General features: G+C 63.5%; 54 protein-coding genes and 1 tRNA gene (1 of these 55 cut by a window edge). 25 read left to right on the forward strand and 30 right to left on the reverse strand.

What is annotated here, in order from left to right:
- Window positions 1-157: 157 nt before the first annotated feature.
- The 12 genes from AC0L2L_RS13525 to AC0L2L_RS13580 all read right to left on the reverse strand — a co-directional run bounded on the left by AC0L2L_RS13525 (window position 158) and on the right by AC0L2L_RS13580 (window position 14,359).
- On the reverse strand, window positions 158-1,099 hold the full coding sequence (locus AC0L2L_RS13525) for a substrate-binding domain-containing protein (protein ID WP_473579023.1): 942 nt from the start codon (window positions 1,097-1,099) through the stop codon (window positions 158-160).
- A gap of 243 nt (window positions 1,100-1,342) precedes the next feature.
- Window positions 1,343-2,170: a phosphogluconate dehydrogenase C-terminal domain-containing protein gene (locus tag AC0L2L_RS13530; protein ID WP_473579025.1), complete on the reverse strand. Its 828-nt coding sequence runs from the start codon at window positions 2,168-2,170 to the stop codon at window positions 1,343-1,345.
- A gap of 110 nt (window positions 2,171-2,280) precedes the next feature.
- Complete coding sequence (locus AC0L2L_RS13535; RefSeq protein WP_473579027.1) at window positions 2,281-3,321, reverse strand: ABC transporter permease; 1,041 nt, start codon at window positions 3,319-3,321, stop codon at window positions 2,281-2,283.
- Complete coding sequence (locus tag AC0L2L_RS13540; RefSeq protein ID WP_473579029.1) at window positions 3,318-5,801, reverse strand: ATP-binding cassette domain-containing protein; 2,484 nt, start codon at window positions 5,799-5,801, stop codon at window positions 3,318-3,320. The genes AC0L2L_RS13535 and AC0L2L_RS13540 overlap by 4 nt, the downstream gene beginning before the upstream one ends.
- 71 nt (window positions 5,802-5,872) lie before the next feature.
- Complete coding sequence (locus AC0L2L_RS13545; RefSeq protein ID WP_473579031.1) at window positions 5,873-6,898, reverse strand: substrate-binding domain-containing protein; 1,026 nt, start codon at window positions 6,896-6,898, stop codon at window positions 5,873-5,875.
- Window positions 6,899-7,244: 346 nt separating this feature from the next.
- The gene (locus AC0L2L_RS13550) at window positions 7,245-8,618 is read right to left on the reverse strand and encodes an MmgE/PrpD family protein (RefSeq protein WP_473579033.1); all 1,374 of its coding nucleotides are present in this window, start codon (window positions 8,616-8,618) and stop codon (window positions 7,245-7,247) included.
- On the reverse strand, window positions 8,615-9,451 hold the full coding sequence (locus tag AC0L2L_RS13555; protein ID WP_473579035.1) for an HpcH/HpaI aldolase/citrate lyase family protein: 837 nt from the start codon (window positions 9,449-9,451) through the stop codon (window positions 8,615-8,617). The genes AC0L2L_RS13550 and AC0L2L_RS13555 overlap by 4 nt, the downstream gene beginning before the upstream one ends.
- On the reverse strand, window positions 9,445-10,284 hold the full coding sequence (locus AC0L2L_RS13560) for an HTD2 family dehydratase (RefSeq protein WP_473579037.1): 840 nt from the start codon (window positions 10,282-10,284) through the stop codon (window positions 9,445-9,447). The genes AC0L2L_RS13555 and AC0L2L_RS13560 overlap by 7 nt, the downstream gene beginning before the upstream one ends.
- A gap of 11 nt (window positions 10,285-10,295) precedes the next feature.
- Window positions 10,296-11,426, reverse strand: a complete 1,131-nt coding sequence (locus AC0L2L_RS13565; protein WP_473579038.1) for a CaiB/BaiF CoA transferase family protein — start codon at window positions 11,424-11,426, stop codon at window positions 10,296-10,298.
- Complete coding sequence (locus AC0L2L_RS13570; RefSeq protein ID WP_473579039.1) at window positions 11,419-12,159, reverse strand: NAD(P)H-dependent oxidoreductase; 741 nt, start codon at window positions 12,157-12,159, stop codon at window positions 11,419-11,421. Before AC0L2L_RS13570 ends, AC0L2L_RS13565 begins: the two co-directional genes overlap by 8 nt.
- Window positions 12,160-12,170: 11 nt before the next feature.
- Window positions 12,171-13,319, reverse strand: a complete 1,149-nt coding sequence (locus AC0L2L_RS13575; RefSeq protein ID WP_473579041.1) for an acyl-CoA dehydrogenase family protein — start codon at window positions 13,317-13,319, stop codon at window positions 12,171-12,173.
- 104 nt (window positions 13,320-13,423) lie between these two features.
- Complete coding sequence (locus tag AC0L2L_RS13580) at window positions 13,424-14,359, reverse strand: LysR substrate-binding domain-containing protein (protein ID WP_473579043.1); 936 nt, start codon at window positions 14,357-14,359, stop codon at window positions 13,424-13,426.
- A gap of 100 nt (window positions 14,360-14,459) precedes the next feature.
- Here AC0L2L_RS13580 and AC0L2L_RS13585 point away from each other — a divergent pair, with 100 nt between their 5' ends.
- The 5 genes from AC0L2L_RS13585 (at window position 14,460) to AC0L2L_RS13605 (ending at window position 18,456) form a co-directional block, all read left to right on the forward strand.
- Window positions 14,460-15,032, forward strand: coding sequence for a thiamine pyrophosphate-binding protein (locus AC0L2L_RS13585; protein ID WP_473579045.1), 573 nt, complete (start codon window positions 14,460-14,462; stop codon window positions 15,030-15,032).
- A gap of 5 nt (window positions 15,033-15,037) precedes the next feature.
- Window positions 15,038-15,625 (forward strand): thiamine pyrophosphate-dependent enzyme, encoded by a 588-nt coding sequence (locus AC0L2L_RS13590; RefSeq protein WP_473579213.1) that lies wholly within the window; start codon window positions 15,038-15,040, stop codon window positions 15,623-15,625.
- 7 nt (window positions 15,626-15,632) lie between these two features.
- Window positions 15,633-17,111: an aldehyde dehydrogenase gene (locus tag AC0L2L_RS13595; RefSeq protein WP_473579047.1), complete on the forward strand. Its 1,479-nt coding sequence runs from the start codon at window positions 15,633-15,635 to the stop codon at window positions 17,109-17,111.
- A 96-nt stretch (window positions 17,112-17,207) separates the two neighbouring features.
- On the forward strand, window positions 17,208-18,002 hold the full coding sequence (locus AC0L2L_RS13600; protein ID WP_473579049.1) for an SDR family NAD(P)-dependent oxidoreductase: 795 nt from the start codon (window positions 17,208-17,210) through the stop codon (window positions 18,000-18,002).
- Window positions 18,003-18,006: 4 nt separating this feature from the next.
- Window positions 18,007-18,456: a VOC family protein gene (locus AC0L2L_RS13605; RefSeq protein WP_473579050.1), complete on the forward strand. Its 450-nt coding sequence runs from the start codon at window positions 18,007-18,009 to the stop codon at window positions 18,454-18,456.
- A 54-nt stretch (window positions 18,457-18,510) separates the two neighbouring features.
- Here the strand turns inward: AC0L2L_RS13605 and AC0L2L_RS13610 are convergent, their stop codons facing one another.
- Both AC0L2L_RS13610 and AC0L2L_RS13615 read right to left on the reverse strand, forming a co-directional pair.
- Window positions 18,511-19,164: a GntR family transcriptional regulator gene (locus AC0L2L_RS13610; protein WP_027167548.1), complete on the reverse strand. Its 654-nt coding sequence runs from the start codon at window positions 19,162-19,164 to the stop codon at window positions 18,511-18,513.
- Between the two features lie 106 nt (window positions 19,165-19,270).
- Entirely contained in the window at window positions 19,271-20,449 is a 1,179-nt protein-coding gene (locus AC0L2L_RS13615; protein ID WP_473579053.1) for an NAD(P)/FAD-dependent oxidoreductase, read from the reverse strand.
- Window positions 20,450-20,631: 182 nt separating this feature from the next.
- Between AC0L2L_RS13615 and AC0L2L_RS13620 the strand changes: the two genes are divergently transcribed.
- From AC0L2L_RS13620 to AC0L2L_RS13640, 5 genes are read left to right on the forward strand one after another with little or no spacing between them, the layout of a single operon-like run.
- Window positions 20,632-21,834, forward strand: coding sequence for a pyridoxal phosphate-dependent aminotransferase (locus tag AC0L2L_RS13620; RefSeq protein WP_473579055.1), 1,203 nt, complete (start codon window positions 20,632-20,634; stop codon window positions 21,832-21,834).
- An 8-nt stretch (window positions 21,835-21,842) separates the two neighbouring features.
- A complete protein-coding gene (locus AC0L2L_RS13625) occupies window positions 21,843-22,283 on the forward strand; it encodes an acetyl-CoA carboxylase biotin carboxyl carrier protein (protein WP_473579057.1) in 441 nt (146 codons plus the stop codon).
- Between the two features lie 5 nt (window positions 22,284-22,288).
- A complete protein-coding gene (gene accC, locus AC0L2L_RS13630; protein ID WP_473579059.1) occupies window positions 22,289-23,662 on the forward strand; it encodes an acetyl-CoA carboxylase biotin carboxylase subunit in 1,374 nt (457 codons plus the stop codon).
- Entirely contained in the window at window positions 23,634-24,047 is a 414-nt protein-coding gene (locus AC0L2L_RS13635) for an acetyl-CoA carboxylase biotin carboxyl carrier protein (protein WP_473579061.1), read from the forward strand. Before accC ends, AC0L2L_RS13635 begins: the two co-directional genes overlap by 29 nt.
- Window positions 24,048-24,085: 38 nt before the next feature.
- On the forward strand, window positions 24,086-24,865 hold the full coding sequence (locus tag AC0L2L_RS13640) for a LamB/YcsF family protein (protein WP_473579062.1): 780 nt from the start codon (window positions 24,086-24,088) through the stop codon (window positions 24,863-24,865).
- 59 nt (window positions 24,866-24,924) lie between these two features.
- Here the strand turns inward: AC0L2L_RS13640 and AC0L2L_RS13645 are convergent, their stop codons facing one another.
- The 5 genes from AC0L2L_RS13645 to AC0L2L_RS13665 form a co-directional block, all read right to left on the reverse strand.
- Entirely contained in the window at window positions 24,925-25,956 is a 1,032-nt protein-coding gene (locus AC0L2L_RS13645) for an Ldh family oxidoreductase (protein WP_027167541.1), read from the reverse strand.
- A gap of 40 nt (window positions 25,957-25,996) precedes the next feature.
- Entirely contained in the window at window positions 25,997-27,160 is a 1,164-nt protein-coding gene (locus AC0L2L_RS13650; protein WP_473579064.1) for an epoxide hydrolase family protein, read from the reverse strand.
- A gap of 100 nt (window positions 27,161-27,260) precedes the next feature.
- A complete protein-coding gene (locus tag AC0L2L_RS13655; RefSeq protein ID WP_473579066.1) occupies window positions 27,261-28,241 on the reverse strand; it encodes a 5-oxoprolinase subunit C family protein in 981 nt (326 codons plus the stop codon).
- Window positions 28,238-28,900 carry a 5-oxoprolinase subunit PxpB gene (pxpB, locus tag AC0L2L_RS13660; RefSeq protein ID WP_473579068.1) on the reverse strand — a complete coding sequence of 221 codons (663 nt, stop codon included), beginning with the start codon at window positions 28,898-28,900 and terminating at the stop codon, window positions 28,238-28,240. The genes AC0L2L_RS13655 and pxpB overlap by 4 nt, the downstream gene beginning before the upstream one ends.
- 6 nt (window positions 28,901-28,906) lie before the next feature.
- Complete coding sequence (locus AC0L2L_RS13665) at window positions 28,907-29,683, reverse strand: SDR family NAD(P)-dependent oxidoreductase (protein WP_473579070.1); 777 nt, start codon at window positions 29,681-29,683, stop codon at window positions 28,907-28,909.
- 241 nt (window positions 29,684-29,924) lie between these two features.
- Here AC0L2L_RS13665 and AC0L2L_RS13670 point away from each other — a divergent pair, with 241 nt between their 5' ends.
- From AC0L2L_RS13670 to AC0L2L_RS13695, 6 genes are all read left to right on the forward strand, one after another.
- Window positions 29,925-30,560 (forward strand): RraA family protein, encoded by a 636-nt coding sequence (locus AC0L2L_RS13670; RefSeq protein ID WP_473579071.1) that lies wholly within the window; start codon window positions 29,925-29,927, stop codon window positions 30,558-30,560.
- Window positions 30,561-30,708: 148 nt separating this feature from the next.
- On the forward strand, window positions 30,709-31,818 hold the full coding sequence (locus tag AC0L2L_RS13675) for a branched-chain amino acid ABC transporter substrate-binding protein (protein ID WP_473579073.1): 1,110 nt from the start codon (window positions 30,709-30,711) through the stop codon (window positions 31,816-31,818).
- 121 nt (window positions 31,819-31,939) lie between these two features.
- Window positions 31,940-32,851: a branched-chain amino acid ABC transporter permease gene (locus AC0L2L_RS13680; RefSeq protein WP_473579074.1), complete on the forward strand. Its 912-nt coding sequence runs from the start codon at window positions 31,940-31,942 to the stop codon at window positions 32,849-32,851.
- Window positions 32,851-33,810 carry a branched-chain amino acid ABC transporter permease gene (locus AC0L2L_RS13685; RefSeq protein ID WP_473579075.1) on the forward strand — a complete coding sequence of 320 codons (960 nt, stop codon included), beginning with the start codon at window positions 32,851-32,853 and terminating at the stop codon, window positions 33,808-33,810. Before AC0L2L_RS13680 ends, AC0L2L_RS13685 begins: the two co-directional genes overlap by 1 nt.
- 2 nt (window positions 33,811-33,812) lie before the next feature.
- Complete coding sequence (locus AC0L2L_RS13690) at window positions 33,813-34,577, forward strand: ABC transporter ATP-binding protein (protein WP_473579076.1); 765 nt, start codon at window positions 33,813-33,815, stop codon at window positions 34,575-34,577.
- Entirely contained in the window at window positions 34,577-35,323 is a 747-nt protein-coding gene (locus AC0L2L_RS13695) for an ABC transporter ATP-binding protein (RefSeq protein ID WP_473579214.1), read from the forward strand. Before AC0L2L_RS13690 ends, AC0L2L_RS13695 begins: the two co-directional genes overlap by 1 nt.
- A 142-nt stretch (window positions 35,324-35,465) precedes the next feature.
- On the opposite strand, the gene AC0L2L_RS13700 is transcribed toward AC0L2L_RS13695, so the two are convergent.
- Window positions 35,466-35,542: transfer RNA gene (locus AC0L2L_RS13700), tRNA-Arg, on the reverse strand.
- 102 nt (window positions 35,543-35,644) lie between these two features.
- Window positions 35,645-36,808 carry a M20 aminoacylase family protein gene (locus tag AC0L2L_RS13705; protein WP_473579078.1) on the reverse strand — a complete coding sequence of 388 codons (1,164 nt, stop codon included), beginning with the start codon at window positions 36,806-36,808 and terminating at the stop codon, window positions 35,645-35,647.
- A 218-nt stretch (window positions 36,809-37,026) separates the two neighbouring features.
- On the opposite strand from AC0L2L_RS13705, the gene AC0L2L_RS13710 reads away from it, so the two are divergent.
- Together AC0L2L_RS13710 and AC0L2L_RS13715 are read left to right on the forward strand one after the other, a co-directional pair.
- On the forward strand, window positions 37,027-38,208 hold the full coding sequence (locus tag AC0L2L_RS13710; RefSeq protein WP_473579080.1) for a D-alanyl-D-alanine carboxypeptidase family protein: 1,182 nt from the start codon (window positions 37,027-37,029) through the stop codon (window positions 38,206-38,208).
- A gap of 66 nt (window positions 38,209-38,274) precedes the next feature.
- Window positions 38,275-39,381: a CobW family GTP-binding protein gene (locus AC0L2L_RS13715; RefSeq protein WP_473579082.1), complete on the forward strand. Its 1,107-nt coding sequence runs from the start codon at window positions 38,275-38,277 to the stop codon at window positions 39,379-39,381.
- Window positions 39,382-39,396: 15 nt separating this feature from the next.
- On the opposite strand, the gene AC0L2L_RS13720 is transcribed toward AC0L2L_RS13715, so the two are convergent.
- The 5 genes from AC0L2L_RS13720 to AC0L2L_RS13740 all read right to left on the reverse strand — a co-directional run bounded on the left by AC0L2L_RS13720 (window position 39,397) and on the right by AC0L2L_RS13740 (window position 43,316).
- Complete coding sequence (locus AC0L2L_RS13720; protein ID WP_473579084.1) at window positions 39,397-39,636, reverse strand: sulfurtransferase TusA family protein; 240 nt, start codon at window positions 39,634-39,636, stop codon at window positions 39,397-39,399.
- A 12-nt stretch (window positions 39,637-39,648) separates the two neighbouring features.
- Window positions 39,649-40,935, reverse strand: a complete 1,287-nt coding sequence (locus tag AC0L2L_RS13725; RefSeq protein WP_473579085.1) for a L,D-transpeptidase family protein — start codon at window positions 40,933-40,935, stop codon at window positions 39,649-39,651.
- Between the two features lie 241 nt (window positions 40,936-41,176).
- Window positions 41,177-42,127 carry an acetyl-CoA carboxylase carboxyltransferase subunit alpha gene (locus AC0L2L_RS13730; RefSeq protein WP_027167525.1) on the reverse strand — a complete coding sequence of 317 codons (951 nt, stop codon included), beginning with the start codon at window positions 42,125-42,127 and terminating at the stop codon, window positions 41,177-41,179.
- A gap of 99 nt (window positions 42,128-42,226) precedes the next feature.
- Complete coding sequence (locus AC0L2L_RS13735; RefSeq protein ID WP_473579086.1) at window positions 42,227-43,141, reverse strand: site-specific tyrosine recombinase XerD; 915 nt, start codon at window positions 43,139-43,141, stop codon at window positions 42,227-42,229.
- A gap of 10 nt (window positions 43,142-43,151) precedes the next feature.
- The gene (locus AC0L2L_RS13740) at window positions 43,152-43,316 is read right to left on the reverse strand and encodes a histidine kinase (RefSeq protein ID WP_473579088.1); all 165 of its coding nucleotides are present in this window, start codon (window positions 43,314-43,316) and stop codon (window positions 43,152-43,154) included.
- 189 nt (window positions 43,317-43,505) lie between these two features.
- On the opposite strand from AC0L2L_RS13740, the gene AC0L2L_RS13745 reads away from it, so the two are divergent.
- The 3 genes from AC0L2L_RS13745 to AC0L2L_RS13755 are packed head-to-tail and all read left to right on the forward strand — an operon-like array spanning window position 43,506 to window position 46,149.
- A complete protein-coding gene (locus tag AC0L2L_RS13745; RefSeq protein ID WP_473579090.1) occupies window positions 43,506-44,117 on the forward strand; it encodes a shikimate kinase in 612 nt (203 codons plus the stop codon).
- Complete coding sequence (aroB, locus tag AC0L2L_RS13750; RefSeq protein WP_473579091.1) at window positions 44,114-45,256, forward strand: 3-dehydroquinate synthase; 1,143 nt, start codon at window positions 44,114-44,116, stop codon at window positions 45,254-45,256. Before AC0L2L_RS13745 ends, aroB begins: the two co-directional genes overlap by 4 nt.
- Window positions 45,253-46,149 (forward strand): HlyC/CorC family transporter, encoded by an 897-nt coding sequence (locus AC0L2L_RS13755; RefSeq protein ID WP_473579093.1) that lies wholly within the window; start codon window positions 45,253-45,255, stop codon window positions 46,147-46,149. The genes aroB and AC0L2L_RS13755 overlap by 4 nt, the downstream gene beginning before the upstream one ends.
- Before the next feature lie 52 nt (window positions 46,150-46,201).
- Here the strand turns inward: AC0L2L_RS13755 and AC0L2L_RS13760 are convergent, their stop codons facing one another.
- The 3 genes from AC0L2L_RS13760 to AC0L2L_RS13770 are packed head-to-tail and all read right to left on the reverse strand — an operon-like array spanning window position 46,202 to window position 51,038.
- A complete protein-coding gene (locus AC0L2L_RS13760) occupies window positions 46,202-47,746 on the reverse strand; it encodes a SpoVR family protein (protein WP_473579094.1) in 1,545 nt (514 codons plus the stop codon).
- Between the two features lie 12 nt (window positions 47,747-47,758).
- On the reverse strand, window positions 47,759-49,069 hold the full coding sequence (locus tag AC0L2L_RS13765; protein WP_473579096.1) for a YeaH/YhbH family protein: 1,311 nt from the start codon (window positions 49,067-49,069) through the stop codon (window positions 47,759-47,761).
- Between the two features lie 19 nt (window positions 49,070-49,088).
- Window positions 49,089-51,038, reverse strand: a complete 1,950-nt coding sequence (locus AC0L2L_RS13770) for a PrkA family serine protein kinase (protein WP_473579098.1) — start codon at window positions 51,036-51,038, stop codon at window positions 49,089-49,091.
- Between the two features lie 309 nt (window positions 51,039-51,347).
- Here AC0L2L_RS13770 and AC0L2L_RS13775 point away from each other — a divergent pair, with 309 nt between their 5' ends.
- Together AC0L2L_RS13775 and AC0L2L_RS13780 are read left to right on the forward strand one after the other, a co-directional pair.
- A complete protein-coding gene (locus AC0L2L_RS13775; protein WP_473579100.1) occupies window positions 51,348-52,154 on the forward strand; it encodes an alpha/beta hydrolase in 807 nt (268 codons plus the stop codon).
- A 113-nt stretch (window positions 52,155-52,267) separates the two neighbouring features.
- A complete protein-coding gene (locus AC0L2L_RS13780; protein WP_473579101.1) occupies window positions 52,268-53,821 on the forward strand; it encodes an acetolactate synthase large subunit in 1,554 nt (517 codons plus the stop codon).
- A 12-nt stretch (window positions 53,822-53,833) separates the two neighbouring features.
- Here the strand turns inward: AC0L2L_RS13780 and AC0L2L_RS13785 are convergent, their stop codons facing one another.
- The gene (locus tag AC0L2L_RS13785; RefSeq protein WP_473579103.1) at window positions 53,834-54,136 is read right to left on the reverse strand and encodes a BolA family protein; all 303 of its coding nucleotides are present in this window, start codon (window positions 54,134-54,136) and stop codon (window positions 53,834-53,836) included.
- Window positions 54,137-54,293: 157 nt separating this feature from the next.
- Between AC0L2L_RS13785 and AC0L2L_RS13790 the strand changes: the two genes are divergently transcribed.
- A complete protein-coding gene (locus AC0L2L_RS13790) occupies window positions 54,294-54,923 on the forward strand; it encodes a J domain-containing protein (protein WP_473579105.1) in 630 nt (209 codons plus the stop codon).
- A gap of 123 nt (window positions 54,924-55,046) precedes the next feature.
- On the forward strand, window positions 55,047-55,464 hold the start of the coding sequence (gene cobS / locus AC0L2L_RS13795; protein WP_027167512.1) for a cobaltochelatase subunit CobS. 569 nt of this gene lie beyond the right edge of the window; only the first 418 of its 987 coding nucleotides appear in the window; the start codon lies at window positions 55,047-55,049; the stop codon falls past the right edge of the window.

A 55,464-nucleotide genomic window follows, 5' to 3' on the forward strand; every position in this document is an offset into this window, starting at 1 on the left:
ATTTTTTTTTTAAATGATCCGGCCACCACCTATATCTAAACTATCCTCTTCGTCGGCCGCTTCTTTTTTTTAAAACACAAATATAACCCCCCCTTATTTTTATCTGGCGGCGCGGGGCCACCGCGCGCCCCCCCCCCGCAGCTTGCGTCGCGCCGGCTCAGTTCTTGAGCGCGAAGGTTTCCAGCTTGGGAGCATTATCGCCAGTGATCAGGACGCAATCCATCAGCTGCTTTTCCTTCTCGGGCGACTTCTTGTTCTTGATGTACTCGTTGGCCTGCTCGACGGCCATCTGCGCCTGGGCGAATGCCGGCTGCAGCACGGTCGCCTTGATGCCGCCCGAGGTGATGGAGTCGCGCACATCGTTCGAGCCGTCGAAGCCGACGACGATGACGTCCTTGCGGCCGGCGGCGGCGAGTGCCGCGTAGGCGCCCATCGCCATCGTATCGTTGCCGGAGATCACGCCCTTGATGTCCGGGTTGGCCTGCAGGATCGACTCCATCTTGGAATAGGCTTCGGTCTGGCTCCAGTTGGCTGACTGCTGCGCGACCTTCTTCAGGTCCGGATAGTCGTCGATCACATCGTGATAGCCCTTGGAGCGGATGCCGGCATTGGTGTCGGACTCCTTGCCGACCAGCTCGACATAGTTGCCCTTCTCGCCCATCAGCTTGACGAATTCCTGCGCGCCGAGCTGGGCGCCCTGGTAGTTGTTGGAGACGATCTGCGCCACGGCGACGCCGGTGGCGTTGATCTCACGATCGATCAGGAATGACGGGACGCCGGCGTCCTTGGCCTTCTGCACGGCGGCGACGGTGGCGTCGGCGCCGGCGTTGTCGAGAATGATCGCCTTGGCGCCGCGGCCGATCGCCGTGTCGATCAGCTGCGACTGCTTGTTGGCGTCGTCGTCATGGACCAGCACCAGAGTTTCGTAGCCAAGCTCCTTGGCCTTGGCCTCGGCGCCGACGGCTTCCGCCTTGAAGAACGGATTGTCGTGCGACGGCGTGATGATGGCGATCAGGTCCGCCGCATAGGCAGGCATTGCGGTACCGAGTGCGAGCACGCCGGCGAAAGCCGCAAGCGTCATTCTGCGAGTGAGTTTCATGAAGTCCTCCCGTTGAAAAACCTGCCCCGGACGACCGAGGCCATTTTGTCTGAATTCGTCAGGCGGTGCAGGCCGCGCCGCCCGGACCTTGAAAGCCCTTGCCGGGCTTTCTCCGAACCTGGCTGCCGATCCCCGCCATCCTCCTCCGCTCGTCCCCAGCAACCCGAGCCTGAACAGCTAAAGCCAACTGGTATGATGAGTCAATCACTAATTCAGGTGATATGTACCTGATAAACGGTCGTCTCAGGTGATGCGCTGGATGCTGGCAGCGATCTCCTCCGGCTCGAAGACGCGCTTCCAGTCGTCACGCATCAGCACTGGCTTGCCGAATTCGATGGCCTTGTTGCAGGCGTCCGAGAACACGCCCTTGGTTTCGCCGAAGATGACGGCGCCAAGCACGTTCATGTGGCCGAGCAGGAAGTCGAGCGCCGCCTGGCGGTCGACGCCTCGCGCGACGACCTCGTCGACGGCCTCCTTCATGACGACAAGCAGCGAAGCGCAGACCGTCTCTGAGAGCCCGGGCTCGAGCAACGCCATCTGCTCGACGGTCACCCGATGCGAGCGCATCACCGGCGCCCAGATGATGCGGGCGATCTCCTCACCCTTGGCGTAGTCCTCCTCCGGGCCCTGCATCAGGGCGCTGACGAAATGCTGCTTGGCCTTGACGCCGCCGAAGAAGTCCTTCTTGGCCGCCATGTCGGTTTCGTCGTTGAAGATCGGCGGATGGCAGGGATGGGTGACGAAATAGGTGAGGTCGGAGCGCTTGGGCAGATGGCCGGCAAAGGGCGCCGCGGCGTCGAGCACAATCACCATCGTTCCCGGCGCCAGCTTGCTCTCGATGCCGGACGCGACCTGGCCTATATGCGTGTCGGGAACCGCCAGGATCACCACGTCGGCACCCGCGAGCGCCTCGTCGACGCCAAGCGTGTCGATGCCGAGCCCGGTCTTCAGCCGCTCCTTGCCCGCTTCGCTGATCTCGACATGATGTATCACGTAGGGCGACCCGCGAAAGTTGGTCGACAGGCGGTAGCCCATTTTGCCGCCGGCACCGAACAGCGCAATCGTTGTCATCTAACCCTGCTCCTGATGTTCAGACGACGGCTCACGCCAATCGTCATCTTATATACTGGTATGATCACTCTACCATGAGTTGGCAAGAGGAATCGTCTGTTGCTTGTCCGTCATTCCGGCTGGGCCGTCGCTGCGTTCGCTTCCGATTTTATCGTCGGATCGTCGTCGCCGTCCGCGAGGTCGACAGACCGACGCCGCGCCAATGCCTGGCGTCCGGCCAATGCCAGCACGAAGATGACGACGATGCCCTGCACGATGTCCTGGGCACCGGGAGGCAGGCCGATGATCTGCATGGTGGTGACTATGAGGATGAGCAGGATGCTGGCGAAGAGCGTTCCCAGAGCCGTCGCCGAGCCGCCGAAGATCAGCGTTCCGCCAAGCACCACGGCGGCGATCGACTGCAAGAGATAGGGCTGGCCCATTTCGAGGAAAGCGCCGCCGATATAAGCGCCGAGCAACAGCCCGTCGAGCGATGCCAGCACCGAGGAGATGACGAAGGCCGAGGCGATGATCGGGCCATTGCGGATGCCGGCGAGCCGTGCCGCGGCGCGGTTCTGGCCGACAGCCGACAGCAATTGTCCGAACACGGTGTAGCGCAACACGAAGGCAGTCGCCGCCACGCCGATGATGGCGATGACGGCCATGATCGGCACGCCGGAAATGCGCCCCGTCGCCAGGTCCTTCAGCGCCGGGCTGACGGCGAAGCCCGGTATCGCCCTGTTCGACAGAAGCGTTGCCGTCGCCAGCACATAGCCAGTCGCCAATGTCGCGATGATCGCCGGAATGCCCAGGCCGACGACGAGCAGCGAATTGAGCGCCCCGACGGCAAGGCCGAGCAGGATGGCGGCGAGCACGCCGATGGCGAGGTTCGCATCCTGGCCCTTGACGGTGAGCAGAGCGACGAAGGCGCTGAGCGTGATCACCGAGGCGACCGACAGGTCGATGTTGCCGCGCCCGGTCGTCACCACGAACATCTGGCCGATGCCGACGACCGTCAGGAAGGAGGCCGACAGAATGACGCCGGACAGGCTGGACAGGCTGAAGCGGCTGGTGACGACGGAGAGCACCAGCCACAAGACCAGCACGCCGATCGCCGACCAGATCCAGCGGTTGCGCTGCGCCCAGATACCGAAGCCGTCGAGCGTGTTCATGGCTCGCTCCTGCGGTCCGCGGTCAGGCTGCGCAGAGTGAGCAGCGCGATCAGGATCAACCCTTGCGTGGCGGCGTTGTAGTCGCTGCTGACGCTGAGCGTGCCAAGCAGCGCGCCGATTAGCGACAGTGTCACCGCGCCGGCGATGGCGCCCACCGGCGAGATGATGCCGCCGAGCAGCGAGCAACCGCCCATCACCACGGCGGCAACGCTGAGCAAGGTATAGGAATTGCCGGAATTGATGTCGCTCGCCGTGTTGATGGCCGTCAGCGACAAGCCGGCGGCAGCGGCGAACAATCCGGCGATGAGATAGCGCACCAGCGCGTAGCGCGTCGGCGACCATCCCGAGCGGATCATCGCCGCCGGGTTATTGCCGAAGCCGCGCAGCACCACGCCGAGCGGCAGCCGGTCGATGACGAGCACGATCAGCGCCACGGCGGCGATCAGGACGATCGAAGTCGGCACGAAGCCGAGCGACCAGTTGAAAGGCGCCGACAGCCAGTCCGGACTGGCGCCGCCCGGAGTCGGCTGCAGCGCATAGCCTATGCCCATCCAGATGAAGGATGCGCCGAGCGTGACGACGATTGCCGGAATCTTGCGCGCCTGGATCACGCCGCCGAGACCGGCATAGGCGGCGACCGCTGCCGCCAGGGCCAATGCGCCGAGCCAGGGCTGGTCGTAGAGCTGCGTGGCGCTGAGCACGCTGACCAGGCCTGCGAAGGCGCCGACGCCGAGATCGATCTCGCTGCCGCCGACGATGAACATCTGCGCCGCCGTCACCAGCACCAGCGACAGCGCCGGCATCAGCAGCAGGTCGAGACCGAAAGTCGAGGCGACCGCCGGGTTGATCGCGATCATGATCGTAAGCACGGCGGCAAGCCCGATGAACGGCGCCGCATTGACCAGCCGGCGGCCGATCCGCGCCGCGGCGGTCCGGTTTCGGATCGTGCTCGCTTGCCTGTCCGTCGATTGCGCGAAAGAGGCGCCGACGATCGCCTGCTCGGTGATCGCCTCGCCTGCCAGCTCCTTGACGATCCGGCCGCCGGATAAGACCAGCACGCGGTCGCAGGCGAGCAGCTCCGCATCCTCGGTCGTGTGCCAGACCAATGCCCGGCCGCCGCGCGCGACCTCGTTGCAGAGCCGGTAGAAATCCTGCTTGGTGGCGATGTCGACGCCGCGCGTCGGGTCGTCGAGCAGGATGACCGGCGTGTCGGCGACCAGCGCCCGCGCCACAAGCGCCTTCTGCTGGTTGCCGCCGCTGAGCTCGGTGATGTTGGACTGGAAGCGCCTGTCGTCCAGCCGCAGGCGGCTGGCGGCACGCGAAGCGGTGTCGCGGCTGGCGCGGTCTGAAACCATACCCAGCGCCGGGCGGCGCGCGAGCGCGCCGATGCTGATGTTGGAAAGCACGCTCCACAGCGGGAACACGCCTTCCTTCTGCCGGTCGCCGGCGATGAAGCCTGCGTCCGCATGCCTGGTGACTGCACCGTGCTGCTTTCGGTCGGGGATGAAGATCGCGTGCAGCAATTCCTTCTGCCCGCTGCCTTCGAGACCCGCCAGCCCGACGATCTCGCCGCGCATGATGTCGATGTCTCGGCCAAGTTCGGCCGTCAGCGGTCCGGACAGCCGTACCAGCACGTCCTGGGAGGATGCGGCCGCGACGGCGTGCTGGTGGACGGGATTGGCATCGCCGCCCATCAGCTGCACAAGCTTGCCGATCGAAGCCTCCGCGGCACGGCCCTGCCAGGCGGTGCGGCCGTTGCGCAGCACCACGACCTCGGTGGCGATGTCGATGATTTCCTGCAGCTTGTGACTGATGAAGATGAAGGCGAGCCCGGCTTTCGCCCGCTCGCGAACAAAAGCCCTGAGCTGTTTCGAGCGGTCGAGGTCGAGCGAGGATGTCGGCTCGTCGAGCACGATGAGCTTGACGCCGGGCGTCGCCGCGGCGCGCGCGATCTCCACCATCTGCCGCTCGGCGATCGTCAGGTGTCCGACCTCGACGTCGGTGTCGATGCCGTTACCGGGAAAGACGGCGTCCAGCGCCGCGCGGGCGCGGGTGCTGTAGAGCGCGCGCCAGCCCGGCCGACTTGCGGAATCGCTCGGGGTTTCCAGGAAAAAGTTCTCAGCGACGGACAGGTTCGCGCAGAGCGACAGCTCCTGGTGCACCATGCGGATGCCGCGTCGCTGCGCTTCGCCGGTGTCGTAGCCGGAGAAGGCCACGTCTTCGCCGGCAAAGGAAATCGAGCCGAGCGTCGGCCACATCGCGCCGCACAGGATGCGCATCAGCGTCGATTTTCCGGCGCCGTTGCCGCCGACCAGCCCGATCACGTCGCCGGTGCCGACGGAAAGATCGATCCCGGCATTGGCGAGCGTCGGCCCGAAACTCTTGGTGATCCCGCCGAGCGAGACGACGCTGGGCCTAGCGGCAGAAGATGGCGCCGCGGCTGTGGCGATGTCCTGTGCGGCAACGGCGATATGGGACATTCGTCCTCCGGTTCTTCGCAAGCGAAGATCGGGCGCGGCCACAGGCGACGCCCGATCCGTGGCGGGTCGCGTTACTTGCTGAGCAGGTTCTGCTTGACCCAGTCCAGCGAATAGCTCGGGCTGATGATCTGGCCGCCCGGCAGCTTCGCATAGTCCTTCAGATTGCCGGCATCGACGGTCGCCACCGGCATGATCATCAGTTTGGGCGCCTTGGCGCCCTTGAGCAGCGACAGGCCAAGCCAGAAGGCGGCGCCGCCGATACCGGGCGTGGTGTTCATCGACACGGTCTGGTAGCCGTTCTTGGCGTTCTCCTCGGCCCACCATTTGACGAAGTCGGTGCCGCCGCCGCCTTCGATGATCGGCATCTTGTCCTTGTACTCGCCGCCATACTGGACGAAGGCCTGCGCGATGCCGACATCGTCGCTGCCGCCCTGGCCGAGCACGGCGTCGACACGCGGCAGCGAAGGAAGCACGTTGGCGATCGCCGACTGCGCCACCGATGCCGTCGCCTGGCCGTAGACGGTCGCGACCACCTTGATGTCGGGATATTTCGCCAGCACCGACTGCTGAGCGTTGAACATGTCATTGTCGGGCGCCGAGCCCTTCACCCCGCGCACCTGGATGACGTTGCCCTTGCCGCCGAGCATCTTGAAGACGGCTTCCGCCTGGGCGGCCTTGTAACCCTTGAAGTCGAAATTGAGCTGATAGTTGCAAGGTGCGGACGCGACAGAATCGAAGGAGATGACGATGATGCCGGCCTTGCAGGCCTTCTCGATGACGCCGTTGACCGCGGTCTCCGAGGCGGCGTCGACTGCGAGCACGTCGACCTTCTTCAGGATCAGTTCGGCGATCTGGCTGTTCTGCTGAGCGACCGAGCCGTCGCCGTTCATCACGATATAGTCGGCGATCTGCCCGGCGGCCTTCGCTTCCTTGGCCGAGGCCTCGAAAGCCTCGACCATCTGATGCCGCCAGGTGTTGCCGTAATAGGCATTGGCCAGCGCGATGACGGGCGCGTCTGGTGACGCCATCGCCGGCAACGCGGCGACACCCGTCGTCAGTGCGGCGCCGGCGAGCGCCGCAACGATTGAAACTCTCATGGTTATCTTCCTCCCAACGAACGATCGGCTTTGACAGCCCTCGGCACAGCGTATCTGCTGACGATGACGCTATGTCAGGTACACATTATACCAGCATACCAAATAGGCAAGCGCTTTGCTGGGCGGTTTCGCGCGCCGCGCCCTATCGAGATTGACCAAAGGAGTGTCAAAATCAGGCCAATGATATCGCCAAGAAATGGTGGTGCCCGCCGCTTGTCGCACCAATCACGCGCTGCGTGTGGTGGAACGCTGACGCCCCCGGCCTTCGGATTTACCCGCCCGAGGAACGGGACAGTCTCGTCAATCTAATTCAAGGCGTTCGGCCTCGGTTGATGTCAATTCGAGACTAGAATTTCACGATGTCCGATGTGCTTCCGGGCTGATCGAGCTTCCAGACACGGGCTATGCAGCGGCGCATCTCATCAGCGGTGGCCCCGCCTCGAAATTCGGCAAGGCGTATAGCCTTGGCTTCCAATTCTTGTTGCGCAAGCGTGTTGCCGGGGTCGCCCTTGGGTTCGTCGACGCGGGCATTGAGTTTGCGGCCATCGACGGTCGTGACGCTCACCTTGCCGACCCATTGCTTGGGATAAAGGGTGTCGACCTCGGCGTCGCGTTCCATTCGCACCCTTGCGTGGAAGCGCGCGACTCGGTCATCGGCAAGTGCGTGGCGTTCGAACGTGTCGAGATCGGCGACGCCGTGGACGGCGATGAGCCCCAAGACCGTGCCCATGGAGAACTTCGCCTGGTGGACGGTTTGCGGAATGTCCACGGCACCTAGCACATCTATGGCTCCCTGGTGGACATGGGCCACGACGTCCGCGATGTCGTCCTGCCCCAGCCCTTCGCGGCGCATGAGAGACTGCAGCGCGTCAGCGGCCGGATGCGTGTGCCGGCAGGAGGCATGCCATTTGAAGGACGTCTCCTCGGTTGCCCAACGGCTGCCGAGGCCATCCGTCAGGCGGGCCGGATCGGCATCGCTGGACATGCCGGCCGCCATGCCCTTTTTCCCTTCAAGGATCTGCGCGGCCCCCTTGAAGCCATCGCGGGCCAAGAAGGCAGCACACAGGCCGTTGGCGGTCGCCCGCGCGGTATGAAGCTGCTTGGAATCGGCGGCGTCGCGCAGGAATTCCCAGAGCCCCGCTGCCTGGGTACCGGCGGAGCCGAGTGCATGGTTGATGCCGGCTGCGTCCAGCCCAATCAACTTCCCGACAGCGGCGGCCGCGGCGATAGTGCCGGCCGTGCCCGTTGTGTGGAAGATCCGGTAATGTGACTGCCCCAGGAACTCTCCGACCCGGATGCCAACCTCGTAGCCGGCGATGCAAGCAGTCAGGATTTCACGCCCGGTCTTCTTCTCTGCCTCCGCAACCGCCAGAACGGCTGGAAAGATCACCGCAGCTGGGTGAAAGACCGAGCCGTTGTGAACGTCGTCCTGTTCCACCACATGGGAGGCAGCGGCATTGACCATCGCCGCGAAGTAGGGGCTCGTGCGTCGTCTCGTCGGGATGACGATGCTTGGGCCGTCCGCCGGCCCCATTGCGCGAGCAAAGCCGTCGATGATCTCGACCTGGCGCGCGCCCTTGCCGGCGAGGGTTGAGCCGAGCCAGTCGATCATCAGTCCTTTCGCGAAATGAACGACGCGCGGCGGAATTTGCTCGAAGTCGAGCCCGGCGATGAAGGCGCAAAGCCTGGCTGTCGGCCAATCGGCGGTGTCAAGGCTCATTGCTCCTCCTCTGTGCCCTCTAGACCAAGCCGGCCCCGGCGTAGGATCCGCCTTGCCCGCTCGATGACTGGCCGGTCCACCATTTCGCCGTTCACCTGGACAGCTTCGCCGGACGAAGCTGCGCCGACGATGTCCCGTGCCCAGGTGATTTGGCTCTCACTCGGGCGAAAGGCATTGCGGATCGGCTCGATCTGCCTCGGGTGAATCGCCATCTTGCCACCAAAGCCCATCTTCATTGCGTGGCGCGCGTCATCTTCGGTGATTTCAGGGCTGCTCAGGTCCGTCGTTACGCCATCGATCGGCGCGGCACGGCCGGCCGCGCGTGAACGCCAGACGAGTTCGTTGCGGACCGCAAGCAGGGTCAGTCGATCATGCGCGCAATCGAGATCGAGTGAGAAGTCAACCGAACCGAAGGCGACGGCAACCACGCCGGCCGTGCCCAATATGTCGGGCAGGTTGGCCAAGCCGACGGCACTCTCGACCAGCGCGATGACGCAAACGCTGCGGGCCATGCGCCTGGTGAGATTGCCAATGTCTGCCGGCCGCTCGGCCTTGGGCAGCATGACTGAGACGCTGTCGAGGCGCCGCACGGCGTCGATGTCTGCTTCGTGCCAAGGTGTGCCGGCGGCGTTGATGCGGACCACGCCCGGAGATTTCAGTGTGGCCGCATAAGCAACAACGGCTTCCCGAGCGCGGTCCTTGTCGCCCGGGGCGACGGCATCCTCGAGGTCGAGAATGACCGCATCCGCACCGCTGCTGTCGGCCTTGGCAAACCGCTCCGGGCGGGAGCCCGGCACGAAGAGCGGCACGACAGGCGTGACGAAGTTCACCATTGCGCCGTGGCCTTCACGGTCACATGGCCGTCGGCCGACCGTACTTCGAGAGCCATGCCGTCATTGCCCGGCGACGTTGCCCTCAGAAGCAGGTGCTGCGGGCCTGTCGCTGGCTGCACGCCCCGGAATGAGAAGCGGCGCGGCGACCGGCCGACGATGGCGGTGGCGAAGTTCATGAGCAGCGTCGCCTGGAGCGGGCCATGGATGACGAGCCCGGGATAGTGCTCGACCGTCCTGGCGTAAGGCGTGTCGTAGTGGATGCGATGTCCATTGAAGGTCAGCGCGGAATAGCGAAAGAGCAGCACCGGATCCACGTCAACCCTGCGCTCGTGCGACGCGGCCGGGAGCGGACTTGCCGGCGGGGCAGGGGTCGCCGCGGCAGCGTTGGCGGCGCGATAGACAATGGTCTGGTCCTCCTCGATCACCGGACCGGCGTCGCTGGCGATGTCGTGCCGGATCGTGACGAAGATGAGCGGCCCGGTGCGGCCCTGCTTTTCCTCGATAGCGCTCAACGTCGAGCGGCGGCGGATGGTGTCGCCGCTGCGGATTGGCGCCATAAAACGCACGTCGCTGGCAGCCCACATGCGGCGTGGAAGCGGAACCGGCGGCAGGTAGACGCCTTTGGCCGGGTGCCCGTCAGGTCCGAGGTCGCGCATATCGGCAATGTCGGGCGCCAGGCACCAATGAAGTCCGGGCAGGGCCGAGCCCTCGGCAGTTTGCGCTGCGTACTCCCCAAGCGTGGCGCTAAAACCGGCCAGCAAACGCGGCGTCACGATGTCCTCGACTTCGCGGCTACGTCCAACCCAATTCTGCAATGCCGTGTCCGGGCTCATCGCCTTCCCCCTCAGACCGCGAATTCGGACCGGATTCGATGCGTGTCGGCGCCGAGTGCGGGAACGTTGGGTGCTGCTGCGAATCCCTCCGGCCGCCCTGCCGGCACCGGCACTGCTATGCGCTTGCCGCCCGGTAGCGCCACCTCTGTCCGGCGCAGTGCCTTGTGTTGCGGCAGGTCGCGCATCTCGCTCATGCGGCCCCAGGCGATCTGCGCACCATTGAGACGGTCGATGGCCTCGTCGCAGTCGATTGCCGCGAAGATCGGTTCGATTTCGGCATCGAGTGCCGTGCGATTGGCCACCCGCCAGGCATTGGTGGCGAAGCGTTCGTCGGCGAACAGATCCTGTCTCTGCAAGACCACGGTGCAGAAGCGCTTCCATTCACTGTTCTGCTGAATGGACATGACCACGGCGCCATCCCTGCAGGCATAAGGTCGATAGGGATAGATTGAAGCGTGCGCCAGGCCATGCCTTTGGGTGTCGCGACCCGCATGTTCGTAGTGCAGCAGCGGCACCGTCATCCAGTCGGCCATGGCGTCGAACATGGCGATCTCAACAATGCGACCTCGCCCGGTCTTCTCGCGCGCCAACAATGCTTCGAGGATCGCCGCATGGGCATTCATGCCGGTGGCGATGTCTGCAGCGGAAACCCCGATCTTGCACGGCGTGTCGGCTGTGCCGGTGACGGCGCAGATGCCGCTTTCCGCCTGCACCAGCATGTCGTAGGCGCGCATCGCCGCATAAGGCGTGTCTTGCCCGTAGCCGACGATGTTGATGGCAATCAGCCGGGGGAACTTTTCCGCAATCACATCGGCGGAAAGGCCAAGCCGGTCGATCGCGCCCGGTGCAAGATTCTGTACGAGAACATCCGCGCGCGCCACCATACGATGCAGCAAAGCCAGGTCGTGCTCGGCCTTCAGGTCGAGCATCGCGCTTTCCTTGCCGCGGTTGAGCCAGACGAAGTAGGCCGACATGCCTTCCACTGTGGAATCGTAATGACGCGCGGTTTCGCCTTCCGGGCGCTCGATCTTCACGACGCGCGCCCCGGCATCGGCGAGGCGGACCGTGCAGAGCGGAGCGGCGACCGCCTGCTCGATCGAAACGACGAACAGACCCTCCAGAGGGCGGGTGGCATCAGACATTGCGCTGCACCCCAGAGCGGGCAAGCACACCAGGCTTCAGTCGCTCGTCCTTGCCGTAGTCCTCGGCTGGATGAAAGAACAGGCGCGGCGTGCCGTCGATGTCTTCGAGCCGTTTGCGGTAGGCTTCCAGATAGGACTTGCGACCATCGTCGCCGACGCGGCCTGGCATATGGGCGACGAAGGGCGGCAACACGTCGAAGCCTGAGTAGCGAAGCAGGCCATTGTGGATCGGCCACAGCAACGTGAGGATGTCGCCATCAATGCCGTCGGGCGCATAGGTGTCGGCCGATGTGCCGGTGGTGGCGGCCACCATGGCGAGCTTTCCCTTGAACATGCCGGTGTCGTATTTGCGCCCCGGCAGATAGGCGAAACCACGCGCGAACACACGGTCGGCCCAGCCCTTGAGCATTGCGGGCATTCCGAACCACCAAACCGGGAACTGGAACAGCACGAAGTCCGCCCGCTTCAGCTTTTCGATCTCGACGCTGATGTCGGCGGAGAGCACGCCGGCATCGTAGGCGGCAGTCTGCTCGCGCGGCAGGCTGAAAAAGTCCGGATCGTTGCGTTCGCCGGTTATGTCGTCCGGCCCGGCGACAGGATTGAAGCCCATCGCATAGAGGTCGCTGACGGCCACGTCGTGGCCTGCGCGGCTCAAGGTGTCCACAGCGAGATCCTTCATGGCGCCGTTGAAGGATTTGGGTTCCGGATGGGCGTAGACGATGAGGACGTTCATGGCGACTACTCCTAGTAGGAACGTGGCAGCCCGAGCACGTGCTCGGACAGGAAAGACAGGATGAGGTTGGTCGAGATCGGAGCGACCTGATAGAGGCGCGTCTCGCGGAACTTGCGCTCGACGTCGTACTCTTCCGCGAAACCGAACCCGCCATGCGTCTGGATGCAGACATTGGCGGCTTCGTTGGAAGCGTCGGCCGCCAGCATCTTGGCCATGTTCGCCTCGGCGCCGGGGTTCTTGCCGGCTTCGTAAAGGGTGAGCGCCTCACGCACCATCAGTTCGGCGGCGCGCATGTTGGCGTAGGCCCTGGCGATCGGGAACTGGATGCCCTGGTTCTGGCCGATCGCCCGGCCGAAAACATGGCGTTCCCTGGCGTAGGCGCTTGCCTTTTCGATGAACCACTTGGCGTCGCCGACGCATTCGGCGGCGATCAGGATGCGCTCGGCGTTCATGCCGGAGAGGATGTATCGGAAGCCCTTGCCCTCTTCGCCGACCAGGTTTTCGGCCGGCACGCGCAGGTCGTCGAAGAAGACCTCGGTGGTGGCGTGGTTCATCATAGTGCGGATCGGCAGGATGGTCAGTCCGTTGCCAACTGCCTCGCGCATGTCGACAATGAGGACGGACAGGCCGTCGGTCTTCTTCATGCCATCCTTGAGCGGCGTGGTGCGCGCCAGAAGCAGCATTAGATCCGAATGTTCGGCCCGGCTGGTCCAAATCTTCTGGCCCTTGACCACGAAATGATCGCCGTCGAGGCGAGCCGTGGTCTTGAGCGCGCCAGTATCTGTACCGCTGGTCGGCTCCGTGACACCGAAGGCCTGCAGGCGCAATTCTCCCGCGGCGATCTTCGGCAGGTATCGCAGTTTCTGCGCTTCCGAGCCATGGCGAAGAAGCGTACCCATCGTGTACATCTGTGCGTGGCAGGCACCGCCGTTGCAGCCGGCGCGCTGGATTTCCTCCAGCACGGCGGCGGCGGCAGAAAGCGGCAGGCCCGAGCCGCCATACGCCTCCGGGATCAGGATCGAGAGCCAACCGGCCTCCGTCAACGCTTCGACGAATTCACCCGGGTAGGTCATGTCCCTGTCGAGGGCGCGCCAGTACTCTCCGGGGAAGTGGGCGCACAGCTTGGCCACGGCATCCCGAATGTCCTGATACTGTTCCATGAGATTTGCCCGGCCTTCGTCTTGCTGCGGGCCTCACTATCACGCTTCTTCGTCCTATCAGCAATGCAAGGCTGGCGTGACCAGATATAACGAAATTCAAATGCTTAGGATGAAGGGCCAAGAAGCTGGCCAACCCAGACGGCTCGCCCGACAAGGTCCTTGGCGATGTCTTCTATCGCTTGTCCGGCAAACTGCGCCAGCCGCGAGGCAGGCCGGTCTGCCGGGTAGGCAAGGATGAGGCGGCGCACGGGCACAGGATCGATCAGCGGCGCGGCGGTGAGCAGCCCCGCAGTCACGTCGGCATGGATAGGAGCGAGCGGCAGGATCGTCCAGCCGTGGCCGCTGCGCACTAGGTCCTTCAGCGCGGCATACGAATCCGCTTCGATGCCGACATCGAGCGTGATGCCGATTTCCGCAGCGCAGCGTTCGACAATGATGCGCAGCCCATGCTTGATGCTGGGCAGCAGCAGGCGCTTGCCGGCGAGCGAGGCGAACGATACGGCGCGCACGGTTGAAAACCCCGAGTCTGGCGGTCCGATCAGGAAGAGATTTTCCAGGAGCAACGGGCGCGAGCGCAACGAACGCGCCATGCGCGGGTCGTAGAGCACCGCGACGTCCACCTCGCCACGGTGCATCCAGTCCAGCAAATAGCCGGTGTAGGCGCTGACAAGTCTGAGTTTCGCCTTGGGGTGAGCCTTGCCGAAGGCTGCAGCCAGCGGCAACGAAATAATGTCCGCAACGGTAGGTGGCAGGCCGATGGCGACTTCGCCGGTCAGCGGCGCATCGGCGGGCGTGGCCGTGGCGCGGATCTCGTCGATCTCAGCCATCACGCGCATGGCGTGCGTCAGAACTTCCTTGCCCTGCTCGGACAGCACCATGCCGCGCCCGTGGCGCAGGAACAGGGCAAAGCCCAATTCCTCCTCCAGCAGGCGCACCTGCCGGCTGAGCGCTGGCTGCGCAATGCGTAGCCGGTCGGCAGCCTTGCTGAGGCTGCCGAGTTCAGCGACGTGGATCATGGTCCGCAGCTGCGATAGTTCCATGAGCTATCGAATATCATTATATCTGATCACAAGAAAGGGACGAAGATTAGATCGGAGAGCTGAGGTAATCTAATGCCAACCCAATTCTCGGAGGTCCAAGGTGACGGCGAGCGTACAAGCGAAACAGCCGGAAACAACTGCGGTTGCATCTGCCCCGGCTGCATCTGAAAAGCAGTGGCCAGACCAGGTCTATGATGTGCTCAAGGCTGCCGGCATCAGCCATATGTCCTATGTGCCGGATGCTGGCCATACCACATTGATCCGCCTCTTTGGCGCGGATCCTGAGGTCGTCACGAATGTCTTGACGACCGAAGAGGAGGGCATCGCCATTGCTGCAGGCGCCTGGCTCGGAGGCAAGCGGAGCGTCGTGCTCATGCAATCTTCCGGCGTTGGCAACTGCATCAATATGCTCTCGCTTCCCGTGCATGCGCGCTTTCCCTTGCTCGTTCTGGTGACGATGCGAGGCGAGTGGGCCGAGTTCAACCCATGGCAGGTGCCGATGGGGCAGGCGACGGAGGCCTCGCTGAAGGCAATCGGGCTCAGGGTGCAGCGCGCCGAGACTGGTGACGACCTGGTGGAAACGGTTGCGCAAGCGGCCGCCATGGCTTTCGACGCCGACCAGCAGATCGCAGTGCTGATCGGGCAACGGCTGCTCGGCAAGAAGAAGTGGTGAACGACGTGACGTTACCGACAATGGACCGCAGAGTTGCGGTGAAGAAGCTCCTTGCCGCCCGCGACGGCGCATTGGTCGTGACCGGTCTCGGCTCGCCGAGCTACGACGTGCATGCCGCCGGTGACCGCAACGACAACTACTATCTCTGGGGCGCGATGGGTGGCGCGGCGCTAATCGGCCTCGGGCTAGCCCAGGCCCAGCCGCAGAAGCGGGTCATGGTCATCACCGGGGACGGCGAACAGCTGATGGCGTTCGGTTCGTTGGCGACGATCTCGGTGGCGCGGCCGAGGAATCTCGACCTGATCGTCCTCGATAACCAGCATTTCGGCGAGACGGGCATGCAGTCGAGCCATACCGGTCGAGGCATTGGCTTCGACAAGGTCGCTGCCGCTTGCGGTTTCTCGGAAACCGCAGAATTGCGTTCGCTGGAGGAGGTCGACACGCTCTGTGAAAAGCTGCGTCGCCCGGCCGACGGCCCGCGTCTTTTCGTGCTGAAAATCACCGCCGAGAACCTGCCGCGCTCGCTGCCGCCTCGCGATGCGGTTGAGGTCAAGAACCGCTTTCGCGCCCATCTGGGCTTTGCCACCTGTTGAGGTCGATATGGCGCTGGTCAGCTTCCAGAACACGGTCGGCGGTCGGCTCCAGTCGACCGCCGATACATTCGAGAGCCACGATCCCTTCACTGGCAGGCCCTGGGCGCTGATCCCGCGCGGCGGAGAGGCTGAGGTGGATGCCGCCGTGGCGTCCGCCAAGGCGGCTTTCCGGTCGAAGGAATGGGCTGGCATCACGCCGACCGCGCGCGGCAAGCTGCTCGTGCGAATGGCCGACCTGATCGCGAAGAACGCGGAGCGCATTGCCGCCATCGAGACGCGCGACAATGGCAAGCTGCTCACCGAGATGACGGCGCAGCTGCGCTACATCCCGGAATGGTTCCGCTATTTCGGCGGTCTTGCCGACAAGATCGAAGGGGCGGTGCTGCCGATCGACAAGGCCGGCATGTTCGCCTTCACCCGCCACGAGCCGCTGGGTGTCATTGCAGCCATCGTGCCCTGGAATTCGCCGCTTTTGCTTCTGACATGGAAGCTCGCGCCGCTGCTGGCGGCCGGCAACACCGTCGTCATCAAGCCATCGGAACACGCCTCGGCCTCGGCGCTGGAGTTCGTGAAACTGTTTGCGCAGGCGGGCTTCCCACCCGGCGTGGTCAACACCGTTACCGGCATGCCGCTCGATGTCGGCGTGCCGCTTGTTTCCCATCCCAACGTCGCCAAGATCGCCTTCACCGGTGGTGAGCCCGGCGGGATCGCCGTCTATCGAGCCGCTGCCGAACAGCTTAAAGTCGTCACGCTGGAGCTCGGCGGCAAATCGGCCAACATCGTCTTCGACGACGCCGATATCGAGAGCGCGGTCAACGGCGCGATCTCAGGCATCTTCGCGGCCAGCGGCCAGACCTGCATCGCCGGTTCGCGCCTGCTGGTGCATCGCAAAATCCACGACCGGTTCGTGGAAGGCGTCGTAACGCTGGCGGCCAGCGCCCGATTGGGCAATCCGGCGCTGCAAGAGACGCAGGTGGGGCCGATCACCACGCAAGCCCAGCGCGAGAAGGTGCTGTCCTACCTCGGCATAGCACGCCGCGAGGGCGCGCTTTGCGTATTGGGCGGCGGCAAGCCGGCGTCCGGTGAACTGGCCGAGGGCTGGTTCGTCGAGCCCACCATCTTCACCGGCGTGGACAACACCATGCGGATCGCGCGCGAAGAGGTGTTCGGGCCAATCCTGTCCGTCATTCCGTTCGACGACGAGGAGGAGGCTTTTGCCATCGCCAATGACAGCCCCTTTGGGCTGGCGGCAGGGATATGGACCAGCGACATGGGCCGGGCGCTGCGCGGCGCGGCCGCGATGGAAGCGGGGATGGTCTGGATTAATTCATACCGCGCCGTCTCCTATATGGCGCCCTTCGGCGGCTACAAGAGGAGCGGCATCGGCCGCGAGAGCGGACAGGAGGCGATCAATTCCTATCTGCAGACCAAGACGGTGTGGATAGACACGGCCGGCAAGACCGCCAATCCCTTCGTGATCCGCTAGGCTAGCCTCGGTGAGGGAATCATCCTTATCCGTGGCCGAGCCCGGCGCGCCGCTCCCCGGAACGGTGGTCTGCCCACAATGACGAAGGAACTGGACATGAGACAGGCGGGCAAGGTGGCGGTGATCACCGGGGCGGCACGCGGCATTGGACGCGCTTGCGCGGAGCGTTTTCTGACCGAAGGCGCGAAGCTCGTGCTCGGCGATATCGATGTCGCCGAGCTGAAGAAATGTGCCGCTGAAATAGGCACGACCGACAGCGTCCTGGCGGTCGTCACGGATGTCAGCAAGAAGGACCAGGTCGATGCGCTGGTTGCGGCGGCGGTGGCGAAGTTCGGCCGTGTCGACATCATGGTCAACAATGCCGGCATCGCTCCGGTCCAGGACTTTCTCGACATCAGCGAGGCGGATTACGACAGGGTCCTCGCAGTCAATCTGAAAGGTGCGTTCATGGGCACCCAGGCTGCCGCCCGCCAGATGATCGCGCAGGGAGGAGGCGGCGTCATCATCAACATGTCGTCGATCAATTCGGGCCTCGCCAACCCGCGCGTCGCCACCTACGCGATCTCCAAGGGCGGCATGAACCAGGTCACCAGCACCGCGGCAGTCGCCTTCGCTCCCCATGGCATCCGTGTGGTCGGCGTCGGCCCGGGCACCATCGCGACGGAGATGGTGATGGATGGGACCTTCATCGACTCCGAGGAAACGCGCCGCGCGATCCTATCGCGCACACCGCTCGGGCGTCTCGGCACGGCCGCCGAGATCGCTTCCGTCGTGGCGTTCCTGGCCAGCGACGATGCGTCCTACATCACCGGCGAGACGATCTATCCCGATGGGGGCCGGCGCGTGCTGAACTATACGGTTCCGATCAGGGATGAGAAGAATGGGAAGTGAGAATATGGGCAATTTCGACAAGCTGCATCACATCTGCATCGTCGTGCGTGATATCGACAAGGCGCAGGCTTATTACGATTCAATCGGCATAGGACCGTGGGAAGCCTATCCGCCGCTGGCCGAATACGAAGAACTCCAAGTCCCAAGCCCCGAGGGGTTCAAGGCGATGCAATACCGAATTTGCAACCTGCCGAACACTCAGCTGCAACTGTGCCAGCCAAACCACGATCCTTCACCACAGCGGATTCATCTCGATACCAAGGGCGAAGGCGTCTTCCATATCGGCTTTGAGGTTCGTGATGCGGACGCAGCCGAAACCAAGGCGAAAACCGACGGACTTGCCGTGCTGATGCGCGGGCGCCGGGAAAACCGCACCGGCTTCACCTACTACGATACGGCCGACAAGGCGGGCGTCATCCTGCTGACAAGGGCGACCAATCTGCCCGGCAAATGATCCAACCGCGAGAAAGGAAAGCCGATGCGGACCATGTCCGGAATGACCGGTCCGTCAGCTGCCCCGCAATTCCTGAAGCCGGTCGACCAGGAACTTGCCGCTGGTGATGATATGCATTTCCAAAAGGCCCACGGCGCGCAGCGTATCCTTGGCCTCGCACAGGTCAATGAGCTGCCAGTGGTCGCGGTCGGACTGTGCCTGTATCTCGGTGAGCGTCACCATCATGCGCGTGTAGCGTTCCAGTTGCTGGTAGATACGCCCGACCAGTTCGATCGTCGCCTTGCGGCCGGACGGCGCGTAGAGCGCGGCGTGGAAGTTCCAGTTGAGCTGGTTCGAATACTCGCCTGTCTTGCCCTGCTCCTGGTGCTGCTTTGCACGCTCCCGGGCCAGAGCGAGGTCGGCCTCCGTCATCCTTGGAATGGCTAGGGCCAGTAGCCATGTTTCGATCCGGGCCCGCAATTCGTAGAGCTCGAGGATCTCGTCCAGGGAAATCGAGGTGACGACGGCGCCCTTGTGGGAAACCAGCGTGACGAAGCCTTCCGAATGAAGCTGATGCAGCGCCTCTCGCACCGGAATTCGGCTGACGCCGAACTCGGTGGCCAGATGCTCCTGCCGCAGCTGGAAGTTGGCCTCGTATTCGCCGATCAGGATCTTCTGCCTGATGGCATCGGCGACCTGGGTCGAGATGGTTTTCTTCTGTACGAGCATGAATCAGCCTGGGGCGGCCGCCTTGTTTGTCGACTGGCGCCGTTTTGATTGAAGAAGTGGACGCATAGCACCGTTGTCACTGCGATGCCATGTCGCCCGTTTCGCTTCAGTAGACATGTTCCTCGATGGGCTGATTGCTGGCGATCCGCTCGTAGCGAAAGGCCGAGAGGTCGACAGAGCGGTACTCGCCATAGGCAATGAGGTCGCTGACACCCGACCCGGTCGCCGCCGCATGCATCATGCCGTGGCCGCTGAAGCCGGTGGCCAGGACAAAGTTCGAGACCTCGGGATGCCGGCCGATGATGCCGCTGTGGTCGAAGGTGTTGTATTCGTAGAGACCCGCCCAGGCGCGCAGCATGCGCAATTGTTCGAAGCCGGGAACACGATGGGCCAGCGCCGGCCAGATCAACTCGTCGAACAGATCGTAGTCTACATCCAGGCCAAAATCGTCTGGGTCGTTCTCGCGCACCGGCGGAATACCGCACAGGAAGAGCTGACCTTCCGGCCGCAGCCAGACGCCGCTCGTATCGAAGACGAAGGGGCAGTTTTCGATCCTTGCCGGCGTTTCGAAGACGAAGACGCAGCGCTTGCTCGGGACAACCGGCAGCTCGACGCCGGCCATCCTGGCAATGCCCGCGCTCCATGGTCCGGCCGCGTTGATCACCGTGCCGGCGGCAAGCCGTTCGCCATTGTCCAGCACCACTTCGCCGACCTTTTGGGAAGACGCCATGGTCAGTCCGGTCACGGTCGAGGCAAGATAGTCCACGCCCTGAGTGCGTGCCTTGCGGCGGAATGCCTGCATCAGGCCGGGGCCGTCGAACCAGCCTTCGCTGCCGAGGCCGAGCGAGCCAAGGGCGAGATCGTCCGTGTTGAGCCATGGGAAGCGTCGCGCCAGATCGGCTTGCTCGATCAGTTCGGCATCGACGCCCATGCCGCGCTGAACGCGGTTCTTGGCACGCTGCGCGTCGGCCCGCTCGGGCGTCGCCAGCACGAGGTAACCGGGCTCATGCAGGCCGATGTCCGCCAACTCGTCGCCAATGGCTAGCCGCGTCTTTACCTGGCGCAGGAAATCGATGCTGAACTTCGACATGGCGATGTTCGGCGCGGTGCCGAACTGCTGGCGTATGGCGCTGGTCGACAAGGAAGACGAGGAGGCCGTGTAATAGGGGTCCCGCTCGATCACCGCGATCCTGCCATCGAAATCCGGATTGGCTGACAGGAAGTAGGCGATCGAGCTGCCGACGACGCCTCCGCCGACAATCACCACATCATAGTTTGTGCCCATTCCAATCGTGTTCCCTATCTCGAATGTCATGCGTGGTGACGAGGATTGGATACTTTCCTCTATCGCCCCACCTCAGAAATGAGACATAACCCGGTCTTCGACGCAGAAAAAGGGGTTTGACGCGAAAATAGGAATACATTATCCAATCTTTGCCAGATATCAGACATGCCGAGGATTGTTCCGTGGGCTTCATCGCTCCCCGTCTCGACGTCATCAAGCCAAGCCCCAGCATGGCGGTCACCGCGCGGGCAATCGAAATGCGCTCGGCCGGCATCGACGTCATCAGCCTGAGCGCCGGCGAGCCGGATTTTCCGACGCCTCCGCACATCGTCGAGGCAGCCTACGAAGCGATGCGCAGGGGTGAGACGCGCTATACGGCGGTCGACGGCACCGCCGCGCTGAAGAAGGCGGTGGCCGGAAAATTCAGGCGCGAGAACGGCCTCGACTACGAGCCTTCGCAAATCAGTGTCGCGGGCGGCGCAAAGCAGATCATCTACAACGCCCTGCTGGCAACGCTGGCCCCCGGTGACGAGGTGGTTGTCCCCGCGCCCTATTGGGTTTCCTACACCGACATCGTCCTGCTCGGCGAAGGCAGGCCGGTTGTCGTACCCTGCACCGAGGCGCAAGGCTTCAAACTGACGCCGCAAGCCCTGCGAGCCGCGATCACCGGGCGCACCAAATGGCTGCTGCTCAACACGCCGTCCAATCCGACTGGCGCCGTCTACAGCCGCGACGAACTTGCCGGCCTGGCCGGGGTGCTGCTCGACCACCCGCATGTTCACGTGCTGACCGATGACATCTACGAGCATATCCTGTTCGATGGGCGCGTCTTCCATACCATCGCCGGCGTCGAGCCACGGCTGAAGGATCGCACGCTGACGGTAAACGGCGTGTCGAAGGCCTACGCCATGACCGGCTGGCGGATCGGCTATGCCGGCGGGCCGGAACCGCTGATCCGCGCCATGGCCACCGTGCAGAGCCAAAGCACGTCGAACCCATCATCCATCTCGCAGGCCGCGACCATAGCAGCGCTTGAAGGCCCTCAAGACTTTCTTCGTCCGCGCGCTCTCGAATTCCAGGCCCGGCGCGACCGCGCCCTGGAGCTGCTGCGCGTCATTCCCGGTCTCACCTGCCAGACGCCCGAGGGCGCCTTCTATCTCTATCCCAATTGCTCGGCCCTGATCGGCCGTCGCCGCCCGGACGGCACGCCTATCGGCGACGACGACGATTTCTCGCTTTACCTGCTCGATCAGGCGCGGGTAGCAGTGGTGCAGGGCTCGGCCTATGGCCTGTCGCCGCATTTCCGCATTTCCATAGCCACGTCGATGGACCTGATCGAAAAGGCGATCAGCCGCATCGCCGAGGCTGTCGAAGCGCTGCGGTAGGGCCGGCGATGGATCTCGACTTCGTCCTGAAGCTGATCGAATTTGTCTCGCGTTCGCCCATTGCCGAACTGGAGATCGAGCGCGACGGCGTTCGCGTCCGCATGTCCAGGCATACGGCGTCGGCGCAATCCGCGTCGCAGGTGCAGCCGGGGCCCGATGTAACCGCCCGTTCCCCAGATCAGACGTCGACATCTCCGCCTATCGCACGCCATTCGATCCGCGCGCCGCTGACGGGGGTGTTCTACCGCTCTGGCGACGAAGGCGAACCGCCGCTGGTTGCCATTGGCGATGTGGTCGCGGAGGGGCAGAAAATCGGCGTCCTCGAAGCCATGAAGACGCTCAATGTCGTGGAATCCAATCGCGCTGGGCGGATCGTCCAGATCGCGTTCGACGACCATGCAACGGTGCAGTCCGGCGACGTGCTGTTCGTGTTGGAAGATGAGGGCTGAGGGCGATGTTCGATACCGTCCTTATCGCCAACCGCGGTGAAATCGCGCTGCGCATCCTGCGCGCCTGCCGCGATCTCGGATTGAAAACGGTGGCGGCGCACTCGGAGGCCGATGCGAGCCTTCGCCATGTCGCGCTGGCGGACAAGGCGATCTGCATCGGACCGGCTGCCGCGACAGAGAGCTATCTCAACATCGCCGAGATCATCGCGGCCGCGCAACTCACCGGCGCGGGCGCGATCCATCCGGGCTATGGTTTCCTTTCGGAGAGCGCCGCCTTCGCCGAGGCCGTCGAAAACGCCGGCCTCATCCTCGTCGGGCCGTCCGCGACGGCGATCCGCACCATGGGCGACAAGGTCTCCGCCAAGCGCACGATGATCGCTGCCGGCGTTCCCTGCGTTGCGGGCTCGAAGGGCGCGCTGCCGCAGGATGAGCAAGAGGTGCGCGCCATTGCCGAGGCCATCGGCTATCCGGTCATCGTCAAGGCAGCGGGTGGCGGAGGCGGGCGCGGCATGCGCATCGTACGCGATGAGCAGGCCCTGATGGAAGCCGTTTCCATGGCGGTGAAAGAGGCGGACCGGGCCTTCGGCAACCCGCAAGTCTATCTGGAAAAATTCCTCGAGCAGCCGCGCCATATCGAGATCCAGATCCTGGCGGACAAGCACGGCAGGGCGGTCTGGCTCGGCGAGCGGGATTGTTCCATGCAGCGCCGTCACCAGAAGATCATCGAGGAGGCGCCGGCGCCTGGCATCGCCCGCGAGGCGATCGCCGAGATCGGCGATCTGTGTGCCCGCGCATGCCTGACCATCGGCTATACCGGTGCCGGCACGTTCGAGTTCCTCTACGAGGACGGGCGCTTCTCTTTCATCGAGATGAACACCCGCGTGCAGGTGGAGCATCCGGTCACCGAACTCGTCACCGGCATCGATATCGTGCGAGAGCAGATGCGCATCGCTCGCGGCGAACCGCTGTCGTTCAGCCAGGAAGACATCCGCATTCAAGGCCACGCCGTCGAATGCCGCATCAACGCTGAAGATCCGTACAGCTTCCGGCCGCATCCGGGCCGGGTCGAGCGCTGGACGCCGCCCGGTGGTCCCGGTATCCGCGTCGAGTCGCATCTCTACTCCGGCTACACCGTGCCGCCGCACTACGATTCGCTGGTGGCCAAGCTGCTGGCGCATGGCGCGACGCGGGCAGAGGCGATCCGGCGCATGCGCGGGGCGCTGGGCGAGATGGAGGCAGTCGGCATCGCCACCAACGCGCCGCTGCACGGCATCCTAATGGAGGATACCGGCTTCGCTACCGGAGGCTTCGATATTCATCATCTCGAACACCTCATCGAAGGCGGTCTGCTTGAGCGACGAGGCGGCGATGACGCTTGAGGAGATCGAAAGGCTGGCTGCCTGGTGCGCAAGCGCCGGCATAGGCGAGATCGAGCTGGCGGAGGCCGGCTTTTCGCTGCGCCTGCTTGTACAGGCCGTTATTGCCCCGACACCCGTGGCCGCGGCCGAAGCGCCGAAGGCCGAAACGGTCTTCAAGGGCGTGCGTGCGCCCGGCGTCGGCGTGTTCCGCCTCTATCACCCGACCACCGGCCACCCGGTTGCCAAACCTGGCCAGACGGTCCGCAAGGGCGAGACGGTCGGCGTCCTGCAGGTCGGCCCGTGCCTGAAAGCGGTGCTCACGCCGGCAGACGGCGTGCTGGGCGGGGCGCTGATCAAGGACGGAGCGGTCGTCGGCTACGGCACGCCGCTCTACGAACTGGCGTGAAGGCACAGGCGATGGTTCGAACCACTGAGGAAAGCGCCATGACGGCCACGGGATTGCAGGTCGATATCAATTCCGACATGGGCGAGGGTTTTGGAGCCTACAGGCTCGGCGACGACGCGGCGATCCTCGATATCGTCAGTTCCGCCAATGTGGCCTGCGGCTTTCATGCCGGGGACCCCGAGATCATGGCCGCTACGTTCTCGATGGCGCGCGACAAGGGCGTCGCCGTTGGCGCGCATCCCAGCTTCGCCGATCTGTGGGGGTTCGGACGCCGCATCATCCCGCATTCCATGGATGAGATCGAACGGCTGGTCGCCTACCAGGTCGGCGCGGCGCAAGCGCTTTCCGCTTATGCCGGCCACCCGATCCGGTATGTGAAGGCGCATGGCGCGCTGGGCAACCTTACCCAGACAGACCGTGGCGTCGCCGAAGCAGTGACCCGCGCAGTCAAGGCCGTTGATCCCGGCCTGATCTGCCTGGTTATTGCGCTCGGCTTCCAGGACAGGATCGCGCGCGACGCTGGCCTGACGGTCAGGTCCGAGATCTTCGCCGATCGTGCCTATACCGAGGAAGGCTTCCTTGTCTCGCGCAAGCTGGCAGGCGCGGTCATCCATGACCCCGAAAAGGCCGCGGAACGGGTCGTGCGGATGGTCGAGCAAGGCGGCATCGAGACGCTTTCCGGGCAGATGCTGCGGACGCCGATCGATTCCATCTGCGTCCACAGCGACACGCCGGCGGCCGTCGCCATCGCAGCGCATGTCAGGAGACGGCTGGAGGCGAACGGCGTCAGGGTCAGGGCGTTCGCGGCAACGGCCTGAGCACGGCCAATCGGTTGCGCGGCGGATCGTCCCCTCCCCCTTGATGACCAGGCCTCACGTCACACGCCGCCGAGTCCTCGTTCGAGAAAACGGTCGAGCTGTTCGATTTCCTGGGCGGAGAGACTGATGCCATCTCTCTGCGAAGTCGCACGAGCGAGGAACCGTCGCTGCGAGGGCAGGCGCGCACTCTGACCGACGATCGCCTCGAACAGGGCTTCGGCACGACCCAGCGGATTGCCGGGACGTCCGGCGGAAAAAGCTTGCGGCGAAAAGGCGATGACCAGCTCTCCATGCGATGGATAAAGCGTCGTGGTGCCGAGCAGATCGAGCGCCTCGGGGCTGGTCAGGTCGCCGATCATGATGCCGGCGAGCAGCTCGATCATCGTCCCGATGGCAGACCCCTTGTGCCCGCCGAAGGAAAGCATGGCGCCTGCCAAGGCAGCTTCCGGATCTGTCGTCGGCCTGCCGTCTATATCGATCGCCCAGCCTTCCGGCAGCTTCTTGCCGGCCCGGCGATGGAGCTCGATCTCGCCGCGCGCGGCAACCGACGTCGCGAAGTCGAAAACATAAGGCGGCTGCTCTTCGCGCGGCCAGCCAAAGGCAAAAGGATTGGTGCCAAGCAATGGCCTGTTGCCACCGGTCGGAGCGACCGTGGCATAGCTCGGACACATGGCCAGGCCGGCAAGGCCTGCCTGCGTCAAGGCTTCGACCTCCACCCACAGCGCGGAGAAATGCACGGCATCGTTGATCGCGAGCGCGGCAATGCCGCACGAGCGTGCCCGCTCGACCAGAACGGGCAGGCCCAATTCAAAGGCCGGGTTGGCGAAGCCATGCTTCGCATCCACTTTGACGATGGCGGGCGCGTCTTGCGGCAACAATTCGGGCAGCGCGTTCGGCTCCACTTTTCCGGCCTTGATCGTTCGCAGGGCGCCTTCGATGCGGTAGACACCATGCGACTTGCAGGCATCGCGTTCCGCCGCGACGATGACCCGGGTGATGGCGCCGGCCTGGATGGGGTTCAGTCCCGCCTTGCGGAAAATTGCATCGACGCGCTCATGCAGGGCATCGACGGTGATCGCGGTGTTGGTCATTTCTGCCTTCGGGTTTGGCTGCGCGCAAACGCAGGTGCCTTCAAAAATCCAGACCACCGGCAAAGGCCCTTAGATCCTGTGCAAGCAAAGCGGGCTGTTCGAGGGCTGCGAAATGACCACCTCGCGGCATCGCTGTCCACCGGCGGATATCCTTGAAGACACGCTCGACCCAGCTTCTTGGCGGCATCGGCAGCTCCTTGGGAAACAAAGCCACCGCAAGCGGGACATGGATCGCCGTGCCGGGCGCAAATGCAAGCGGGCGGGCGCGCGTTTCCCAATAGAGCCGCATCGACGAAGCGACGGTCCGGGTGAACCAGTAAAGCGAGATGTCGGCGAGCATGTCGTCGCGCGAAAAAGCGGCGTTGCCCAGATCGCCGTCGCAATCGCTCCAGTCGCGGAACTTTTCGATCATCCATGCCGCCAGTCCGACCGGCGAATCCGTCAGCCCATACGCAAGCGTTTGTGGGCGCGTCGCCTGGATATGGGCATAGGCGCCATGAAGATCCGCCCAACCGGCTTTCCGTTCCAGGAAGGCGCGTTCTTCCGACGTCAAGTCACCGTCTGGGCTTGTATCGTGAGGTGGTGAGAATGAGCCGGGAATGAAATTGAGATGCACGCCGGCGAGATTGTCGGGATGCGCGTGTGCCAGGCAGGTCGACACGCTGGCGCCCAGATCCCCTCCCTGGGCGAGATAACGCTCGTAGCCGAGACGGCTCATCAACTCGGCCCAAATCTCGGCAACGGTGAACAGGTTGAGACCAGACCTGGTCGGCCGGCTTGAAAAGCCATAGCCGGGAATCGACGGAACCACGACATTAAAGGCGTCCTCCTGTCTTCCGCCATGCGAAAGCGGGTCGGTCAGAAACGGGATCAGCTGATGAAATTCGAAGACGCTGCCCGGCCAGCCATGGGTGAGTATGACCGTTCTGCCGGTCGCAACAGCGGCGCGCGCATGGATGAAATGGATGGTTTGGCCGCCGATATCCGTCTGGTAGTGCGGATGGAGGTTCCAGGCGGCTTCCTGCTTGCGCCAGTCGAAGCCGGTGCCCCAGTACTGTACAAGCCGCCGCAGTTCTTCGTATTCCGTTCCCTGCGCCCAGCCTATCGCCTGCAATTGGTCCGGCGCTCGCCAGGCCGAAAGACGCTTCTTCAATTCGTCGATTTCAGCCTGGTCGATCCGGATCGTGAAAGGGCGGATTTCCATGGACCTGTCCTGCTCGCTGGTATCTTGATGAGGGTGCCGATGCCGTGCCGTTCCTTGTTATCACCATCGGATCTCGGGCCAATCGGTTCGGGTTTCTCCATCAATTCGGCCGAGACCTTGCCGCCACCAGATTGCGCGCGGCAACGAATTCGTCATGCCACCGCCGGTTCGCGCGAAGCGCCTCCGTCGACACTTCAATCGAGACCGGCACGAATCGCAACCGTGCGCCGACCGGCGCCTGCGCCAGCCGCCACAGGTCGGCTTCGATCACTGTGGCGATCTTCGGATAGCCGCCGCACGTGTTCGCATCGGCAAGCTGGATGATCGGCTGACCGGATGGCGGCACCTGGACAGTTCCCGGCACGATGCCGTGGGACAGCAATTCGAGCGGTGAGAGGAGCGAAAGCGTCTCTCCGGCAAGGCGATATCCCATCCGGTTGGCGTCGTTGGTGATGCTCCATTCGCTGTCGGTGAAGGCTGCCTGGGCCTCCGGCGTGAAGGCGTCGAACTCGGCAGCGGGCAGAACCCGCAATTCGATTGCCGAGGCAAAGCCGCCCGCGGCGCCGCGCCGCTCCTTCAGCGCTGCGCCAAAGCCGCCCGCGGGGAGGCGGCATTGCGCAGGGTTAAGCGCAAGCTGGTCGCCGCGGGACAGGCCGCGTCCGGCGAGCCCGCCGAAACTGCCTTTCACGTCCGTCGCGCGCGACCCCATGACGGGCGGCAGATCGAGCCCGCCGGCAAAGGCGATGTAGGAACGCGCACCGACTCGCGGCGCCTCGAGGACAAGCGCCTCGCCGGCGCGGATCGTCATGGCCCACCAGGGCGGGCAGGGCCGGTCGCCGACGCTGACGGCGCAATCCGCACCGGTGACGGCGACGGCGGTGTCGATATGCGCGCGCAGCCGGAACGGATGAAGCGCGACCTCGATCCCGGCGGCCGAGGGATCATTGCCCAGCATGAGATTGGCGATCGCCAGTGCTTGCCTGTCCATGGCGCCGCCATGGCTCACCCCCAGCGCCAGATGACCGGGCCGGCCGAGGTCCTGGACCGTGTTCGGCAGGCCGGTGGTGAGGATCTCGATCATGCCTCGATCCCCGCGATTTCGAAGCGAATCCTGTCTCCGGGCCTGAGGAGCACGGGCAATTCCGCTTCGGCCCTGAAGAGCTTCACGTCGGTATGGCCGATGATGTGCCATCCGGATGGTGCTGTCATCGGCATGATACCTGCCTGCGCGCCGCCAATGATGACGGCGCCCTCAGCGACTTTGAGGCGAGGCGTGCTGCGCCTTGCCCAGGTAAGCTGCGGGTCGAGACCGGACAGATAGGGAAAGCCCGGCATGGCGCCGATGGCGGCAACGGAGTAGGTGGCCGCCGCGTGGCGCCTGACAGTCTCGTCGACAGACAGGCCGCAATGCGCGGCCCAGCCGGCGAGATCTTCGCCGCGCGCGCCGCCGTAGCTGAGGGGAATGGTATGATGCGTGCCTGCAACCGCATGGGCATCGGTGCAGGTCCAGAGCGACATCAGCTGATCGCCGACGCCGTGGGCGTCCGTGGCGAGCGGATCAAACACCACCAGCAAGTTGTTCATGCCGGGAACAGCCTCGCGCACCCCCTCGAGGGTCAGCGCGGCATTCGCTACTGCCCAGACCAGTTCCTGGGTGGCATCATCGAAGGCCCCCTGCGCGCCATCGAGCAGCACAGCGCTCGATCCTGCAAGGCTGATGTGGGGCGTACCGACAACCATGGGCGGTCAGTCCTTCACCGGCACCGTATAATTCAGGATCAGCCGGCCGCCATCCGGATAGATGGTCTGGCCGACAATGTAGGAGGCGTCGTCGCTGGCCAGGAAGGATGCGACGCTGGCGATCTCCGAAGGCTCGCCGCAGCGGCCGCTCGGGGTGCGCGACAGGATGGTCTGGCGCTGCGCTTCGCTGGCCATGACCGAGCTCTTGACCATGTCGGTCAGGATGGTGCCGGGGCCGATGGCGTTGACGCGGATGTTGTGCGGGATCAGTCCGACGGCCATCACCGCGGTCAATTGCTTGATGCCACCCTTGGACACGGCATAGGCGACGGAATTGGGAATGGCCAGAATGGCGTTGATCGACGACATGTTGATGATCGAGCCGCCGCGTCCCTGCGCGATCATGGCTCGCGCCGCCGCCTGCCCGAGCAGGAAGGGCGCCTTGAGATTGACGCGCTGAACCAAATCGAAGGCCTCCTCGGGGAAGTCGACGAAATCGTCCAGATGGATGATGCCGGCATTGTTGATCAGGATGTCCACACCGCCGAAGCTATGCATGGCCTTGGCAATGATGCCGTCGGCCATGTCCCTGCTGATTTCGGAAAGGTCGGCGGATAGCCAGACGGCGCGCTCGCCAAGACGTTCGGCATGCTCGCGCCCGCGATCGGCCTGCACGTCGACTAGCACAACCCTTGCGCCATCGGCATGAAAGCGCTCGGCGCAGGCAAGGCCCAGGCCTTGTGCCGCCCCGGTGACGATCACGACTTTTCCTGCGTGCTTCACAGTCAATTCCTTTTTTTCACAATCACGACATTTGTGGATATGTTATCCAATCTATCTTGAACTTCGATGCCATTGCAAGCCCGGATGGGTGGAGCTAAGGGGTCATGTTGGCCGGATGTGCGCCATTACATAGCCGCTTTGCTTTTTTTCTGCCGACCGCCGCAAGGTCGGTTGACTCCATCGAATTAATTGTGATTGGATACTATATTCATAATATGTGCCGACGGCAGGAGTGCAGGCGATGGCGGATGGATCACAGGAAAGCGAACTGATCGACGCGTTCCGCGCTCTTGCGACGCCCCTGATCAGCGACAATCTCGCTCGTGTCCCCGGAGCTGTCGGGTTGCGGCCATTCCATCAGGTGAGCGGCGTCATGGCGGGGAGGGCGCTGACGGTCAGGACCCGCCCCGGCGACAACCAGTTCATCCATCGTGCGCTCGATCTGTTACAGCCCGGCGACGTAGTCGTCGTCGATGGCGGTGGCTATGAGGGGCGCGCGCTGGTCGGCGAGATCATGACAAGTGTCGCGGCGTCGCGCGGCGCCGCAGGCATTGTCATCGACGGCGCCATCCGCGATGCCGGTGCCATCGGCCGCAGTCCGTTTCCATGCTTCGCACGGTCGGCCATCCATCTCGGACCTTACAAGGATGGTCCGGGAGCCATCAATGTTCCCGTCTGCATAGGCGGCATGGTCGTTGGCCCGGGCGACATCGTCGTGGGCGACGAGGATGGCGTCGTGGCATTTCCAATCGACTGTGCCGCGGCTTTGCTGGCCGCTGTCCGGGCGCAGGAAGCCCGCGAAGCCGCGATCATGCTCAGCATCCGGGAGAACCGCTATCAGGGAGCCTATGCCCGGGCCCCCGGCGGCAGTCACTGATCTGCCGGGTCAGTCCTGCCGGCGACAGATCACGTGGCCGGCTGGCGATCTTGCTCAACATAACCGCTCCGCAGCCAACCGAGGAGCGAAACAATGCATTTCGGGCACGCCGCCTGGATGCGCCAACAGGGGAAAATGGAGAGAATTAATGGTTGTTTCCTTCAAGAGGCTAGCTTGTGCCACCGCCCTTGCCGGGCTGGCTATGACCACGATGGCCGCGGCTGCCGACATCAAGATCGGCATCGTGGCCCCCATGACTGGCCAACTGGCCAGTGAGGGGCAGGATATGGAGAATGCCGTGAAGATGGCGATCGATGCCGTCAATGCCAAAGGCGGCGTCAGCGGCGACAAGATCACCACCACCACAGCCGATGATGCTTGCGATCCGCAGCAGGCGGTGACCGCGGGCAGCAAGCTTGTCTCGGAAGGCGTGACCGCCATCGTCGGCGGCTACTGTTCGGGCGCCGTCTTGCCTACATTGAAGATCTATGGCGACGCCGGCATTCCGTTCGTCATCATCGGAGCGAACTCGACCAAGCTGGTCGCCGCCAATCAGGGCAATGCCTTCCTCGCCAATTCGACCGGCGACATGCAGGCGACGACGGCCGTCGAGCTCTTCAAGAAGAACGGCTACAAGAAGATCGCGGTCGTGGACGAAGGCGATGCCTATTCGTCCGACCTGGCCAAGCTGACCGCCGAAGCCTTCAAGAGCGCAGGCGGCGAAATTGCCGCCAAAGAGACCGCCACGGCCGGCGAGCAGGATTATTCGGCGGTCGTCACCAAGATCAAATCAAGCGGCGCGGACGCCGTCTTCTGGACCGCCTACCATGCCGGCGGCGCCCTGCTCACCAAGCAGCTTCGGCAGGCCGGGTTCCAGGGCGGCATCGTGCTCGGCGATGGCAACAATTCGCCGGAGTATCTGGAAATCGCCGGCTCGGCCGGTGAGGGCGTGTACCTGTTGTCCCCGCCCACCGTCGACCTCTTGTCCGGCGCCGCCGACTTCAAGGCCAAGTACAAGGAAACCTATGGCCGCGACGCGGGCGCCTATGCGGCTCTTTCTCATGATGTAGGCGACCTGATCGTCGATGCGATCACGCGGGCCAAGTCGGCGAACCAAAAGGCGATCATCGAGGCGCTCAAGGCGAGTGACTTCAAGGGGCTGGCCGGTGAAATCAAGTTCACCGACAAGAACACGCTCCAGACGTCCAACTTCCGCCCGGTGGTCGCCAAGGGCGGCAAGTGGGTGGCAGCCGAGTAAAGGCGAATCAGATTGACGCCAAGGCCGGCCTTATGGCGGCCTCGGCGTCACCGCCGGCTGTCTGGCGCGTATTGACGCCGCGCCTATGCAAGTCTTTTTCAATTCTGCACCTGGAGCATCAATGACGCTCGACCTGGTTATTCAGCAATTGGTGAACGGTCTTATCGTTGGCTCATTCTATGCCCTGATCGCGCTGGGCTACAGCATGGTCTTCGGCGTCATCAAGCTCCTGAATTTCGCCCATGGCGACATCTATATGAGTGGCGCCTTCGTCGGTCTCATTGTGTTTTCCTTCGTCGGCATTTGGGTCGGCAACGGCTGGCTCGGCGTGGTCTGTGCACTGCTGGTGTCGATGCTGGCCGTTGGCTTGCTCGGCGTTGTCATCGAACGCTTCGCCTATCGGCCGATGCGCAATGCGCCGCGCCTCTCCATCCTCATCACAGCGCTCGGTGCGTCGATGGTGTTGAACGGCACGGCACTCGCCCTGACCGGCGGGCGGCACTACGCATTCAACACGGATCTCGGTTTTGCCGGCGTCGACATTTCCACCGTTCACATCACCTACACGCAGATGGTGCTGGTGGCCGCCTCCATTGCTCTTATGGCCGGGATGCAGGCCTTTGTCTCACGCACCATGTATGGCAAGGCGATGCGCGCCGTGTCCATCGATATGGGGGCGAGCCGCCTGATGGGCATCGATGTCGACCGGGTAATCGCATTGACCTTCTTCATGGGTTCCGCGCTTGCCGCCGGCGGCGGGGTCATGGCCGGCGCCTACTATGGCAGTGTCCATTTCTTCATGGGCTTCATCATGGGGCTGAAGGCCTTCACCGCCGCTGTCATCGGCGGGATCGGCAGCGTGCCGGGCGCCATGCTTGGCGGCTTGCTGCTCGGCCTGCTCGAGGCTTTCGGCTCGTCCTTGCCCTTTGTCGGATCGGAGTGGCGTGACGTTTTCGTCTTCGGGGCCTTGATCCTGTTCCTTGTGTTCAAGCCGACCGGCCTTCTTGGACGCTCTATCGTGGAGCGGGTGTGATGATCGACGAAGTGAGGACCATGCCGGCCGCCGTGCAACCGCAATTGATGCGCTGGTCCGTCGTGCTGCCTGGGTTGGCGGCACTCGCCTGCGCACTGGTGTTGCCGCAATTCGCCAATGCCTATGTGACGGAGGTGGCGACCACGGCGCTGCTCTATATCGTTCTATGCCTCGGCCTCAACATCGTCGTCGGCTATGCGGGCCTGCTCGATCTCGGTTACGCTGCCTTTTTCGCGGTAGGGGCCTACACGTCAGGTATCCTGACCGCGGAATTCGGCTTCAATTTCTGGCTCACCATCCCGGTCGCCATGGCGGCGGCCTGCGTGGCCGGCATCATCATCGGTGCACCGACGCTAAGGCTGCGCAGCGACTATCTGGCAATCGTGACGCTGGGCTTCGGCGAGATCGTGCGCATCATCGCCCGCAACCTCGACATCACCGGTGGCGCCAGCGGTCTCGTCGGCATCGAGCGGCCGGAGATCTTCGGCTTCAAGCTGATGCAGGTGCAGCATTTCTACTATGCGTTCCTGGTGCTCGCGCTGCTGACCGCCTTCGTCTGTCTGAGCATCGAGCGGTCGCGAATGGGACGAGCCTGGTTCTATGTTCGTTATGACGAGGATGCCGCCGCGGGCATCGGCATCAACCGTGTCACGGCCAAGCTTCAGGCCTATATGATGGGGGCGGTGATCGCTTCGGTTGCCGGCTGCCTCTACGCGGCCAAGATGACGGCCATCTCGCCGGAGAGTTTCACCTTCAATCAATCGCTGCTCATCCTTCTCGGTGTCGTCCTGGGCGGCATGGGCCGCATTCCCGGTGTCGTCCTGGGCGCCATTCTGGTGGCCCTGCTTCCGGAGGTGCTGCGCGGGGCGGGCACCTATCGTCCACTGGTGACGGCGGTTGCGCTGCTGGCAATCATGCTCTTCAGGCCAAATGGGCTCTGGCCGGACAAGCGAGTTTGACCATGGCGCTGCTGGAAGTCCGCGATCTGCGCCTAAGTTTTGGGGGACTGAAGGTCCTTCACGACATTTCGTTCTCCGTCGAGAAGGGCGTCATCAACAGCCTTATCGGGCCGAACGGGGCCGGCAAGACGTCGCTCTTCAACTGCCTGACCGGATTCTACAAGCCGAAGGGCGGCTCGATCCATCTCGGCGGCCGGCCAATTGCCGGTTTGCCGCCGCATCGCATCACCGCGCTCGGGCTCGCCCGCACGTTTCAGAACATCAGGCTGTTCAAGGAAATGACCGTTCTGGAAAACGCCATGTCCGGCCAGCATTGCCGCAGCCGCCACGGCATAGTGTCGGCGATCCTGCACTTGCCGGCACAACGGCGCGAGGAGGAGGCGATCCGCGCGGCCGGCATGCACTGGCTCGATTTCGTAGGCATCGAGCAGCATGCGCATCGCCGCGCCGGCGGTCTTTCCTATGGCGATCAACGGCGGCTCGAACTCGCAAGAGCCCTGGCGTCGGCGCCCGAGCTCATCCTGCTGGACGAGCCTGCCGCCGGGCTGAACGAGCGCGAAAAGCTGGACCTTGTTCACCTGATCCGCCGCATCCGTGACGAAACCGGTATCACCGTCCTGCTGATCGAGCACGACATGGGCCTAGTGATGCAAGTGTCGGAGAAGATCGTGGTGTTCGACTATGGGCAGAAGATCGCCGACGGACCGCCGGAGGTCGTGCGAGCGGATCCCAGGGTCATCGAAGCCTATCTGGGTACGGAGGAATGATGGACGCCGAAATCGTTCTTTCCGCGAACCGCATCGTCGCGCGCTATGACGGCATCGAAGCCCTGCATGGCGTCAGCCTTTCGGTCAAGCGCGGCCAGATCGTCGCCCTGCTTGGCGCGAACGGTGCGGGCAAGAGCACCACCTTGCGCACGCTATCCGGCCTTGTTGCTGCATCCTCTGGAAATGTCCGCTTCCTGGGCGAGGACATAACCAGGGTCGCTGCTCACCGCCTGCCGCATCGCGGGCTCGTCCACGTCCCGGAGGGAAGGCGTATTTTCGGCGACATGACGATCAAGGAGAACCTTGACCTCGGTTCGTTTACGCTTGCCGACGACGTCGAGCGGCGCCGGCGGCTGGACCACGTTTTTGAGCTCTTCCCCATCCTGGCGCGCAGACAGAATGGCGATGCCAGGAACCTCTCGGGAGGAGAGCAGCAGATGCTTGCAATCGGACGCGCCCTGATGGCAGCGCCCAAGGTGCTGCTGCTCGACGAGCCATCGATGGGCCTGGCGCCGCAATTGATCGAGGAAGTCATGAACATCGTCCAGCGCCTCAACCGCGAGGGCGTGACGATCCTGCTTGTGGAGCAGAACAGCAAGGTCGCCTTGAAATTCGCCGACTACGGCTACGTGCTCAAGGCCGGGCGTGTCGTTCTTGAGGGCCCGGGCAATGAGCTTGCGAGCAACGAGGCGGTCATCAGTGCCTATCTAGGCGGCGTCGCGCCTAACACCGATATCCATTCGTAGCCTCCGCTTCGCAACGGATTTGCGCCGCTTCGTTCTTGCAACATGTGTGTCCAGAATCTGTAGGTCTACGAAATTTCCCGTACTAATTTCGAAATAATCTCCCAAAAGTACGGAAATAATTTCGCCAAGCGATTGAAAACGCTGGTGATCCCGACAGGAATCGAACCTGTGACCTACAGATTAGGAATCTGTCGCTCTATCCTACTGAGCTACGGGACCACGCGGCCCGACACATAAACGCTTCGGGCCGGTTCGCCAAGAGGCGAGAAGGAGGCGAGAAGGCGGCGCGAACGGGGGCGCCGCTCCGGGGCGTGTCGCCGCTCAGGCGGCCAGCGCCGTCTCCGCCAGCTTGACCCAATAGCTCATGCCGTGCGGGATGACTTCGTCGTTGAAGTCATAAGCCGGGTGGTGCAGGCCCGCGGTGTTGCCGTTGCCGATGAAGATGAAGGCGCCGGGGCGGGCTTCCAGCATATAGGAGAAGTCCTCGCCGCCCATCACCGGCTGGATGGCGCGGTGGACGTGGCTGTCTCCGGCGACGTTGGCCGCGATATCGCCGGCAAACACGGTTTCCTCGGCATGGTTGAAGGTGACCGGGTAGTTGGCGTCGTAATCGACCTCGATCGTGGCGCCGAAGGCGGTCGCTATGCCGGCACAGATGGCGCGGATGCGCTCTTCGGATTTCTTGGCCACTTCCTTCTTCAGGGTGCGCACGGTGCCGGCGATCTCGGCGCTTTCGGGAATGACGTTATACGCGTCGCCGGCATGGAACTTCGTCACCGACACCACTACGGCCTCGACTGGATCGGTGCTGCGCGAGGCGATGGTCTGCAGCGCGCCGACCAGCTGGCTGGTGATGACGATCGGGTCGATCGTGCCGTGAGGCATCGCCGCATGGCCGCCGCGGCCCTTGACGGTGATGGTGAATTCGGCGGTCGCGGCCATGATCGGGCCGGGCTTGATGGCGAACTGGCCGACCGGCAGGCCCGGCATGTTGTGCATACCGAACACTTTTTCGATGGCGAAGCGCTCCATCATACCGTCCTTGACCATTTCGTTGCCGCCGCCGCCTCCTTCCTCGGCCGGCTGGAAGATCACGGCGATGTTGCCGGCGAAATTGCGTGTCTCGGCAAGATATTTGGCGGCGCCGAGCAGCATGGCGGTATGGCCGTCATGGCCGCAGGCATGCATCTTGCCCTGCACGGTCGAGGCCCATGGTTTACCGGTGATTTCCTCGATCGGCAGCGCGTCCATGTCGGCGCGCAGGCCGATGGTGGCGCCATCGCCCTTGCGGCCGCGGATGATGCCGACCACGCCGGTCTTGCCCAGCCCCGTGACCACTTCGTCGCAGCCAAAGGCCTTCAGCTTCTCGGTGACGAAGTCGGCAGTCTGATAGACGTCGAAATTCAGCTCCGGTGTCTGGTGGAGATGTCGTCGCCAGCCGGCAACTTCTTCCTGCATTTCCGCGGCGCGGTTCAGAATCGGCATGATCGGTCCATCTCTTTGTTGATTGGCGGCAGTCGGTTCACAGCCGCTCAGCAATTGTGATTGTCTTGCACTTTGCCATTTTGGCGTCACATAGGGTAAATAGCACGGCAACAATGCGGTCCGGGATCGAGGGTCGGGCTGCATTTATGCTGGCGATGGGTAATGAAATCTTACGTAGCCAGCGGCGATTACGGCAAGAGGCGATTTCGGATTTGATCATGCGGCGGCATTTCGTCAACCTATTGCTGGCAGGCGCGCTGGCGCCTGCGGTGTTTGCGGGCGCGGCCCGAGCCAACCCGGTCGTCCTTTTCGACCTCAAGAGCGGCTACGTGCTGGAGCATCAGGACGCGTTCAAGCGCTGGTATCCGGCCTCGCTCAGCAAGCTGATGACGGCCTATGTGACGTTCCGGGCGATTCAAGCCGGCGAGGTGGCGCTCGATTCGCCGATCAAGGTAACGAAACATTCGGCCGGCGAGCCGCCGAGCAAGATGGGCTTCAAGCCCGGCTCGGTGATGCGGCTCGACAATGCGCTGAAGATGATGCTGGTCAAATCGGCCAACGACATCGCGATGGCCGTCGGCGAGAATATCGGCGGGTCGCAAGCCGCATTCGCCGACCGCATGAACGCCGAGGCGTCCCGGCTCGGCATGACGGGCACGCATTTCGTCAACCCGAACGGGCTTTATTCGCCGGATCAATACACGACCGCGCGCGACCTCGCCGTGCTGGTGGCGGCACTGCGCACCGATTTTCCGCAATATGCGCCCTGGTTCTCGATCGAGGGCCTTGCCGTCGGCAAGAAGGCGATCGCGAACTACAATCTCCTGATCGGCCGCTATTCCGGCGCCGACGGCATGAAGACCGGCTTCGTCTGCTCGTCGGGCTTCAACATGATCGGCTCGGCGACGCGCAACGGCCGCACGCTGGTCGCCGTGGTGCTCGGCGAGAAATCGGCGGTTAGCCGCGCCGAAGCGGCGGCAAAGCTGCTCGACCGGGGTTTTGATATGCCGGCGACCACCCCAACCGCCACCTCGACCACCCTTGCGGCGCTCAAGCCTTACGGCGACATGCTGTCGCCCAACGATATGCATGACGAGATCTGCGCGAAAAAGCCGAAGGAAGAGCAATCGGAAGCAGCACCCGAGGTTGCCGCCAAGGACGTGCCGAAATCGCCCTATCAGGTGAAGCTCGACCATCCGACGCTGATCGCCGTCGGGCTGGGCGGCGCCACCGGGCCGGCGCCCAAGGCTTTCGTCGACCAGGCCGACCAGAATTATGCCGACGTGCCGTTGCCGAGCTGGCGGCCCGACAGGCCGGCGCCGACCGGCGCCGAGCCGCTGGCGACCGGAACAGCCAATGCCGCCGCGCAGGGCGATCAGCCGGTCAAGGCGGCGAACTAGGAAGCATGATCCCGAAAAGTGGGAACCGGTTTTCGGAAAGGATCATGCCCAATCAAGAGCAATGCCATGGCCAGCGGCTTTCCCATCCCCGTTTCGGTGCTCACCGGCTTTCTCGGCGCCGGCAAGACGACGCTGCTCAACCGGCTCCTCAAGGATCCAGGGCTTGCCGACACGGCGGTGATCATCAACGAGTTCGGCGAGGTGGCGATCGACCATCTGCTGGTCGAACAGGCTTCCGACGGCATCATCCAGCTTTCCGACGGCTGCCTCTGCTGCACGGTGCGCGGCGACCTGGTCGATACGCTGGCCGATCTCGTCGACCGGCTGCAGACCGGCCGTATCGCGAAACTGGCCCGTGTCGTCGTCGAGACGACAGGTCTGGCCGATCCGGCGCCGGTGCTGCAGTCGATCATGGCGCATCCGGCGCTGGTGCAGGCCTTCCGGCTCGACGGCGTCATCACGCTGGTCGACGCCGTCAACGGCGAGGCGACGCTCGACGCCCATGTCGAGGCGGTGAAGCAGGCGGCGGTGGCCGACCGCATCGTATTGACCAAGACCGACCTTGCCGATCCGGGCGAGGTCGGGGCGTTGCGGGCGAGACTCAAGCAGATCAATCCGGGCGCCGTCGTGCTCGACGTCAACGAGGCCGGCGCCGCGGCACTGTTCAATTGCGGCCTCTACAATCCTCAGACCAAGTCCGCCGATGTGCGGCGCTGGCTCGGCGAAGAGGCGGCGCATGGTCAGGATCATCACCATCATCACCATGACGGCGGCCATGACCATCACCATCATGAGCATCGCCACGACGCGCGCGTGCGCTCGCACTCGCTTGTCCATGACGGCCCGGTGCCGTTCTCGGCGATCGAGATGTTCCTCGATCTTGTGCGCTCGACACATGGCGAGAAACTGCTGCGCATGAAGGGCGTTGTCGAGCTGATGGAGGATCCCTCGCGGCCGCTGGTCATCCACGGCGTGCAGAAGATCCTGCATCCGCCGGCAAGACTGCCGGCCTGGCCCGACGGCCAGCGCGGCACCAGGCTGGTGCTGATCACGCTCGACATGCCGGACGACTATATCCGGCGGCTGTTCGCCGCCTTCACCAACAAGCCGTCGATCGACACGCCGGACCGCGCCGCGCTCGAAGCCAATCCGTTGGCGATTGCCGGGCTATAGCCGAACGCACGCGGCTCAGGCCGCGTTGCCGCGCTCGACCAGGAAACGATGACCGCCTGTGACCGCCGCCGTCTCGATCAGCTGGTGGCCGGCATCGGCGCAGAAGGCCGGGATGTCGATCACCGCCAGCGGATCGGTGGTCTCGAGCCAAAGTCTGCTGCCCGGCCGCATCGCGGCCAGGCGCTTGCGGGCCTTCAGCACCGGCAGCGGGCAGTTCAGCCCCTTGAGATCGTAAATTGCGGCCTGCCTTGCCAAGCTTGCAGGGCCTCAGCCGCCGAACATGCCGAGCAGCTTCTTCTTCAGCTTCGACACGGTGCCTTGGTCAGCGTCGGCGGCCTGCTCCGGCTGCGCGGGCGCGGCTTCGACGCCCGCGGTGACGACCGGCTGCTGCGCCGCCTGCTTGGCTGCTTCCTTCTCGGCCAGCGCTTGCGCCTTGGCCTGTTCCTTGGCGGCCTTGGCCGCCTCGATCGCCGCCAGGCGCTGCTCTTCGGCCTTGCGCTTGGCTTCCTTCTGCGCGTCGAGCGCGGCCATCTTGCGGCCAGTCGGCGAATCGATGCGGCCCATGCGGGTCGTTTCCGTCACCGAGCCGTCGGTATTCAGCGACGGCGGGTCGATCGGCACGCGCTCGCCGCGGGCGCGGCGCTTGGACCAGTCGGAAACGATGCTGGCCTCCTTGATGCCGGCAATGGTCGGCTTCGGCGGCGGCGTGCTCGAATTCACGGCCGAACTGAAGGCGGCGTCGTAGCTCTTCTCGTAATTGGCATAGGCCGTCTTCAGCGAATCGGGCTGGGTCATTGCCGGGCAGGGGCCGGTCGGATCGAAGGTCGTGCCTTCGGGCGCGACCTGATTGAAGACGTAGCGCTTCTCGCAGACGTCGACCTTCGGCGGCACCTTGGTGATTTCGAAATTGTCGTAGCCGACCTTCAGCATCTTCCAGAACTCGTAGTTCGGGTCGCTGCGGTAGCGCGCCATGTTGGCGGCGGTCATGCGGAACGGAAAAGCCTGGATCTGGAACTCGGTCTGGCCGCCCTGGAATGCGTCGCGGCCGAAGGCATAGATCTGCTCGATCTGCGCATCGGTCATCGAATAGCAGCCGGACGACGAGCAGGCGCCATGAACCATCAGATTCTGGCCCGTGCGGCCGTTGGCGCGATCATAGGCGTTGGGGAAGCCGATATTGAAGGACAGATGGTAATTCGATCGCGGGTTCATCTGCGACGGCCGGACCGTGTAGAAGCCTTCCGGCGCCTGACGGTCGCCCTCGGTATATTTGGGGCCGAGCTTTCCCGACCATTTGCAGATGTCGTAGGTGGCAACGAGATCGTAGCGGCCATTGGTCTTGGCCTTCCAGATCTCCAGCTTGCCTTCTTCCTTGAAGATGCGCGCCATCACCGAGGAGGTGCGCACCATGCTCTTGGCCCGCATATCGGCGAGGATCTTGTCCGGCAACGGTTTGTTGGCCTCCGGCGCGAAATCCTTCATCGACGAATCATTGCAGCCGGCGACGCCGATGGCGGCGATCAGGATTCCGGTGCGGGCAAGCTTGGCAAACATCTTGACGGCTATGTCTTTTCTCTCGGGCCAACGGCTCCGTTTCGGCCGGGCCGCCATGCTGAACACCGACGGACCGTAAGCCCGTTAACCTTGAAAATTCCTTACCGCAAGCCTTGGCCAACCCCTCGCGGCAAATTTCCCAACCCCTGACGGCAAAGTTTCATTGAGCCGAATGCGGCGGCATTTTTGTGGCGAAATTGCTCATTGCGGCCATAATTGAACGACTCGCAGACCCGAAGGGTCAGAGGGTGCGACCCATCGCCAGGTATTTCTCGCGGCGCTGCTCGCGGAAATCGGTGTTGGCGCCGGCAAAGTCCTTCATCGTCCTGGCGATGAGGTCGCCGGTCGAGGCGATGACCGTTTCCGGCGCGCGCTGGGCGCCGCCCATCGGCTCGGGAATGATGGCGTCGATGATCTTCATCTCGAAAAGATCCTGCGCGGTGATCTTCATATTGGTCGCCGCGTCCTTCGAGCGAGTGGTGTCGCGCCACAGGATCGACGCCGCGCCCTCGGGCGAGATCACCGAATAGATGGCGTGCTCCAGCATGTAGACCCGGTTGGCGGTGGCGATCGCGATGGCGCCGCCGGAGCCGCCTTCGCCGATGACCACGGAGATCGAGGGCACTTTGAGCGAAAGGCAGGCCGAGGTCGAGCGGGCAATCGCTTCGGCCTGGCCGCGCTCCTCGGCGCCGACGCCGGGGTAAGCGCCGGCGGTGTCGACCAGCGTCAAAAGCGGGATCTGGAAACGATCGGCCAATTCCATCAGGCGCACGGCCTTGCGGTAGCCTTCGGGCCGCACCGAGCCGAAATTGTGCTTGATGCGGCTTGCCGTGTCCGAACCCTTTTCCTGGCCGATAATCGCCACCGGCTCGCCGCGGAAACGGGCAAAGCCGCCGACGATCGCCTGGTCGTCGCCGAAATTGCGGTCGCCAGCCAGGGGCGTGAAATCGGTGAACAGCGTCTTGATGTAGTCGACGCAATGCGGGCGGTCGGGATGACGCGCGACCTGCACCTTCTGCCAGGGTGTGAGCGCCCTGTAGAGATCGCGCAATGCGTCGCGCGAGCGCTTTTCCAGCCTGCTGATCTCTTCGGCGACGTCGACCGCCTCGCCATTCTCGGCAAGCTTCTTCAGCTCAAGGATCTTGAGCTCCAGATCCTGCACCGGCTTTTCGAAGTCGAGGTAGTTGTACATGCTTGAGCGGACCGATCCGTCGGAAGGCAATGGCTGGCGGAACCGCTGAAATGCCGGCTCCGGGCGGTGGAACGTCGCCCTCACATAGCGATATGAGGCCTAGTCGGCAAGCGGATGATGATCGTTGACCAGCCGCACCAGCCGCTCCTCCAGCACATGAGTGTAGATCTGCGTGGTCGAGATATCGGCATGGCCCAGGAGTTGCTGAACGGCTCTCAGATCGGCGCCGTTCTGCAGGAGATGGCTGGCAAAAGCATGGCGAAGCACATGCGGCGAGATCTTGGCTGCGGCTATCCCCGACCGCGCAGCCAAGCCCTTGAGATCGCGGGCGAAAACCTGCCGGGAGAGATGGCCGCTGTCGGAGGAGGCTGGAAACAGGAACGGGCTGTCGGCAAAGGCCGGCCGCTCGGCCCTTGCGGCAAGCCAGGCGCGCATGGCGGCGCGCGCCTTGGCCGAGAGCGGCACCATACGCTCCTTGTCACCCTTGCCGCGCACCATGAAGAAGCGGTCGTCGCGCAGCGCCACCGTGACCGGCAGGCCGACCAGCTCCGATACGCGCAAGCCTGTGGCGTAGAGCACCTCGACCAGTGCATGCAGGCGCAGCGCGGCCAGCCTGTCGCCGTCCGGGCCGGCTTCGCCGGCTTCATGGGCCGCCCGGTCGAGCAGGCGCCCGGTCTCGGCCTCGCTCATCGTCTTCGGCAGCGGCCGGCCCTTGCGCGGGCTGTCCAGCGTGCCGGTCGGGTCATCGCCGCGCAGGCCTTCGGCGTAGAGGAATTTGAAGAACTGGCGGATCGCCGACAATTTGCGCGCCTGCGAAGTCGGCGCGAAGCCGCGTGCGGCGACGTCGTCGAGATAGGCGCGGATGTCGGCCGGTCCCGCGCCCGCTAGTCCGCCACCGATGGCTTCGGAGGCGTCTTCCAGGTCGCGGCGGTAGGAGGAAAGCGTGTTTTCGGCCGCGCCCCGTTCGGCGCTCATCATTTCGAGGAAAGCTTCGATGCGGGCGGCGCTGTTCATCGGGCCGGGATCAGTTCTGTGTCAAGTTCTTCTTGGGGTTGAGCTTTTCGGCGGGGATGCGGATGCTCATTTCCGCTTTTTTCGGTTCCACGAACATGGCCAGCGCGAACATCGCGCCATAAACAATGCCCGCAAAAACCGCCAGCGTCACGACGAAGCGAAACAAAGTCGGCATTCAATTTTCGCCCGTCTTGTTGTTCTGCGTTTCCAAAGCCCTGTGCCCTTATGGGACGCCAATCCGGCCAATTCAAGGACGAAGGATTCCGGTGGACACAGGTTTTGCCGGGAAAGCTTCCTGGACGTTTGTCGGGCCGTGCTTGACGCAAACAGGCTTTTGATGTCGATACGGCGCAAAGAGGCCCCGATGAACGCTCTGCCAGCAAATCCGACGGACGAAGGCTATGCCGCGCTGATCGAAGCGCTCGGCAGCCGCTCGATCATCTTCGTCGGGCTGATGGGCGCCGGCAAGACGGCGATCGGCCGCAAGGTGGCGACGATGCTGGCGCTGCCCTTCATGGACAGCGACCAGGAGATCGAAAGCGTCTCGCGCATGACGGTGCCGGAACTGTTCGAGCGCTATGGCGAGCCGGAATTCCGTGCGCTGGAGCAGCGGGTGATCCTGCGCCTGCTGGAGAATGGCCCGCAAGTGCTGTCGACCGGCGGCGGCGCCTTCATGAACGCGCAGACGCGCGAGGCGATTTCGGCGCATGGCGTGTCGGTCTGGCTGAAGGCCGACCTCGATCTGTTGATGGAGCGGGTTTCGAAGAAACAGAACCGGCCGCTGTTGAAAAACCCCGATCCGCGCGGCGTGCTGGAGCGGCTGATGAGCGAGCGCTACCCGGTCTATGCCACGGCCGACCTGACCGTGCCGACGCGCGACGACCGCAAGGAGATCATCGCGGCTGAAGTGGTCGCGGCGCTCTGCGCCCATCTCGGCGTCGACACGATCGCGACCACCGACGAGGTGAAATCGTGAGCAACGCCGAACCGGTGAAGGTCGAGGTCGGGCTCGGCGAGCGCGCCTATGACATCCTGATCGGCTCAGGATTGCTCGCGCGCTCCGGCGAGCAGATCGCACGCCGGCTTCCCGGCACCCGCGCGGCCATCGTCACCGACGAGAACGTCGCCGGCGCGCATCTCGACACGCTGAAGGCGGGATTGGAGGAAGGCGGCATCCAATCAGCTGTCATCACGCTGCCCGCGGGCGAGAAGACCAAGAGCTTTGCCCATCTCGAAGAGGTGGTCGACGGCGTGCTCGCGGCAAAACTCGAACGCCGCGACGTGGTCATCGCGCTCGGCGGCGGCGTCATCGGCGACCTTGCCGGCTTTGCTTCCGGCATCGTGCGGCGTGGCATGAATTTCGTGCAGGTGCCGACCTCGCTGCTGGCGCAGGTCGATTCTTCCGTCGGCGGCAAGACCGGCATCAACAGCGCGCGCGGCAAGAACCTGGTCGGCGTCTTCCACCAGCCCAGGCTGGTGCTGGCCGACACTGGCGTGCTCGACACGCTGCCGATCCGCGAATTCCGCGCCGGCTATGCAGAGCTTGCCAAATACGGGCTGATCGATCGCCCGGCCTTCTTCGCCTGGCTTGAACAGAACTGGGGGCAAGTCTTTGCCGGCGGCCCGGCGCGGGTCGAGGCGATCGCCGAGGCTTGCCGCGCCAAGGCCGATGTCGTCGCCCGCGACGAGTTCGAGACCGGCGACCGCGCGCTGCTCAATCTTGGCCACACGTTCGGCCATGCGCTGGAGGCCGCCACGCAGTATGACGGTTCGCGCCTCGTCCATGGCGAGGGCGTCGCCATCGGCATGGCGCTGGCGCATCGCTTCTCGGCGCGGCTCAACCTGGCGAGCCCGGACGACGCAAACCGCGTCGAGGCGCATCTGCGCGCTGTCGGCCTGCCCTGGCGCATGGCCGACATTCCGGGCGAACTGCCGGACGCCGAGGCGCTGCTCGGCTTCATCACGCAGGACAAGAAAGTGTCGCGTGGTGCGCTTACCTTCATCCTGACGCACGGCGTCGGCCAGGCTTTCATCGCCAAGGACGTGCCGCCCTCGGAAGTGCTCTCGTTCCTCAAGGCGAGCCATCCGGGCCAGCAGGAAAGCTGGCCTGGATGACCGACGCCGGCTGGATCGTTGCCGCTGTCCTCGCCGCTATCGTGCTTTTGGCGCTTCTGTTGCGCGCCCGATTGCTTACCGCTTTCGGCTTCGCGCTGCAGCCGATCGAGCCGCCGCACCGGTCCGAGCGCAACGGCAAGGATGAAGACAGAGACGAACCCCGCCGGGATGGAGAGGCTCCCCGCGAGGAGCGCAATCGGCTTGAGGGTCTCTTCGACCTCGACGAGCTGGAAGTCTCCGATGTCATGGTCCACCGCACCAATATGCGCTCGGTCAATGCCGACAACGCGCCGGAAGCGGTGGTGCGTGAAATCCTGCAGAGCCCGCACACCCGCATGCCGTTGTGGAAGGGCTCGCTCGACAACATCGTCGGCGTGCTGCATGCGAAAGATCTGCTCAGAGCCCTCAACGAGGTCGGCAACGACTTTTCACAGATCGACGTGATGAAGATCGCGGCGAAGCCGTGGTTCGTGCCGGACACCACCACCTTGCAGGAACAGCTCAACGCCTTCCTGCGCCGCAAGGCGCATTTCGCCATCGTCGTCGACGAGTATGGCGAGGTCGAAGGGCTGGTGACGCTGGAAGACATCATCGAGGAGATCGTCGGCGAGATCGCCGACGAGCACGATGTCGACATGCAAGGCGTGAAGAAGGAGGCCGACGGCTCGGTCGTCGTCGACGGCACGGTGCCGATCCGCGATTTGAACCGCGCGCTCGACTGGGACCTGCCCGACGAGGAGGCCACCACGATCGCCGGCCTCGTCATCCACGAGACGCAGTCCATCCCGGAGGAGAAGCAGGCCTTCACCTTCCACGGCAAACGTTTCGTGGTGATGAAGCGCGAGAAGAACCGTATTGCAAGGTTGAGGATCCGGCCCGCCGGCGAGCCCTAGGTGTTTCACCGTTTTACGGAAACGGCCGGCCTGCGAGTGGCGGCTTCCGATCTCAAATTTCCTTCGTAGAGCGTTCGCTGAGCATCGCTCCGGTTTCAGCGTCCAGCGCCGCCAGGCTGACCTCGTAGCCCCAAAGGTTTCGGATATGGCGCAAGGTCGCGTCGCGGCTTTCGCCTTCGAGCATGATGCCATTCTTCACCGTGTGCTGAAGTCGCAGATGCCGGTCGCCGAGGAGATCGACGTCAACCACCTGGATGTCGGGCCGGCTCGCCCCCACGTCGTAGCTTTGAGCGAGCGCTGAGCGTATCTTGGCATAGCCGCGCTCGTTGTGGATCGAGGCGACTTCGTAATGCGGCTCGTCGGCGCCGTCGGCCAGTACGAAGAGCCGCCACTTCCGGATCAATGTCGGGCTCAGATATTGTCGGATGAAGGATTCGTCGCGGTGGCTGGCCCAGGCATCGAGCAGGGTGTCGCGCCAGTCGCCACGGCCGGCTATGTCCGGAAACCAGTCGCGGTCTTCCGCGGTCGGCGCGGTGGAGATGCGCTGGATATCCTGCATCATGTCCAGACCCAGCGCATAGGGATTGATGCCGGAAAAGCGCGGGTCGTCATAGGCCGGCTGGAAGATGACGTTCGAATGGTTGCGCAAGATCTCGAGCATGGCGCCTTCGTTGATGCGGCCACGGTCGAAAAGCGTGTTCATGAGCGTGTAATGCACGAAAGTGGCGCAGCCTTCGTTCATCACCTGGGTTTGCCGTTGCGGGTAAAAATATTGCGCGATGACGCGTACGATCCGGATGATCTCGCGCTGCCACGGCTCAAGGACGAGGCTGTTCTTCTCGAGGAAGTAGAGCAGGTTTTCCTCCGGCAGGTTGAGCGATTTCTTCCGCTCGGCTAAGATTTCGTCGCTGGCTTCCGGCTTGCTCTTTCCCGGCGAGGGCGGCAGCGTTCGCCAAAGATCGTTGAAGGAGCGCTCCTCGTATTCGAGGCGCTCGCGCAGCCCTTCGCGCTGCTGTTCCGATGACAGCTTCGGCGGCCGACGGTAACGGAACACGCCTTGCTCCATCAGCGCGTGGGCGGAATCCAGGATCGCCTCCACCGCGGCCAAGCCATGCCGTTCCTCGCATCGGGCGACATAGCTCTTGGCAAAATCGAGATAGCTCAGGATGCCGCCGGCGTCCGTCCATTGCCGGAAGAGATGATTGTTCTTGAAGAAATGGTTGTGGCCAAGTGCTGCATGGGCGGTGACCAGGGCCTGCAGGGCCATGGTGTTCTCTTCCATCAGGTAGACGATGCAGGGGTTGGAATTGATGACCAGTTCGTAGGCCAGGCCGCGAGCGCCCTTGCGGTAGAGAAGCTCGTCATAGAGAAAACGCTTGCCGAACGACCAATGCCGATACATCAGCGGCATGCCGACCGATGAATAGGCGTCGAGCATCTGCTCGGAAGAGATGACCTCCATCTGCACCGGATAGATGTCGAGGCCGAGCTCTTCGAGGCCGAGCGCCTCGATCTCGTCGTAGACTCGCGACAGTTTCGCAAAATTCCAGTCCGACCCGGAAAACAGCAGTTCGGATTTGCGCGCCTGACTGACCATTGCCGAAGTCCCTCACGCGGTCTTGCGCAGATCAGGCTGCCTGGCGAAGAGCTGACGAAAAACCGGATATATATCGGCAGGGCCGGCAATGCGCCTCATCTGGAAGTTCGGCCATTTCCCGTCGACGGCGTTATAGGCGCGCCAAAGCGACGTCCCGTTCTCGGTCGAGCCGAAAATGTGGCTTTCCCGCTCGTCGATGATCTCCACATAGGCGAAATATTGGCAAAGCCGCATCAGCTTGCGGTCGAGCAGTTCTATGCAGCGCTCGGAGTCGGTGGCGAAGTTGTCGCCGTCGGAGGCCTGGGCGGCGTAGATGTTCCATTCGGCGACCGGATAGCGCTGCTCGATGATGCGGTGCATTTCCTCAAGCGCCGTGGAGACGACGGTGCCGCCGCTTTCGGTGTGGTAGAAAAAGGTATGTTCGTCCACCTCCTTGGCCTCGTGGGTGTGGCGAATGAAGACGATGTCGGTGCGTTCATAGCGCCGTGTCAGGAAGAGGTGCAGCAGCACGAAGAAGCGCTTGGCCAGGTCCTTCTCGCGCTCTCCCATCGATCCCGACACGTCCATCAGGCAGAACATGACCGCGTTCGCATTGGGCACGGGCTGGGGATCGAAGCGATTGAAGCGGATGTCGACCGGATCGACATAGGCAATTCGCTTGCGCCGGCGCTCGAGCCGGTCAAGCGCCTCGCGCAGGCCGGCGATGCGCTCGCGCACCGCCGCGCTCGCCGGCTTCGCTTCCAACTGGGCAATCTGCCGGGCGATGGCGTCGAGCTCCGCCTGTTTGGGACGCCGCAGCGCGATGCGCCGCCCGTGGCTGTTTCGCATCGTGCGTCCGACATTAATGTTGGTCGGCGCTCCGCTTGCCGTGAAACCCGCCCGTCTTGGCTTGAAGCTCAGGACCTGCTTGAGATTGAGCTTGACCAGATCGGGCAGTTCGAGATCCTCGAAGAAAAGGTCGAGCACTTCCTCGCGCGACAGCACGAAGCGAAAATCGTCCTCGGATTCGGTGGTCCCCGGGGCCGATCCGTAGCCTCCGCCGCCGCTCGGCTTGGGGATAAGATCGCCAGAGCTGAACGTCCTGTTGCCGGGCAGGATGTGCTGGCGCTGGCCGCTTTCCCTGTCGTCGCCGAAGGTCGGCTCGCTGGTGCCTTTGCGAGGCATCGGCACGGCATGTTCGCGATCGACCTCGGCGATGCGACCTGTCCGGACATGCTCGCGGATGCTGCGCTTGAGATCTTCGCGAGCGCGCCTGAGGAAGCGCTGGCGATTGCCCAGGCTCTTGTCCTTCGGATTCAGGCGGCGGTCGATGAAAATCGGCATGGCACCGTTCGGGCGTCCCTCAACCCGCCTTGTTCACGCGCATGTACCAGTCGACCAGCCGGCGTACCTGCCGCTGGGTATAGCCGCGCTCCACCATCCGCTGCACGAATTCGTTGTGCCGCTTCTCCGTGACGCTGTCCTGCTTGGAGCCGAAGCTGATCACCGGCAGAAGGTCCTCGACCTGACCGAACATACGCTTCTCGATGACCTCGCGAAGCTTTTCATAGCTCGTCCAGGACGGGTTGCGGCCATGGTTGCGCGCGCGGGCGCGCAAGGTGAATTTGACCACTTCGTTGCGGAAGTCCTTGGGATTGGCGATGCCGGCGGGTTTCTCGACCTGCGACAATTCCTTGTCCAGGACCTCGCGATTGAGGATCTGTCCGGTATCGGGGTCCTTGTAGTCCTGATCCTCGATCCAGGCATCGGCGTAGGCGATGTAGCGGTCGAAAAGGTTCTGACCGTATTCGCTGTAGGATTCCAGATAGGCCTTCTGGATCTCGTGACCTATGAACTCGGCATAGCGCGTTGCAAGCTCCGACTTGATGAAATCGAGATAGGCGGCTTCCGTCTCCTTCGGGAATTGCTCACGCTTGATCGCCTCCTCGAGAATGTACATAAGGTGCACGGGATCGGCGGCGACCTCCTTGGTGTCGTAGTTGAACGTCTGCGACAGGATCTTGAAGGCGAAGCGCGTGCTGACCCCGGTCATGCCTTCGTCGACCCCGGCGGCGTCGCGATATTCCTGAACCGACTTCGCCTTCGGGTCGATCTCCTTGAGGTTTTCGCCGTCATAGGCGCGCATCTTGGTGTAGAGCGGCGAATTGTCGTGCTCGGCAAGCCGGGTCGAGACGGTGAAGCGGCTGAGAATGTCCAGCACCTCGGGCGCGCAGGGGCTGTTCGCCAGTTCGCTTTCGCGCAGCAGCTTCTCGTAGATATGCCTTTCTTCGGTGATGCGGAGGCAATAGGGGACCTTGACCACGAGGATGCGGTCGAGGAAGGCCTCATTGTTCTTGTTGTTCTTGAATTGCTGCCATTCCGATTCGTTGGAATGGGCAACGACGATGCCCTGGTAGGGGAAGGCACCGAAATTCTCGGTGCCGTTGTAGCTGCCTTCCTGGGTTGCCGTCAGCAATGGGTGCAGGACCTTGATGGGCGCCTTGAACATCTCGACGAATTCGAGCAACCCTTGCGTCGTCCGGTTCAGGCCGCCGCTGTAGGAATAGGCATCCGGATCGGACTGGCTGAAGTTCTCCAACTGCCTGATGTCGACCTTGCCGACCAGGGCCGAGACATCCTGATTGTTCTCGTCGCCGGGCTCGGTCTTGGCGATGGAGATCTGGCGCAGCCGCGACGGCAACAGCTTGACGACGCTGAATTTGGAGATGTCGCCGGACAGTTCGTCCAGGCGTTTGGCCGCCCAGGGCGAGATCAGTCCGTTCAGGCGGCGGCGGGCTATGCCGTATTTGTCTTCAAGCAGGTCGCCCATGCGGTCGGGATGGAAAAGGCCGAGCGGCGATTCGAAGACCGGGCTGATCTGGTTGCCGACCTTGAGCGTGTAGATCGGGCGCTGCTCCATCAGCTTCTTCAGCCGTTCGGCCAGCGACGATTTGCCGCCGCCGACCGGGCCCAGGAGATAAAGGATCTGCTTGCGCTCCTCGAGGCCCTGCGAGGCATAGCGGAAATATCCGGCAATGCGCTCGATCGTGTCTTCCATTCCGTAGAAATCGGAAAAGGAGGGATACACCTTGACGGTGCGGTTGGAGAAAATGCGGCCGAGCCGCTCGTCCTTGCTGGTATCGACCAGGTTCGGCTCGCCGATTGCCTCGACCATGCGTTCGGGGGCCGAGGCATACATGGATTTGTCCTCGCGGCAGGCTAGCAGATATTGCTGGAGGCTGATCTCTTCCTGGGCCGCGTCGGAATAAATCTCCGAAAACAGATCGAAGACGTCTGATTGATTCTCTCGCATGATGCTCTGCCTCGGAGCCGATAGGCTGCCAATCGGCTCATCGCTCATTCAACTGCCGGAATGCATTGTGGTTCCCTTCATGTGAAGGAGAACGCGATGCTTTCCAGCATCGACCTTGGGGTACACCCGACATGGCCGAAAAATGCTCGCCTGAAAAGAACGTGGGGGATTGCCGGCGAAGCTTCAAGGGCGGGATTCGGTTTCGCACCGATAAGTTGCCAATATTGACCCTTACTGAAGCATCGACCCTTAACTGAAGTGCATGGCGAGCGTCCGCCCGCTGCCGCCGCACCCTGGCCGGAGGTGAGCATGATCGATCGACGCAGCTTCATCGCGGCATCCCTTGCGGCGCTGTTGCCGGCAGGTGCGTCAGCCGTCGGGCGTTCGGGGCAGCCAATACCGCAAACCCTCGATTACGGTCCGGCCAAGCTTGATATCTATGCAGCCGATGGCGCGAACAACCTGCCGGTGGTGTTTTTCGTCCATGGCGGCGCATGGCGGTTCGGCAAACGCAGCCAGGTCGGCTCCAAGCCGGACTTCCTGCTCGCCAATGGCTTTATGTTCGTCTCGATCGATTACCGCATGCTGCCGGAAGCGGATGTGGCCACCCAGGCCGGCGATGTCGAAAAGGCTTACGCCTATGTCCGCGCCAATGTCGCCCGGCATGGCGGCGATCCGAACCGCATTGTGGGCATGGGCCATTCGGCCGGCTGCCATCTGATTGCGCTCGCCGGCATGCGGGGAGAGCTGCCTGGCGTCGCCGGGCTGATCCTGGACGACACCAGGGCCTATGACCTTGCCGCGCTTGCCAGGGATGGCGGCATGGTTCGGGCTTATGCGCGTGCCTTCTCCGATCCGGCGCAATGGGCGGCGCTGTCGCCGGCGAGCTATGTCGATGGCAGGAAGCATCCGCCGACCTTCATCGCCTATTCGGGCGCTCCAGGTCGCGGCGAGGAGTCGAAAGCCTTCGCCGCGCGCCTGCGCGCCACCGGCACCAAGGTCACGCTGTTCGACGGCAGCGCCTATACGCACCTGTCGATCAATCGCGATTTCGGCGAGGACGGCGATGCGTTGACGGCGGCGGCGATGGCGTTCCTCAAATCTGCGGTCAGCTGATCGTTAATCTTCGAAGGCGTCCTGGATCAGACCAAAAGCGCCGGCGGGATATTGCGGTGCCGGCATTTGCAGGTGCTATTGGACTCGTCGACTGTCGACGGGAGGGAAACTGCATGAATGGCGCCGACCTGTTGTGCGACGTGCTCCTGGCCAATGACGTCACCGTCTGCTTCGCCAATCCCGGCACGTCAGAGATGCATTTCGTTGCCGCGCTTGACCGCAAACCTCAGATGCGGTGCGTGCTCGGCCTGTTCGAAGGCGTGGTGACGGGTGCCGCCGATGGTTATGCGCGCATGACCGACCGCCCGGCCGCGACGCTGCTGCATACCGGAGCGGGTCTCGCCAATGGCCTCGCTAACATGCACAATGCCAGGCGTGCACGCAGCCCTATGATCAACATTGTCGGCGACCACGCGTCCTATCATCTGCCGCTCGACGCGCCGCTGACCAGCGACATAGAGAGCCTGGCGGCGCCGATGTCGAACTGGGTCGGCCGCGTCAAGGGGTCGGGCGACATCGCACCGGCTGCGGAAGCGGCACTCCGCGCCTCGCTGACGCCGCCGGGTGTCGCGACCTTGATCCTGCCTGCGGATGCGGCCTGGGGCGAAGTTGCTGCGATTTCGCCTGACAAGGTGAAGCTGCCGCCGCCGCCCGCCGTCGATATGGAGGCCATGCGCAAGGTCGCCGAAGCCATCCGCGCCGCGCCGGGCCGCGTTGGCATGGTCGTTCGCGGGCAGGCGGCGCGATCCGATGCACTTGAAATCGCAGGTCGAATCTCGGCGGCCGGCGATGTTCGCCTGTTCAGCGAGGTTCTGATCGCCCGCATGCAGCGCGGCCGCGGACGGTTCGCGCCGACGCGCATTCCCTATCCGGTCGATGCGGCGATAGCTACGCTCCGGGGTATCGACGTGTTGGTGCTGGTTGGCGCCAATGAGCCGGTGGCCTTCTTCGCCTATCCCGGCAAGCCAGGGCGGCTGGTTCGGGACGATTGCGAGGTGCTTTCGCTGGCGACGCATGGCGAGGATTTGAAGGCGGCGCTGGAGGCGTTGGCCGACGAACTCGGCATCAAGCCGGCGCAGCAATTCACCGTCGCAACAGCCTTCCCAGATGAACCAGCGCCAAGCGGCACGCTGACGGACGATGCGATCGCGCTTTCCGTGGCGCGCAAACTTCCGGCCAATGCCATCGTCTGCGACGAGGCGATCACCTCGGCAAGGCGGTCCTTTGCGCTGTCGGCATATGCGGCGCCGCACGATTACATGATGGGCACGGGCGGATCGATCGGCGGCGGCATTCCGATGGCGACCGGTGCGGCTATCGCCTGCCCGGATCGAAAGGTGATCAATCTCGAAGCCGACGGCAGCGGCATGTACACGGCGCAGGGACTGTGGACGCAGGCCAGGGAAAAGCTCGACGTGGTCACCATCATTTTTTCCAACCGGACCTACGCCATCCTGCATGGCGAAATGCGCAATGTCGGTGTGAATGCGTTCGGCGAGAACGCCAGGCGCATGCTCGACCTCGACCATCCCGCGCTGGACTGGGTTGCGCTAGCCAACGGCATGGGCGTCGAGGCGGCCCGCGCCGATACGTGCGAGAGGTTCGATGCGTTGCTCGACAGCGCCTTGTCGCGCCCGGGACCGTTTCTCATCGAAGCGGTGATCTGAGCCGGAAGAAACTTACCAACGCGTTTTCTCGCCGGGGGCGGCCGGCTCGATCGCCAGCGCGTGGACGCCGGCTTTCAGTTCGTCGGCGAGCAGATCGTTGACGGCGCGGTGGCGCTCGACGCGGCCCATGCCGGCAAAGGCGGCTGAGACGACACGGACGCGGAAATGCGTCTCGCCGGCGCCATCGAACGTCGCATGGTGGCCGGACTCCACATGATGATGGCCGGCGTGAAGGTGGCTTTCGTTGATCACGGCCAGCCTTTCGGGCGAAAATGCCACCTTCAGCTTGTTTTCCATCGTCGACTGTATGGACATCCTGGTTTTCCTTCCCCACTTGACGGCATAGCCGCAAATTATCTGCGGCGCAGCCGCAAAATCTATGGTTTCGACCGCTTTTAAGCCGCGATTCAGCGGTTAGGGCGATCATCGGCGAAATGTCAATTCTTGTTTCGCACGTGCGAACAGCCCATAAATGGGTGAGATGAAAGCGTATCCCAAATATTTCGAGAAGATTCGGATCCGTCCCGAAAAGGACGCGGAGCTGAAGTCGCGCTCGCCAATCTGCCAGTGGGACGGCTGCAAGGAGGCCGGCACCCATCGCGCGCCGGTCGGTCGCATGAAGGAAGGCGAGTATTTTCAGTTCTGCTTCGACCATGTGCGCGAATACAACAAGGGTTTCAACTACTTCTCCGGCGTCCCGGATACCGAGATCGCCCGCTTCCAGAAGGAAGCGATGACCGGCCACCGGCCGACATGGAAGATGGGCCTCGCCGGCGCCTCGACACGCTCGTCGCCCGATATGGCGCAGATGCGCTCCGGCCGCGCCGGCTATTACAACCGCATGCGCGACCCTTTCGACCTGTTCAAAGGGCCAAAGGATCCGCGGGAACCGCGCGAGCGCAAGGCAAAGCCGCTTGAGGCCAAGGCGCTGGAAACGCTTGGTCTTGATACAAAGGCGACTGGTAAGGACATCAAGGCGCGCTATAAGGAACTCGTTAAGCGCCACCATCCGGATGCGAATGGCGGCGACAGAGGTTCGGAAGACCGGTTCCGCGATGTGCTGCAGGCCTATCGCGTGCTCAAGCAAGCAGGATTGTGCTGAGCGGCCCTACGGTCCGTGTCGTTTTCCAACTTTCATAAGGTTGGAAAAGGCTCTAAGACCGCCCCCGGACAAAATCGATTGCTGGCGAAACGCGGCGTTTCGCCCGTGGAGACGTTGATAGAGATGAACAAGGTCGATCGCGACATCGCCAACCTGCCCGACACGACCGCGTCGGTGAAGGAGAAATTCGGCTTCGACTCCAAGATGGTGGTTCCCGCCTATTCGGCAGCGACCGAGCATGTGCCGGACATCGACCCGGACTATCTGTTCGACAAGGCAACGACTTTGGCGATCCTCGCCGGTTTTGCCTATAACCGCCGCGTCATGGTGTCGGGCTATCACGGCACCGGCAAGTCGACGCATATCGAGCAGGTGGCGGCGCGGCTCAACTGGCCTTGCGTGCGCGTCAACCTCGACAGCCATGTCAGCCGCATCGATCTCGTCGGCAAGGACGCCATCGTCGTCAAGGAAGGCCTGCAGATCACCGAATTCCGCGACGGTATCCTGCCCTGGGCCTATCAGCACAATGTGGCGCTCTGCT

Source organism: Mesorhizobium sp. WSM4832, assembly GCF_055811115.1.

Excerpts from the sequence above, each read along its gene's own strand:
- AC0L2L_RS13525 (WP_473579023.1), bottom strand. The coding sequence starts at position 1,099 with ATGAAACTCACTCGCAGAATGACGCTTGCGGCTTTCGCCGGCGTGCTC.
- AC0L2L_RS13530 (WP_473579025.1), bottom strand. The coding sequence starts at position 2,170 with ATGACAACGATTGCGCTGTTCGGTGCCGGCGGCAAAATGGGCTACCGC.
- AC0L2L_RS13535 (WP_473579027.1), bottom strand. The coding sequence starts at position 3,321 with ATGAACACGCTCGACGGCTTCGGTATCTGGGCGCAGCGCAACCGCTGG.
- AC0L2L_RS13540 (WP_473579029.1), bottom strand. The coding sequence starts at position 5,801 with ATGTCCCATATCGCCGTTGCCGCACAGGACATCGCCACAGCCGCGGCG.
- AC0L2L_RS13545 (WP_473579031.1), bottom strand. The coding sequence starts at position 6,898 with ATGAGAGTTTCAATCGTTGCGGCGCTCGCCGGCGCCGCACTGACGACG.
- AC0L2L_RS13550 (WP_473579033.1), bottom strand. The coding sequence starts at position 8,618 with ATGAGCCTTGACACCGCCGATTGGCCGACAGCCAGGCTTTGCGCCTTC.
- AC0L2L_RS13555 (WP_473579035.1), bottom strand. The coding sequence starts at position 9,451 with ATGGTGAACTTCGTCACGCCTGTCGTGCCGCTCTTCGTGCCGGGCTCC.
- AC0L2L_RS13560 (WP_473579037.1), bottom strand. The coding sequence starts at position 10,284 with ATGAGCCCGGACACGGCATTGCAGAATTGGGTTGGACGTAGCCGCGAA.
- AC0L2L_RS13565 (WP_473579038.1), bottom strand. The coding sequence starts at position 11,426 with ATGTCTGATGCCACCCGCCCTCTGGAGGGTCTGTTCGTCGTTTCGATC.
- AC0L2L_RS13570 (WP_473579039.1), bottom strand. The coding sequence starts at position 12,159 with ATGAACGTCCTCATCGTCTACGCCCATCCGGAACCCAAATCCTTCAAC.
- AC0L2L_RS13575 (WP_473579041.1), bottom strand. The coding sequence starts at position 13,319 with ATGGAACAGTATCAGGACATTCGGGATGCCGTGGCCAAGCTGTGCGCC.
- AC0L2L_RS13580 (WP_473579043.1), bottom strand. The coding sequence starts at position 14,359 with ATGGAACTATCGCAGCTGCGGACCATGATCCACGTCGCTGAACTCGGC.
- AC0L2L_RS13595 (WP_473579047.1), top strand. The coding sequence starts at position 15,633 with ATGGCGCTGGTCAGCTTCCAGAACACGGTCGGCGGTCGGCTCCAGTCG.
- AC0L2L_RS13600 (WP_473579049.1), top strand. The coding sequence starts at position 17,208 with ATGAGACAGGCGGGCAAGGTGGCGGTGATCACCGGGGCGGCACGCGGC.
- AC0L2L_RS13605 (WP_473579050.1), top strand. The coding sequence starts at position 18,007 with ATGGGCAATTTCGACAAGCTGCATCACATCTGCATCGTCGTGCGTGAT.
- AC0L2L_RS13610 (WP_027167548.1), bottom strand. The coding sequence starts at position 19,164 with ATGCTCGTACAGAAGAAAACCATCTCGACCCAGGTCGCCGATGCCATC.
- AC0L2L_RS13615 (WP_473579053.1), bottom strand. The coding sequence starts at position 20,449 with ATGGGCACAAACTATGATGTGGTGATTGTCGGCGGAGGCGTCGTCGGC.
- AC0L2L_RS13625 (WP_473579057.1), top strand. The coding sequence starts at position 21,843 with ATGGATCTCGACTTCGTCCTGAAGCTGATCGAATTTGTCTCGCGTTCG.
- accC (WP_473579059.1), top strand. The coding sequence starts at position 22,289 with ATGTTCGATACCGTCCTTATCGCCAACCGCGGTGAAATCGCGCTGCGC.
- AC0L2L_RS13640 (WP_473579062.1), top strand. The coding sequence starts at position 24,086 with ATGACGGCCACGGGATTGCAGGTCGATATCAATTCCGACATGGGCGAG.
- AC0L2L_RS13645 (WP_027167541.1), bottom strand. The coding sequence starts at position 25,956 with ATGACCAACACCGCGATCACCGTCGATGCCCTGCATGAGCGCGTCGAT.
- AC0L2L_RS13650 (WP_473579064.1), bottom strand. The coding sequence starts at position 27,160 with ATGGAAATCCGCCCTTTCACGATCCGGATCGACCAGGCTGAAATCGAC.
- AC0L2L_RS13655 (WP_473579066.1), bottom strand. The coding sequence starts at position 28,241 with ATGATCGAGATCCTCACCACCGGCCTGCCGAACACGGTCCAGGACCTC.
- pxpB (WP_473579068.1), bottom strand. The coding sequence starts at position 28,900 with ATGGTTGTCGGTACGCCCCACATCAGCCTTGCAGGATCGAGCGCTGTG.
- AC0L2L_RS13670 (WP_473579071.1), top strand. The coding sequence starts at position 29,925 with ATGGCGGATGGATCACAGGAAAGCGAACTGATCGACGCGTTCCGCGCT.
- AC0L2L_RS13675 (WP_473579073.1), top strand. The coding sequence starts at position 30,709 with ATGGTTGTTTCCTTCAAGAGGCTAGCTTGTGCCACCGCCCTTGCCGGG.
- AC0L2L_RS13680 (WP_473579074.1), top strand. The coding sequence starts at position 31,940 with ATGACGCTCGACCTGGTTATTCAGCAATTGGTGAACGGTCTTATCGTT.
- AC0L2L_RS13685 (WP_473579075.1), top strand. The coding sequence starts at position 32,851 with ATGATCGACGAAGTGAGGACCATGCCGGCCGCCGTGCAACCGCAATTG.
- AC0L2L_RS13690 (WP_473579076.1), top strand. The coding sequence starts at position 33,813 with ATGGCGCTGCTGGAAGTCCGCGATCTGCGCCTAAGTTTTGGGGGACTG.
- AC0L2L_RS13695 (WP_473579214.1), top strand. The coding sequence starts at position 34,577 with ATGGACGCCGAAATCGTTCTTTCCGCGAACCGCATCGTCGCGCGCTAT.
- AC0L2L_RS13705 (WP_473579078.1), bottom strand. The coding sequence starts at position 36,808 with ATGCCGATTCTGAACCGCGCCGCGGAAATGCAGGAAGAAGTTGCCGGC.
- AC0L2L_RS13710 (WP_473579080.1), top strand. The coding sequence starts at position 37,027 with ATGCGGCGGCATTTCGTCAACCTATTGCTGGCAGGCGCGCTGGCGCCT.
- AC0L2L_RS13715 (WP_473579082.1), top strand. The coding sequence starts at position 38,275 with ATGGCCAGCGGCTTTCCCATCCCCGTTTCGGTGCTCACCGGCTTTCTC.
- AC0L2L_RS13725 (WP_473579085.1), bottom strand. The coding sequence starts at position 40,935 with ATGTTTGCCAAGCTTGCCCGCACCGGAATCCTGATCGCCGCCATCGGC.
- AC0L2L_RS13730 (WP_027167525.1), bottom strand. The coding sequence starts at position 42,127 with ATGTACAACTACCTCGACTTCGAAAAGCCGGTGCAGGATCTGGAGCTC.
- AC0L2L_RS13735 (WP_473579086.1), bottom strand. The coding sequence starts at position 43,141 with ATGAACAGCGCCGCCCGCATCGAAGCTTTCCTCGAAATGATGAGCGCC.
- AC0L2L_RS13740 (WP_473579088.1), bottom strand. The coding sequence starts at position 43,316 with ATGCCGACTTTGTTTCGCTTCGTCGTGACGCTGGCGGTTTTTGCGGGC.
- AC0L2L_RS13745 (WP_473579090.1), top strand. The coding sequence starts at position 43,506 with ATGAACGCTCTGCCAGCAAATCCGACGGACGAAGGCTATGCCGCGCTG.
- AC0L2L_RS13755 (WP_473579093.1), top strand. The coding sequence starts at position 45,253 with ATGACCGACGCCGGCTGGATCGTTGCCGCTGTCCTCGCCGCTATCGTG.
- AC0L2L_RS13760 (WP_473579094.1), bottom strand. The coding sequence starts at position 47,746 with ATGGTCAGTCAGGCGCGCAAATCCGAACTGCTGTTTTCCGGGTCGGAC.
- AC0L2L_RS13765 (WP_473579096.1), bottom strand. The coding sequence starts at position 49,069 with ATGCCGATTTTCATCGACCGCCGCCTGAATCCGAAGGACAAGAGCCTG.
- AC0L2L_RS13770 (WP_473579098.1), bottom strand. The coding sequence starts at position 51,038 with ATGCGAGAGAATCAATCAGACGTCTTCGATCTGTTTTCGGAGATTTAT.
- AC0L2L_RS13775 (WP_473579100.1), top strand. The coding sequence starts at position 51,348 with ATGATCGATCGACGCAGCTTCATCGCGGCATCCCTTGCGGCGCTGTTG.
- AC0L2L_RS13780 (WP_473579101.1), top strand. The coding sequence starts at position 52,268 with ATGAATGGCGCCGACCTGTTGTGCGACGTGCTCCTGGCCAATGACGTC.
- AC0L2L_RS13785 (WP_473579103.1), bottom strand. The coding sequence starts at position 54,136 with ATGTCCATACAGTCGACGATGGAAAACAAGCTGAAGGTGGCATTTTCG.
- AC0L2L_RS13790 (WP_473579105.1), top strand. The coding sequence starts at position 54,294 with ATGGGTGAGATGAAAGCGTATCCCAAATATTTCGAGAAGATTCGGATC.